This window comes from Mycobacterium sp., from assembly GCF_965277065.1.
GTDB lineage: Bacteria > Actinomycetota > Actinomycetes > Mycobacteriales > Mycobacteriaceae > Mycobacterium.
Window position 1 is genome coordinate 1 of sequence record NZ_CBDIBT010000010.1, and the last position, 56154, is coordinate 56154.

The window sequence follows — 56154 nt, forward strand, 5'->3', positions numbered from 1 at the left end:
ACCACGGTCTCGTTGACCGCGTTGCCTACGCCGGTCGCACCGCCGCCGACGGACAAGCCCTTGTAGCACGCGATCAGACCTGCCGAAAGCCCGAACAGCAGCGCTTTGACCAGCGACACGATCACCTGAGGAAGGCCGGTCAGGATGGTCATTCCGAAGATGAACGCTCCCGGCGTGACGTGTTGGACATACACCACGAAGAAGTAGCTGCCGGTCAGGCCGACGACAGCAACCGCCGAATACAGCAGCAGCGCAACAAATGTCGCGGCGATCACCCGGGGCACTACCAGAGCCTGAATCGGATTGATCCCGATGACCTTCATCGCGTCGATCTCTTCACGAATCGTTCGGGCGCCCAGATCAGCGCAAATCGCGGTGGCCCCGGCGCCGGACACCACGATCGCGGTGACCACCGGCCCGACCTGGGTGATCGACGCCAGCGCCGCACCGGCGCCCGATAGGTCACCGGCGCCGACCTCGATCAACACGATGTTCAGCGTGAAGACGATCAAAACGGTGTACGGAACGGACAGCACCAAAGTCGGCACAATCGACACTCGCGCGACGAACCAGATCTGGTCGATCAGTTCACGCAGCGCGAAAGGTCGGCGAAAGGCAGCAGAAAACGTTTCGCCCGCCATGACGACGAAGTCGCCGACCGCACTGGCCGGCTTCGACCACTCGACCCGCGACAGGGCCGACCCACCGGATTTTTCAGACACCCGGCCTACCCGATCCGCCGACGACGACGTGACCAAGACCACGTTCCAGTTTGCTCGGGTCGCGTGCACCGGTAGCTCGGCCGATGCGTCCGACGGATTGGAAACGGGATGCTGAGCAGGAGCGATTCGCTGTCGTCAACCATTGAACTTGCGGTGATTGCGGCGTTCAACGAGTTTGCTCGCTCTTCTGGCTCTCGATGCGACTCATCGCGCTCCTCTGGCTGCAGGAAGTTTCGGTCACCCTGCGGTCAGCGGGTGCACCCGCGTACAGGAACACGACGGCGACGCCGCCGGCCGACTGCACGCATAGAACACGCCGAAAAGTTACGGATGCATCGAGGCGTGCGGGAGGGTTGTACTCAGCAAGAAAATATCTGCGCCGGAGCCGTCGACGAGTCGGAATCAGCCGCTGAGCTGGATGAATGCCCGGCACGCCAACAGGCCCGGCAGCGGCTTGGCTACCGTGTGCCGGGCTCGTGGGGACAACTCAGCCGACGTTCGTGCCGCCCTCCGCGATGCGCCGCACCGCGTTGAGGAAGACGTCGACGGGCGAACCGTCGCCTCCAGTCCCCGTCGCCGCAGAGCGGGTTGCGCGCAGTGATGACCCGCACCGAGGCGGGCCAAGCATAAAACTCGGCGTGATTTTTATCCCGGCGGGGTTGCAAGCTTTGCGGTCCAAGTGCCCGCATCAAATCGTGCCCTATAGTGGCGATATGCAACACGCTGCACAGCCGCGTCTCGTTCCCTCGCGCTGCCTCGCCGTGATACGTCGTTGCTGTTGTTGTCGTTGATTTCCTGACGCCGTTTTGACGCTGTAGAAAATCTTCGCGCTTCCCCGCCTCAGGGCGACTATCTCCGCATGGCCGGAGGAATCGAAATGCGCACCGCTTCACAGTCTTTCAGGAAGCTCAACACCAGTGACGATTCTGTTCTCGAACCACGGCACGGCCACGCCGGTAGCGACTGACGGCCGCGTTTTGGTCCGTTCGGCCACCGAACTGTCGCGCCTGACCCGCGACCGCGGCGGCATTGATTTGCACACCGTGGAAAAAGTCTTCTTCACCGACGGCAAAGCCGAGCCAGCACTCATCGACGCCGAAGCGGTCGCCGACGCCGAACTGGTCGGCCCGTTCCGGGTCACTGCCCCGTTGACGATCGAGGCTCGGACCGACACCGCCTCGGCGAGGCGGACGGATTCGCGATCGAATCGGTCGAGCCTGACCGGTGTGGCGTTGGATCCCACGGCACAACGGTTTACCCCCGTCGCGCTAGCCATCCCCGCCGAGACCGCCATAGAGTTTGACATAAGTTGGGAGCAGAACGAATTTTGATCCGCGACCCTGGGAGCGAATCGTAGATGAGCATTGCCGAAGACGTCACACAGCTGGTCGGAAACACGCCACTGGTGCGCCTGCACCGCGTAACCGAGGGTGCGGTGGCCGATGTGGTCGCCAAGCTGGAGTACTTCAATCCCGGAGGCAGCGTCAAGGATCGCATCGGGGTTGCGATGCTCGATGCCGCCGAAGCAGCGGGATTGATCAAGCCGGACACCATCATCCTCGAGCCGACGAGCGGGAACACCGGTATCGCGCTGGCGATGGTCGCAGCGGCTCGTGGCTACAAGCTTGTCCTGACGATGCCGGACACCATGAGCATCGAGCGCCGAGTGTTGTTGCGCGCGTACGGCGCCGAGCTCGTTCTGACGCCGGGGAAAGACGGTATGCCGGGCGCGATCGCCAAGGCTGAGGAGCTGGCCAAGAGCGACCAGCGCTACTTCGTCCCGCAGCAGTTCGAGAATCCGGCGAACCCGGCCGTCCACCGCGCCACCACGGCCGAAGAGGTGTGGAAGCAGACGGACGGCAAGATCGACTTCTTCATCGCGGGCGTCGGCACCGGCGGCACCATCACCGGGGTCGGACAGGTACTCAAGGAACGCAATCCAGACGTGCAGGTGATCGCCGTCGAGCCGGCCGCGTCGCCGGTGCTGTCCGGCGGGCAGAAGGGGCCGCACCCCATTCAGGGCATCGGCGCCGGATTCGTCCCGCCGGTCTACGACGAAGACGTCGTCGATGAGATCATCACCGTCGGCAACGAGCACGCGCTCACCATGGCCCGGCGCCTCGCCACCGAAGAGGGTCTGCTGGTCGGGATCTCTTCGGGCGCAGCGGTTGTCGCGGCGTTGGAGGTGGCTCGTCGGCCCGAGAACAAGGGCAAGAGCATCGTCGTGGTACTGCCGTCATCCGGTGAGCGGTATCTGAGTACCGTCCTGTTTTCCGATCTGGCGGACTAGCCATGCTCACCGCGATTCGGGGGGACATCCAAGCGGCCAAAGACCGCGACCCCGCCGTTCCTAGCACGCTGCAAGTCGTGTTCGCCTACCCCGGAGTACATGCCATTTGGGGGCACCGGGTGAGCCACTGGTTGTGGGAACGCGGCGCGAAAGTGGTCGCGCGCACGTTGGGTGAGATCACCCGAATCCTGACCGGAGTCGACATCCATCCGGGCGCGATCATCGGCAAGGGCCTGTTCATCGACCACGCCACCGGGGTGGTGATCGGCGAGACCGCCGAGGTGGGCGACGACGTCACCATTTTCCATGGCGTCACGCTCGGCGGAACCGGCGCACAGACCGGCAAGCGTCATCCGACGATCGGAGACCGGGTCATCATCGGCGCCGGCGCGAAAGTCCTCGGCGCGATCAAAATCGGTGACGACAGCCGAATTGGGGCCAATTCCGTTGTCGTCAAGGAGGTTCCGAATAGCGCCGTGGTCGTCGGAGTTCCCGGACAGGCCATCAGCCACCACGGCTCCAGCGGCAGCGACGCCTTGGTGCCCGACCTGGTCGGAATAAGCCTGCATTCCCTGCTCACCCGGGTCGCCAGGCTCGAAGACCAAGCGCACACGCCGCAGACCGACCGGGTCATCCGGCCACCGGAAGCCGGCGTGTGGCACGGCGAGGACTTCTCGATCTAGGCTGCGCCCGACTCTTCCCAGGCGCCATACCCACCGAGCAGGTCCCCCACGCTTTCAAAGCCCGCGGCGCGAAGCACACTTGCGGCCACCAGCGACCGGTAACCGCTGGCGCAGTAGGTGACCACCGGCGCTGCGGGGTCCAGGCTTTCGAACGAGTCAGTCAGGGTCGGCAAGGGAATCTCTTGCGCCCCAGGGACGACGCCGTCCTCGGTCTCCCCCGGGTTGCGCACGTCGACAACCTGCAGACCGGGTTCGTCGCGGAGCAATTCGGCCAGCTGCTCCGGCGTGAAGCGCGCCGCGGTCTCGACGAGGTCCGGGTGCCGCGTGAAAACGGCTGCCAGGTCGTCTAATTGGCCGACGACGCGGTCCAACCCGACTCGGGCAAGACGGGTCTTGGACTCCAGCGAGGTCCCGGCATCACCAACGAGGACGATATCGCGATCGGGCGGGAAGACTTGTCCTGCGCTTTCGGCGAACCGGCCTTCCAGCCCAACATTAACGGCACCTCGCAGGTGGCCGCGGGCGTATTCGGCCGGGTCCCGGGCATCCAGCAGGATCGCCCCCACCGCCGCGTACCTGCGCACCTCGTCGATGCTCAGCAAGGGCGGCGCTCTGTCGTCGAACAAAGGGCGCTGCTCGCGGTTGCGCACCGAGTCGAACTCGAAATAGTGCGGTTGCGGCGACTGACCCTCGGTGATCGACGCGACAAACTCATCGACGTCGGAAAAGTGCAGTGCATAGTTGTCGCGCCGCTGGTCACCAATCGTCGAACTGGTCTCGCTGGACATCTGCTTGCCGCATGCCGAACCGGCGCCGTGTGCCGGGAAGACGCGAGTGGCGTCGGGCAGCTTCAACAGCTTCTCGTGCAGCGAGTTGTACAGCGAACGCGCCAACTCCTCCGAGGACAGGCCTTCGCCGGACAGCAGGTCCGGCCGTCCCACATCGCCGACGAACAAGGTGTCGCCGGTGAGGACGCCGTAGGGCACCTCGTCGTCGGGGCGCTCGTAGACCACGATGGAGATCGACTCCGGGGTGTGGCCCGGTGTCGCGAGGATGTCTAATGTCACATCGCCCAACGAGATTCGCTGTCCATCATGCAATGAATCCACCGGAAATTTCAGTTCTGCTTCTTCGCTGTAGCTGATCTGCGCCCCGGTGGCGGCCGCCAACTCCAGGTGGCCGGTGAGGAAATCGGCGTGGATGTGCGTCTCGATGACCCGCTCGATTTTCAGCCCGTGTTCGGCAGCTTCGGTCAGATAGACATCGATGTCACGCCGCGGGTCGACGACAACCGCCCGTCCGGTGGTCTCATCACCGATGAGATAGGACCCCTGCGACAAGCAATCCAAGTAGTGCTGCGTGAAGATCAATTTCGCCTCCCCGGGGCCGTCAAGACGTCGCCTTGCCACCACTGTTGCGCATCTTTTGAAGCCTCGCTGCGTGCGTCGGTAGTCGCGCCGCGCCGATTCCCGTCGCCGTGATCGCGATTTAGCGGGCCTGCCGCCGGGTATAGGCGCAGTTGACGGGTTGAAATCACGGGGAGTCTGAATATTGGCGCTGGGCGAATTTAACCCGCAGCAACGCAGCAATTTCAGTTCGTTTCCATCTCTGTACGAGTCGGTTTCGAACTATGTTCGAGGTTCGAGGAACGAGGAGTCATGTCGATGAACAGCACAATCGGCGGTTCGGCGGTGCACGCGACCGTCGCCAGGCACATCGGGAGAGCGCGTGCCACAGGCATGTGCGGCATCAGATACCACTGTCGATGTGGTTGATCCACGGTGAATGCAGCGATGGCGACCGGCGGCGACATGCCCGCTGACGGCGCGTCTCCCGGTGTCGTGAGTGTCGGGATTGACGCCGATCTAGCCGAGGCCGTCGATCACATCTACCGGGCCGGCGTCGGTGGAGCACCATGTTGGACCCGTAATCGGCAGGGACAACTGCGAGAGTTGCCGATATCCAGATGGATGGGCGACCGATCTACCGATACTGACGACGAGTTGGCCGATGAACATGTTCTGGCTCAGTGCACCGCTCGGCCCACGCTCGACCTGGGCTGCGGTCCCGGCCGGTTCGTCGCGGCTCTACAGAACCGCGGGCATGCCGCCCTGGGTGTCGACACCTCCTGCGCTGCCATCGAGATGACGCGAAGCCGCGGCGGAACGGCGATGCGAGCGAATCTCTTCACACCGCTGCCGGCTGAGGGCTCCTGGGATCAGGTACTGCTCGCCGACGGGAACATCGGTATCGGCGGGGATCCGGTTCGCATGCTGCGGCGAGCTGCCGGTCTGCTCGCACCGGGGGGCATCCTGATCGCTGAACTAGAGACGTCAGCAACCGGAGTCCAGCATGAGACTCTCCGCTGGGAGACAGACGAGCATGTCGGGCCCTGGTTCCCCTGGTCGCGCGTCGGCGTCGATGCGGTTGGCGATCTCGCCCAGGCTGCCGGCCTCGTGGTGAACACGATCATCGAGATCTACTCGCGGGCCATCGCGGTGCTGACGGTCCCCATCACCGGTGAGGCATGACAACGTCAAGCCGCGGTGTCGAGGATCTGCACTACGCCGCTGGTGACACCTGCGACAAACAGCCTTCCGGTCGTTGAGTCGATCCCGAGGCTGTAGGGGTTTTGCACCGTCGAAAACCGTTTTACCTCACTTGGATTCGGCGTGCTCATGTCGTAGCCGAGGACTTCGTTGGTGCCCGATGACGCGACCCACAGCCGGTCGCGGGTTGCGTCGTAGGCCATGCCGTAAGGCCCGCCAGGCTGCAGAACGGAACCGACTTGCCTGGGCGTCGGCGCCAGTGTGAAGACGCGCACCGCGTTGCCTCGAGTGTCGGCCGCGATCATCCGGCCGTGGCGGTCCGCGACCAGATGGGTGGGTCCGGCGCCCGCAGGCGTGGACCCGACGACGCGCAAGCTTGCAGCGTCATACGTGGTCAGGGTGTTGACGCGCGCGTCGAGCATTCCGACCGTGTTGGCGACGGCTGCCATGCCGGCAGGTTGAACGCTGTCGGTAAAAGCCTTGACCACCTCGTTTCCGCGTACGGCGGCCACGGTGCCGCCGAGCTCATTGCTGACGAAGATGGTTCCATTGGTAGCGGCCGCCGCATCATGCGGCGCGGTTCCGGTGGCCACCGGGGGTGCGGCGGTTCCCTCCGGCAGGGTGACCCGTAGCAGGGCGTTGGCGGTCTCGACCGGAACCAGGACCGGTCCGCCGGGTTCGGCCAACTCGAGGTGGCGCACCGCTCCCGGCAGCGGCACGTGGCCGGTCACCGCTGCGGTGTCGGCATTGATGAGCACTAGTTGGTCGGGGTGACGGGTCGCTATCGCCACGGTGCGGGTCGCCGCATCGACGACGACACCTTCCGGCGCCTGACCTACCGCGACGATACGCCCGGACACCGGGCTGGATTGCGTTGGCGCGCTTTGTGGTTCGGCCGCAGGCAAAAGCCCACTGCTCGACGGCCGCGTTCCTTCGGTCGGCACCCCGGATGGCACCAGTCCTGTCGTGGTCACAGCCGACGAGCCGGCTGGTTGACGGCTGTGTCCGGCGCAGCCCGTGAGCGCCAGCACAACGCACCCGGCGACCAATACTTGTTGGCGGTGTTTGTTCATCGCCGGCGGTATACCCAATTCGCTACCAATTGGTGAAAATGACGCTGTTCAACACCAGTGCGCCCACGGCGTTCACCGCCAGCCACCACCGCTGCGCCCGCACGGGTAGCAGCGCGGGCGCCGCCGTGAGCCACACGGTGAACGGCAGCCAGATGCGCTCGGTCTCGGCCTTGCTCAGCTGGCTCAGGTCGGCGGCCACAATCGCGGCGATCGCCGCGATGACCAGCAGGTGCAAGCCTGACCGGCTCCGAATGCGGCCGATGTCGAACACCCGTCCGATGCCTGCAACGCTGCCCAGTCCGATGGCGCACACCACCGACGCCAGGTTGGCCCACACCCAGTACTGGAACGGCCGGTCATGAGCGATGCCTTGCCAATATCGTCGCTGGACAAGAAAATAGCCGTCGAACCACCAGAATCCGGCGAGCGCGAACACCGCCACAACCCCGAGAGCCGCCAGCACGGCTGGTAGCAGCGCACGCACCGCTGCGCGCCAGTGGTGTGCACATAGCAGCACCGCCGCCGCGAGAAACGACATCAACCCCAAGCCGTAATTGAGGAAGATCGCCCAGCCGAGCACCAAGCCGGCCAGGATGCCCAGTGCGACGGCCTTCCAGCGGTCGGCCCGGACGGCCAGTGCCAACAGAGCGATGCCCCACGCCGCGACACCGGCGTAGTACCCGTCGGCCGAGACAGCGATCCAGATGGCCGTCGGTGCCAGCGTCAGGAATGGGGCGGCCAGTCGGGCGGTGGTCTCGTCGCTGACCGCCCGCAGTGTGACGAGGACTGCCGGCGCGGCGCCGGCGCCGGCCAGCAGGCACAGCAAGCCCGCCCAGGCACCGCCGCCCAGGCCGATACGGTCCAACCACACGAACGTCAGCAGTGCACCAGGCGGGTGGCCCGATACATGAGTGATCCACGAATGTGGTTGGTAGTCAACGATTCTGCTGGCGAATGTTCGCAGTGCCTCAGGAATGTCGGTGATCGTCGGCACCTGCCGCAGGTACTCATGCTCTGTTGTCAGGCGACCGGCGAAGCCACGCTGCCAGCCGTCGATCATGGCCAGCGAGAACGCCCACAGGGCCGACGTCAACCACGTCGCCAACGTCAACCACCGCCACGGCAGCCGCTGTGCGAGTTGAGGTCCCCGCCACACGGCGGCCACGCCGAGAGCAACCGCGGCACTCGTGCGCCAGCCGCCGTGCACCTCCCACCAACCGAAGATCGGCGCTGTTCCGGCGAAGGCCGCGAACCGCTTGGGCTTCGCATGGGTCAGCGGCGTCAAGGCCAGGTTGTGCAGATACAGGTGCGGCAGCAGAAAAGCCGCCGAAACCAGGACGACTCCCAGCAATACGGCGACCGCGTCGCGGCGGGTGGCTCTCACGGGCGGCGACCGATCGATAGCTTGACGGGCCTGCCGGTGCCACGCTTCGAATTACACAAGTCTTCCCCTGGGCCGCCGCAAACGCTCCCCGCGACCTTACGGGCTGGCCGCGGCTCTCCGCCCTGCACCTGCCGGCAAATCTGGTTGCAGTTGACGGACCCGTCACTCTTTACACACTGCTCGAACAACCGCAGAATCAGCTCATGCCAATTCGCTGCACGCCGGATCCCGGTGTGCAGGCCTACTCGTTCACCGTCGACTAGCGGCGTGAAAATACTTCTCACCGGCGCTGCCGGCTTCATCGGCGCTCGCGTGCGCACTGCGCTGCAAGCGGCGGGACACGACGTGCTCGCCGTCGACGCCATGTTGCCGGCTGCCCACGGGCCCGGCTCGCAGGTCCCGGCAGGGTGCCGGAACGTCGATGTACGCGATGCCGATGCGCTGGCCGAGCTGCTTCCCGGTGTCGATCTGGTGTGCCACCAAGCGGCGGTGGTGGGTGCCGGCGTCGATGCACGAGACGCTCCGGACTACGCCAGCCACAACGATTTTGGCACCACCGTGCTGTTGGCACAGATGTTCAACGCCGGGGTTCGCCAGCTGGTGCTGGCGTCGTCGATGGTGGTGTACGGGCAAGGGCGCTACGAATGCCCGCAGCATGGATCGGTCGACCCGCTGCCGCGGCGGCGCGCGGACCTCGATGCCGGAATCTTCGAACACCGCTGCCCGGTCGGGGGCGAGGAACTCTCGTGGCGGCTGGTCGACGAGGACGCCGCGTTGCGACCGCGCAGCCTGTACGCGGCCAGCAAGACTGCCCAGGAGCACTACGCCCTGGCGTGGTCGGAATCGACCGGAGGCTCGGTGGTGGCTTTGCGGTATCACAATGTCTACGGACCGGGAATGCCACGTGACACGCCGTATTCGGGCGTCGCAGCGATATTCCGCTCAGCTCTGGAAAAAGGCGAACCGCCAAAGGTTTTCGAAGACGGCGGCCAGATGCGCGACTTCGTCCATGTCGACGATGTGGCCGCAGCCAACCTTGCGGCGGTAGAGGCCGGACGTGGCGGCTTCACTGCCACCAATGTTTGCTCCGGACAACCCATTTCGATTCTAGAAGTCGCCACCGCGCTGTGCGATGCGCGGCAGGGCGTTGTCAAACCGCTGACCACGGGCCAGTACCGTAGTGGCGACGTGCGCCATATCGTCGCCGATCCGGCCCGCGCCGCTGAATTGCTCGAATTCCGCGCGACCATCGAGCCGCGAGCGGGGCTGCGCGACTTCGCATCAGCGCCGCTGCGCGGTTGAGCACCTGATTGAGCGTCTAGGTTCGACGTCTAGGTTCGACAAAGTGAGCAACAACCTGGTGACCGTGGTGCTGCCGTGCCTGAACGAAGCGGAATCGCTGCCCGCGGTGCTGGACGCCATTCCGCCGGACTACCGGGCGCTGGTGGTCGACAACAACAGCACCGACGGCACCGCGGAGGTGGCCGCTCGTCACGGAGCGACGGTCGTCGCAGAGCCGATAGCCGGATACGGCTCGGCCGTCCACGCCGGCGTCGTCGCGGCGACCACACCGATCGTGGCCGTCATCGACGCCGACGGTTCGCTCGATCCGGCTGATCTGCCGCGGCTGGTTGCCGAACTCCTCCAGGGTGCCGATCTGGTGGCCGGTCGACGCCGCCCGAAGCCCGAAGTGCACTGGCCGTGGGTCGCCCGGCTGGGCACCGCGGTGATGAGCTGGCGGCTACGCACCCGTCACGGCCTGCCGGTGCACGACATCGCGCCAATGCGGGTATTTCGTCGGCAGGCGATGCTCGACCTCGGTATCGAGGACCGGCGATCCGGCTATCCGCTCGAATTGCTGGTGCGGGCGGCCGCGGCCGGATGGCGCGTCGTGGAGTGCGACGTCGATTACGGTTCCCGGACCGGAGGGAAGTCAAAGGTCAGCGGATCCCTGCGGGGCAGCATCATCGCGATCGTCGACTTCTGGAAGGTGATCTCGTGAGCGTGGTCCCGGTGACGGTGCTGGTCGTGGCCAAGGCCCCGGTGCCCGGCCTGGCCAAAACCCGGCTGGCGGCAACCGTCGGCGATGGTGTCGCCGCCGAGATCGCTGCCGCGGCGTTGCTGGACACGTTGGACGCCGTGGCCGCCGCTTCGGTGACCGCGCGAGTGGTGGCCCTGACCGGCGACCTGAGTGCCGCGGCCAAAGCCAGAGAGATCGCCGATCGCCTGCGGGCATTCACGATCATCGACCAGCGCGGCGACGACTTCGCGGACCGGCTGGCGAACGCACATCTCGACGCCGCCGGCAGCTCTCCGGTGCTACAGATCGGGATGGACACACCCCAGGTCACCGCGGACCTCCTGACCCGTTGCGGGCGGCGCCTCGGCGAAGCCCCGGCGGTGCTGGGACCCGCCCGCGATGGCGGTTGGTGGGCGCTCGGACTACGGACGCCTGCCGCAGCAGGCTGCCTGCGTACGGTCGCGATGTCCCAGCCGGACACCGCGACGATGACATTGGCGGCGTTACGCCGCGATGGTCTTGACGTCCGAATCCTCGATGAGTTGGCCGACGTGGACGTGGTCGGGGACATTGCAGCAGTGCGCGACGCTTGCGCGTCGATCAGTCGATTTGCCGAGGTCACACGCGCCGCGGGGCTCTGACTGCGGCCCAGACAGCCGGCTTGACGAGACAACCGCGCCGATGTGGCAGACAATGATTCGATGCGACTTCTCATCGGTCTGGTCAGCGCGGCTGCGATAGTCGGCCTAGCGGTTCCGGCGCTGGCCGACCCGCCGCCCGACCCGAACAACTCCACCGTCCCGCCGGACCCTGCCGCCGATGCGCACTTCATCGACTCGCTCAGCAAGGCCGGCATGACGTTCCGCAACGGCTCGGACGCCGTCGCGGCCGGCAGATACGCCTGCGACATGATGAATCAGGGCGCGGCGGAAACCGATGTGGTGAGCAAATTGAGCATGCTCAACCCCGGATTGAACAACGCCGGTGCGATGAAATTCGCGGCGCTGGCATCGAGCACCTACTGTCCGGATTATCTGAGCAAGTCGAGCACGCCAACCAAAAGCAGCGGGGGCCTGGGGGGCCTGTTCGGCGGACACTAGAACCACTTGCTCCCCCGGGTGGACTCGAACCACCAACCCTCCGGTTAACAGCCGAATGCTCTGCCAATTGAGCTACAGGGGACTGCTAGGTGTCCGCGAACACGTCGGCCCGGAACGAGTGATGACTCTAGCGTACCGGCGCACGCGCGCCCAACCAGACCGATAGCCTGCCGGCAGGCGCACGGTGGTCGGTATGGGGCAGGATGGAAGCGCACCCACCGAACCTTCAAGAAGGGGCCGTTTTGATCCGCTACGTCGTCGTGCTGGGACTGGGCTATGTGTTGGGCACGAAGGCCGGTCGGCGTCGTTACGAGCAGATCACCGGTACGTACCGCGCACTGACCGGCAGCCCCGCCGCCAAGTCGATGATCGACGCCGGCCGGCGCAAGGTCGCGGATCGGGTCTCGCCGGACGCACGGATGGTAACGCTGGCCGAGATCGACGACGCAACCACCGTGGTCGAGCGCCAACAGTCCCCGCGCTAAGCCGTGAGGTCGTCGCCGTTGGCCTGCTCGAGCAGGCTGCGCCGGTAGGCCTCCATCGCGACCAAATCGCCGAACAGCGCATGGTATTCGTCGCCCTGCTCCACCGGTGACATCCGCTGCAGCTTCGACTTCACGTCCGCGATCTGTCGGCCGATCCAGACTTCCTGCAACCGGGCCAGCACACCGGCGATGTAGCGCGGCAGTTTCTCGTCGTCCTCGACCCGGATGGCCTCGACGCCGAGCTCGTTGACCAGGCCGGCGGCGGCAGGCGACAGCGCCTTCTGGCGTACCGAGTCAAGCCACTCGGCGCCGCCGACCCCGGTCGTGGTGCCACCGGCCGCTTCGATCGCGGTGCACACCGCGGCGTACCCGGGATGGGTGAAGCTCTCGACGGTCAGCGCGTCGAACACCGGCCCGGCCAGCGCGGGATACTGCAGCGCCGATTTGAGTGCCTCGCGCTGGGGCCACAGCGTGGGGTCCTTGGGGTTGGGACGGGGCACAGCCGGTTTTGCGCCTGCCTCGGCCTCGGCGTGAGTGGGACGACGAAGCCTGCTGCGACCTTGTGCCGTCGGGTTTTTCGCCTCTTCGCGCGCCCGGCTGATGACTTGGGCGACGTCGGGCCAGCCGACCCAGCCCGCCAGTTGTCGCGCGTACTCGTCGCGCAGCGTCGGGTCTTTGATCTGGGCCACGATCGGTACGCAACGGCGCAGCGCCGACACCCGGCCTTCGGCGTTGTCCAAGTCGATGTCGTTCAGTGTGGTGCGAATCGCGAACTCGAACAACGGAGTTCGTCGTGCCACCAGATCCCGCAGCGCCCCGTCGCCGGACGCCAGGCGGAGGTCGCACGGATCCATCCCGTCGGCCGCGACTGCGACGAACGACTGACCGGCCAGTTGCTGCTCGCCGGAGAATGCCTTGAGTGCGGCCGCCCGGCCCGCTTCGTCACCGTCGAACACGTAGATGAGTTCGCCGCGAAAGAAGTTGTCGTCCATCATGAGTCGGCGCAGCATCGACAGGTGCTCTTCGCCGAACGCGGTGCCGCAGGACGCCACCGCGGTGGTGACCCCGGCCAGGTGCATCGCCATCACGTCGGTGTAGCCCTCGACGACGACGGCCTGATGTCCCTTGGCGATGTCGCGCTTGGCCAGGTCGATCCCGAACAACACCGACGACTTTTTGTACAGCAACGTCTCTGGCGTGTTGACGTACTTGGCTTCCATCGGGTCGTCGTCGAACAGCCGTCGCGCGCCGAACCCGATCACCTCTCCGGACGTCGACCGGATCGGCCACAACAGCCGGCGGTGGAAGCGGTCCATCGGCCCGCGTCGGCCCTCGCGCGACAGTCCAGCCGCTTCCAGCTCTTTGAATTCAAAACCCTTGCGCAGCAGATGCTTTGTCAGAGTGTCCCAACCCGAGGGCGCGAAGCCGCAGCCGAAGCGACGGGCTGTGTCGGCGTCGAAATTGCGCTCGGTCAGGTACTTGCGGGCCGGCTGCGCCTCCGGCGATTCCAGCGCCGCCGCGTAGAACGCCTGCGCTTCGGCGTTGGCGGCGGTCAGCCGGCTGCGACTCCCCCGGTCGCGCTGCACGTTGGTCGTCGCGGCCCCGGTGTAGCTGATGGTGTGCCCGATCCGATCGGCGAGCAGCTCGACGGCCTCGACGAAGCTGACGTGTTCGATCTTTTGGAGGAAGGCATACACGTCGCCGCCCTCACCACAGCCGAAGCAGTGGAAATGACCGTGATTGGGTCGCACGTGGAACGACGGCGACTTCTCGTCATGGAACGGGCAGATGCCCTTCATCGAATCCGCGCCCGCCCTGCGCAGTTGAACGTAGTCGCCGACGACGTCCTCGATGCGGACACGTTCGCGGATGGCGGCGATATCGCGATCAGAGATGCGGCCGGCCATCGGGCCAGTCTAGAGCCGCGCCCTACAGCGTGATGACGGTTAGCCGGTGCCGATGACGCCGCAGGCGAATCGCTTCTCGGCATCGGGGCTGTGCTCGGCGCCGTGCAGCAGGATCGCCGTTTTGCTGCCGGCCAGGAGATCGTCTCGGGTGAAAGCGTCGGTGGTGGTCACCAGGTAGGCCGCGCCGTTTTGCCGCACTTCCAGGGAGGTCAGGTCGCCGCTCATCGGCTCGCCGGCGTGCCCGGGCGCCTGGAAGTGCATGCCGGCCGACAGGAAGTCGCCGCGCTCGCCGACCCTCATCGGGTCGAGCGAGTTCGGCTCGCACTTGCCGACGCCGTGAATGTGCATGTGGTGAATGCCGGGCGTCAGAATGTTGTCCGCGGTCGTCTTGACGGTGACAGTGGTGTAGCCGTTGGCGAATTCGAACGTCGCGGTGGCCACCGACCGGCCGTCGGCGGTGTGCAGCTGCGCGCTGAGGGTTTGGGCGCCCGGTGCGGGAGCGCTGGTCGAACTCGAGGTGGACGCTTCCTGGTGCGGGCTACACGCAGTGAGTGCAACGATGCAGAGCGGAACAGCGAGCGAAGGCTTGGCCATGGCCCGACCTTAGTCTGCGGCCTAAGCCTGGGCGGCTGCGATGCGTTCGAGTCGCCCCTCGGTGTAGGACGCGATCTGGTCGACGATCACCCGCAGCCGCCCACTGTCGTCGTCGGCGGCGTTGAAGGCCGGGACGAAGATCGGGTCGAGCGTGTTGGGCGCGCCAGCCAACAGCGCGCGGGCTACCCGATGGATCCAATCCCGTTGCCGCGCCTGGATTTCCTGGTGTCGCGGATCGGACATGATGAATTGCAGCGCCAGCGTTTTCAGCAGGGCGACCTCGGCGCGCACCACCTCGGGCACCGACAGCGCGGCCTGATAGCGGGCCAGCGGTCCGGGACCGGCCTCGGCCTGGGTCGCGGCGATCGCCGCGGAGGCGAATCGGCCGACCAACTCGCTCGTCATCCGCTTGAGTGCGACTGCGGCCGACAGCGTCGCGTCGTATTTGCCGACCGCGGCCACCGCGGGGAGCCCCGCCAACCGATGCGCCGCGGCGGTCAGATCGTCGGCCCGAACTGCGGCGAAGTCGCGCTCGCCGAGTGCGGCCAGCGCGGCGGCCTCCTCGTCGTCGGCGAGTACCCGGAGGTCGATCCGTCCCGAGACGATGCCGTCCTCGACGTCGTGCACCGAATAGGCGACGTCGTCGGCCCAGTCCATCACCTGGGCCTCCAAGCAGGGCCGGTCCGCGGGGGCGCGGTCACGCATCCACTCGGCTGTGGCACCGTCGACGTCGTAGAAACCGAACTTGCGCCGATGCTGATCCCGCGCCCACGGATACTTGGTGACCGCGTCCAGCGCCGCCCGCGTCAAGTTGAGACCGATGCTATCTCCCTGTTTGTCAAGGACTTTGGGCTCCAGGCTGGTCAGGATCCGGAAGTTCTGCGCATTGCCCTCGAAGCCACCGTGCGCGGCCGCGAACTCGTCGAGAGCCTGCTCGCCGTTGTGCCCGTAGGGCGGATGCCCGATGTCGTGGGCCAGGCCGGCCATGTCGACGAGGTCGGGATCGCATCCCAGCCCGATCGCCATTCCCCGCCCGATCTGCGCGACCTCCAGCGAATGGGTCAGTCGCGTCCGGGGGGTGTCCCCTTCTCTCGGTCCGACGACTTGCGTCTTGTCCGCGAGCCGGCGTAACGCGGCGCTGTGTAGGACTCGTGCACGGTCCCGGGCGAAATCGGTGCGGAGCTGACCTTCGGTGCCCGGCAAGCCCGCGGTCTTCGCCGCCTCGGGCACCACCCGCTGGCGGTCGAAATCGTCGTAGGGGTCTTGCTGCGTCATCGACCCACAGTCTGCCAGTCAGATCGGTTGCGCTGAGACCCGCTTGGCCGCGGGGCTAGATTGTCTCCCGTGAGCACCCTTCGCCGTTGTTGTGCCGTGTTCATGGCGATGCTGATTGCCGCGCTGGTGGTCGCGCCGTCGGCCACCGCCCAGCCGCCGTTTCGGCTCACCGGCTACATCACCGACAACGTCGGCGCGTTGAGTGCCGCCGGCCGCTCGGCAGTCCAGTCGGCCAGCGGCAAGCTGTACTCCGACCGACGTATTCAGCTGTGGGTGGTGTACGTCGACACCTTCTCCGGACAACCGGCCGTCAGCTGGGCGGACAGCACGCGAGCCGCCAGCGATCTCGGCGACTTCGACGCCGTGCTGGCGGTGGCGACCGTCGACCACTCCTACGCGTTCCGGATTCCGAACCGTGTGAAGTCGATCAGCACTGGGCAGGTCGACGACCTACGGCGCAACCAGATAGAGCCCGCGCTGCGCCGCGGCGACTGGAGTGGCGCGGCGGTCGCAGCGGCTAACGGCTTGGACCGTGGCCCGCAATCGACCAGTTCGGCGCCGCTGCTGATCGGGCTCGGCGTGATCATCGTCGCGGTAGTGGCGCTGTATGCGGTCACCCGCTGGCGCCGCCGTCGACGGCGGGCAGCCGAGTTGGCCGGGGCCAAACGCGTCGACGCCACCGACCCCGATGCGTTGGCGAGCCTGTCGCTGGGCGCCCTCGACGATCTGTCGCGGTGGAAAGTCGTCGACGTCGACAACGCCGTGCGCACCAGCGCCAACGAGCTCGCGCTGACGATCGAGGAGTTCGGCGAGCAGCGGACTCGGCCGTTCACCGGCGCGGTCGACGCCGCCAAATCCGCGCTGGCCCAGGCATTCACCGTGCGTCAACAACTCGACGACGCCATTCCCGAGACACGCCAACAACGGCGCGAGCTGCTGACCGAGGTGATCGTCGCCGCGGCCCGCGCCGATCGCGAACTGGAGTCGCAGCGGGAGGCCTTCGAAGAGATGCGCGACCTGGTGGTCAACGCCCCGTCGCGGCTGGACGCCCTGACGCAGCAGGTTGTCGACCTGACCGCCCGTACCGAACCAGCGGAGCAGCGAATGACCGAGCTGCACAACGAATTCGACTCGGCCGCGCTGGCCTCGGTGGCCACCAACGTCACGACCGCCAAGGACCGGCTGGCGTTCGCCGAGCAGAATCTCGGCGTGGCCCGCCAGAAGGCGTCCAAGCCGGTCAGCGGCGAACAGAGCGCACTCGTCGACGCCGTGCGTGCAGCGGAATCATCACTGGGACAGGCACGTTCGCTACTCGACGCGGTTGACACCGCGGCCACCGACATCAGGCACGCGGTCGCGACGCTGCCGTCGCTGATCGCCGACATCCAATCCGGAATCGAGCACGCCGACACCGCACTGCAGAGCGTGCAGAAGACCAAGGCACCCCATCTACGCGACCTGGCCGGCGCCCGCGATGCGGCGGGCAGGGCTCTCGATGCGGCCCGCACCGCCGGATCGGCTGACCCACTCGCGTCGTTCACCGCGCTCACCCAGACCGGCGCCGAGCTGAATCGGCTGTTGGCCGCCGTCATCGAAGAGCAGGCGGCCGCCGAACGACTCACCCGGACACTCGACCAGGCGTTGTCCACCGCACAGTCGCGGGTGCACGCCGTGTCGGATTACATCGACAATCGCCGGGGCAGCGTCGGGCCCGAGGCACGAACCCGGTTGTCCGAGGCGAGCCGACAGATCGACGCCGCGCAGAACGCGAGGTCGACCGACCTCAATGCCGCGATCACCTACGCCAACAACGCCGCATCGCTGGCGGCCCAGGCGCAGTCGCTGGCCGAGTCCGACGTGCAGTCCGCACAAATGGCGTACACCTCGCGCTACGGCGGCGGCGACCATACCGGTGCCGTGATGGGCGGCATCATCATCGGCGACATGCTCGGCGACGCGATGCGCGGCGGATTCGGCGGCGGCTGGGGTGGCGGTGGCGGCGGGTGGGGCCCAACGTCGTTCGGCGGTTCGGGCTCCTCCGACGGCGGCTTCATGGGTGGCGGCGGCCGGTTCTGAGCAGGAGTTCTGCTGGAAAATGGTGGACGCGGCAGCTCACCACGCCCTAGTGAGCCGCCGCGTCGACGCGTCCATAATATTGATCATGTGACCAATAGGGTAGAGATTGACAAAATTTGTTCAGCAGCAGCCGCGAAGACGCGAACCCAGGTAGTCGACGACCCCGTCGATCGCCACCCGTTCCTGGGTCATGGCATCGCGCTCACGGATCGTGACGGCGTGGTCGTCGAGTGAGTCGAAGTCCAGCGTCACACAGAAGGGCGTGCCGATCTCATCCTGGCGCCGGTAGCGGCGGCCGATCGCGCCGGCATCGTCGAAATCGATGTTCCAGCACGTGCGCAACTCAGCGGCGAGGTCGCGGGCCTTGGGGCTCAGGTCGGCATGCCGGGACAGCGGCAGCACCGCTGCCTTCACCGGCGCCAAACGCGCGTCCAGACGCAGCACGGTCCGCTTGTCCACGCCGCCTTTGGCATTGGGCGCTTCGTCCTCGTGGTACGCATCGATCAAGAACGCCATGAACGACCGGGTCAGCCCAGCCGCCGGTTCGATCACGTACGGCGTGTAGCGGGTGTCTCCTGCCTGGTCATAATAGGACAGGTCGACACCGGAATGCTTTGCGTGCGTGGACAAGTCGAAGTCGGTGCGGTTGGCCACACCCTCGAGCTCACCCCACGGGTTGCCGGAGAATCCGAACTTGTACTCGATGTCGACGGTGCGGTCGGAGTAGTGCGAGAGCTTTTCCGGTGCGTGCTCGTAGAGCCTCAGGTTCTCGTCGTTGATGCCGAGATCGACGTACCACTGCTTGCGGGTGTCGATCCAGTACTGGTGCCATGCTTTTGCCGTCGACGGCTCGACGAAGAACTCCATCTCCATCTGCTCGAACTCGCGGGTGCGGAAGATGAAGTTTCCCGGCGTGATCTCGTTGCGGAAGCTTTTGCCGATCTGGCCGATGCCGAACGGCGGCTTGCGGCGCGACGTCGTCACCACGTTGGCGAAGTTCACGAAGATGCCCTGCGCGGTCTCGGGCCGCAGATAGTGCAGCCCCTCCTCCGTCTCGATCGGTCCGAGGTAGGTCTTGAGCATCATGTTGAAATCGCGCGGCTCGGTCCATCGCCCCTTGGTGCCACAGTCGGGACAGACGATCTCGCTCATCGGCACGTCATCCGGCGCCATCCCCTCTCGTGGCGCCTTCTTCGCCACGTAGGCCTCCTGCAGGTGGTCCTGCCGGTGCCGCTTGTGACAGTTCAGGCATTCGACGAGCGGGTCGTTGAAGACCTCGACGTGACCGGATGCCACCCAGACCGCACGCGGCAGGATGATCGAGGAGTCCAGGCCGACCACGTCGTCGCGACCGGTCACGACCGAGCGCCACCACTGCCGCTTGATGTTCTCCTTGAGTTCCACACCCAGCGGCCCGTAGTCCCACGCCGATTTGGTCCCGCCGTAGATCTCGCCGGCCGGATAGACCAGGCCACGGCGTTTGGCAAGGTTGACGACGGTGTCGATGACGGACGCCACGAGGTGAGGACTCCTGTTGTTGTGAAACGCAGACGATCCGTCATCGTAGCGATCCGCCCGGCGCTCTTTGACATGCGTGGTTGTGCATGTGACAGTGGAGACAGCATGTCTCTGTCATCCTCCACCGCAGCCGACGGCGATGAGCTGCTCGGCGAGCACCGGCACAGCGACGCGGCGGAACTGCCGCCCCCACCTCCGCGGGAGATCCTCGATGCCGCCGGTGAGCTGCTGCGCGCCCTGGCCGCTCCGGTTCGGATCGCCATCGTGCTGCAGCTGCAGGCGTCCCAGCGCTGCGTGCACGAGCTGGTCGACGCGCTCGGGGTTCCGCAGCCGCTGGTCAGCCAGCACCTGAAGATCCTCAAGGCCGCGGGCGTGGTCACCGGGGAACGGTCCGGACGCGAGGTGCTCTACCGGCTGGTCGATCACCACCTGGCGCACATCGTGGTCGACGCCGTCGCGCATGCCGGGGAGGACAAGTGAGCACGCAGGCCGGCGTCCGTGCCACCCGGCAGCGGGCAGCGATTGCGGAATTGCTCGACACGCTCGACGATTTCCGCTCGGCCCAAGAGCTGCACGACGAGCTGCGCCGCCGCGGCGACAACATCGGGCTGACTACCGTCTACCGAACGCTGCAGTCGATGGCCGGCGCCGGCCTACTCGACACGCTGCGCAATGACACCGGGGAATCAGTGTACCGCCGCTGCTCGGAACACCATCACCATCACCTGGTCTGCCGTAGTTGCGGGTCGACGGTCGAGGTGGGCGATCACGAGGTCGAAACGTGGGCGGCCGAAGTTGCCACCAAGCACGGGTATTTCGACGTCAGTCACACCATCGAGATCTACGGCACCTGCTCGGACTGCCGTTAAGCCCCAGCTCGCGGCGGACCGGTGGAATGTATGTCGACCGTCCAATTCGTAGTGACGTAGCGCGCCGTTGCCCGCTGGTTGGACCCTTCTCCGCCTATCTCGACCTGGGCGCAGCCGTCGCCGCACGGAGCGAAAATCCAGGTGACGGGCGGGGTGCCCGGACCACCCGCGACGACCTTGTAGGGACCGTCGAGCCGGGGCGCCGCCACCTGCGGAGTCTGCGTTGGGCTTTGGCTGCCAGGTGCCCGATGGGCAACACCTTTAGAGGGCAATCCGGCACAGCTCGCCGTTACCAGTGCCGCTAGCGCTAGAGCCGTGATCCTCGCGGTCATGAGGTCAACGCCGCACGGATCTCGCCACCCTTGTCGAGCACCATCAAGATCAGCGTGCGCAGCGCCTCGTCGTTGAGTCCGTTGCCGGGGAAGTTGTAGCGCAGGATCACGTCGGCGGACTTGCCCGCTTTTTCGGTCAAGCTCACCGATCCCCACAGCGTAGAGCGGGCCTGCTCGGCCACCTTGTCGCGAATCTTCTTGTTGGCCGCGAGATCCCACGCCACCATCTGCGTCAGCGACACCAGGTCGAGGTCCTCGGTGATGGGCACCACTCGCAGCGAGGCGATCGTCCCGCCGTGGTGCACGGTCAGCGCTCCATCGGATTCCTCGTCGGCGGGCAACACCTCGGACAGGGCAGCGAGCAATCGCTCCTGCAGTGACGCCATCACGCCGTCCCGAATCGTCGATTGCGCATTGCGTACTCCTCGCAGGCCGCCCACAGGTTGCGGCGGTCGTAGTCGGGCCAGAGCGTGTCTTGAAAGATGTACTCGGCGTACGCCGCCTGCCACAGCATGAAGTTACTGGTCCGCTGCTCCCCCGAGGTACGCAGCAGCAGATCCACATCGGGAATGTCGGGTCGGTGCAGGTGCCGGGCGATCGTCGCCTCGTTGACCCGTTCGGGGTTGAGCGTGCCGGCAGCCGCCTCACGCGCGATATCCCTTGCTGCTTCTGCGATTTCAGTGCGGCCACCGTAGTTGACGCAGTAGTTGACCGTGATCGCGTCGTTGCTGCGGGTCAGCTCCTCGGCGATGGCCAACTCGTTGATGACGCTGCGCCACAGGCGTGGCCGCGAACCCACCCAGCGGATCTTGACGCCCATCTCGTTGAGGTTCACCCGGCGGCGTCGCACCACGTCGCGGTTGAAACCCATCAGGAAGCGGACTTCGTCGGCGGAGCGCTTCCAGTTCTCCGTGGAGAACGCGTAGAGGCTGAGCCATTTGATGCCGATTTCGATTGCTCCACAGACGATGTCGATGACGACCGCCTCGCCCATCTTGTGGCCCTCAACCCGCGGCAGGCCGCGCTGGGTAGCCCAGCGGCCGTTGCCGTCCATCACGATCGCCACGTGGTTGGGCAACTGCTCGACCGGAATCGACGGTGCGGCCGCCTTGGAGATGTGCTGCGGCGGTCGACGGGGGCCGCCGTCCCGTGCGGGCGGCAACGGCGGGAATGCCACCGGCCACGTCGACGTGTCGGGGAAGACGGGATAGTCAGCGGGCGCCGGGGCGAGCTGCGGGAAGTCAGACATCCGCTTGCGCTCAGCCCTCCGCTCTGAGCGGCTCACCCGGCTCGTCTCCATGCGCCATATCCTGCCTGACCAGAGCCACCCGACGGTCGAGGAGGCTCTGATCTATACGATCCGCCGCATCGCCACGTCGCATCCGCTCGACCAGTGGCAATGTGCGCAACTGCCGCTCCAAATGCCATTGCAGGTGCGCGGCCACCAACCCGCTGGCGTGACTGCGGGCTGATTGCGTCGTGCCCTCCGCCGCTTCCCAATCGCCGTCGCGCAGCGCTGCCATCAGACCCACCACACCCAGCGGCGGTGTTGTCGCACCGGCGGGGCGGCAGAAGCTGCATACGCTGCCGCCCGCGGCGACGTGAAACGCCGGTGGGGGCCCGCCGTGGCGCACCGCGCGCACTCGGTCAGCGCCGGGGCCCACCCGGCGATGCCCATGGCCCGCAGCAGGTACGCATCCAGCACCAGTTCGCGGGGCCGGCGACCGTCGGCGACCGCCCGCAAGGCACTGACCGTGAGGCGGTGCAGTTCCGGCGCCGGTGCCCGCTCCTCGCCGGCCAGCCGCTCGGCGGTTTCCAGCATCGCGCACGCGCTGGTGTAGCGGCCGTAGTCGCTGACGATGTCGGTGGCGAACGCGTCAAGCGAAACGACCTGCGTGACGATGTCGAGGTTGCGGCCAGGGTGAAGCTGAACGTCGATGTGCGCGAACGGTTCCAGCCGCGCACCGAATTTGCTGCGGGTGCGGCGCACACCCTTGGCCACTGCGCGGACCAGTCCATTCTCGCGGGTGAGCAGGGTGACGATCCGGTCGGCTTCGCCGAGCTTGTGCTGGCGCAGCACCACCGCTCGATCCCGATACAGCCGCATGGGGACCAGTTTGGCACCAGGTTGTGACGGCGCCTCGCGCACGCGCCGATAATGTCGGTACCGATGAGCAACTCCACCAATCGACGTTTTCCGACACTGACCGACCAGCTCTACCAGTTGGCCAGCGGTGAGGTCACCTCTGTGGAGTTGGTCCGCCGCTCGCTGCACGCCATTGAACTGAGCCAGCCGACACTGAATGCGTTCCGCGTGGTGCTCACCGCGTCGGCGCTGACCGACGCTGTCGAGGCCGACCGGCGCCGCGCCGACGGCGACCAAGCGCCGCTGCTCGGAGTGCCGATCGCGGTCAAGGACGACGTCGACGTCGCCGGCCAGCCCACCTTTTTCGGCACGTCCGGCTATGTCCAGCCGGCCACCCAGGACGCCGAGGTGGTGCGCCGCCTCAAGGCTGCCGGCGCGGTGATCGTCGGTAAGACGAACACCTGCGAGCTGGGTCAGTGGCCGTTCACGAGTGGGCCTGCATTCGGCCATACCCGCAACCCGTGGTCGCGGCGGCACACACCGGGCGGGTCCTCGGGCGGCAGCGCGGCCGCGGTGGCCGCCGGCCTGGTGACCGCGGCGATCGGCTCGGACGGGGCGGGCAGCGTCCGCATCCCGGCGGCCTGGACCCATCTGGTCGGCATCAAGCCTCAGCGTGGCCGCATCTCGACCTGGCCGCTGCGCGAGGCGTTCAACGGGATCACTGTCAACGGCGTGCTGGCACGCACCGTCGCCGACGCGGCGCTGGTGCTCGACGCGGCGTCCGGCAATATCGACGGCGACCTGCACAAGCCGCGGCCGGTGACAGTGTCCGATCACCTCGGTATCGCGCCCGGCTCGCTGCGCATCGCGCTGTCGACCCGGTTCCCCTTCACCGCCTTTCCGGCGCGGCTGGATCCAGAGATCGAGGCGGCACTGGGATCGGTGGGCGATCATCTTCGACGGCTGGGGCACAGCGTGGTAGACGGGAATCCCGATTACGGGTTGCGGCTGTCCTGGAACTTTCTGTCGCGGTCCACGTCCGGGCTGCTGGACTGGGCCGAGCGGTTGGGTGACGGTGTCGAGTTCGACCGCCGGACGCTGGCCAATATGCGGATGGGCCGGTTGCTCTCGCAGCAGATCCTGCGCGCCGCCCGGGCCAGCGAAGCCGCCAACCAACGGCGGGTCGGCTCGATCTTCCGCATCGTCGACGTGGTGGTGGCGCCGACGACGGCGCTGCCGCCCCCGCTGGTGGATGCCTTCGACGAGCTCAGCGGTCTGGGCACCGATCGCCAGATGATCGCCGCCTGCCCGGTCACCTGGCCGTGGAACGTGCTGGGGTGGCCGTCGATCAACATTCCGGCCGGCTTCACCGCCGACGGTTTACCGATCGGCGTGCAACTGATGGGGCCGGCGAACAGCGAGCCGCTGCTGGTGTCGCTGGCCGCCGAACTCGAGGCGTTGGGCGGTTGGGCGGGCAAGCAGCCGGAGGTCTGGTGGAACGCCGATGCGGAAGCTGTGCGCTGATTCCGCTACCGTGAAACAGAAGCCCAGGCTGCGGTCACCGATGATTTCGCAGCCAGGGCTTCCGGCTCACGACCCAATACTACGTCAAAAACCAAGTCGGCCAAGCTGTTTGGGATCACGCTGCCAGTTCTTTGCCACCTTGACGCGCAGGTCGAGGTACACCTTGGTGCCTAATAGCTTCTCGATCTGACCACGGGCGGCGGTGCCCACTTCGCGCAGCCTCTGCCCCCCCTTGCCGATCACGATGCCCTTCTGGCTGTCCCGCTCAACATACAGCACGGCGAACACATCGATCAGGTCGTCGCGGCCCTCGTGGGGGTTTACTTCATCGATCACCACCGCCAGCGAATGCGGCAGCTCGTCGCGCGCACCTTCGAGGGCCGCTTCCCGAATGAACTCGGCCATCAGCACTTCTTCGGGTTCATCGGTCAGCTCGCCGTCGGGGTAATACGCCGGACCCGGCGGCAGCACACCGGCCAGCACCTCGATCAACACGTCGACCTGCTCACCGCTGACCGCCGAGACCGGCACGACCTCCGCGGAGTCGCCAACCAGTTCGCCCACGGCGACGAGTTGGGCGGCCAACTTGTCCTTGGGCGTCTTGTCGATCTTGGTGACGACGGCGATCAATTGTGTTCTGGGAGCAGTGGATCGGATCTGCTCCACGATCCACCTGTCCCCCGGGCCGATCGCCTCGTCGGCCGGAATGCACAAGCCGATGGCGTCGACTTCGGTGTAGGTGTCGCGGACCAGGTCGTTGAGCCGCTTACCCAAAAGGGTGCGCGGTCGATGCAGCCCCGGGGTGTCGACCAGGATGATCTGGAAGTCGTCGCGGTGCACGATGCCCCGGATGGTGTGCCGGGTGGTCTGCGGGCGATTCGACGTGATCGCCACTTTCGAGCCGACCAGCGCGTTGGTCAGGGTCGACTTGCCGGTGTTCGGCCGTCCGACGAAACAGACGAAGCCGGAACGGAATTCCGTCATCGCGCACCATTCGACGTGGACTCGACGCGGCTGAGTAGTACGGTGCCAATCCGGACCCGGCCGCGGTGGTCGGGTCCACCCTCAGCGCGCAATCGCAGACCGTGTGACTCCGCCTCGGAGCCGGGCAGCGGCACCCGCCCCAGCTCCAAAGCCAGCAAGCCACCGACCGTGTCCACGTCGAGATCCTCCTCGAATTCCACGCCGTACAGCTCTCCGACATCTTCGATCGGCAACCGAGCCGACACCCGGAACCGGTTGTCGCCCAGATCTTCTACCGGGGCGACTTCGGCAGCGTCGTACTCGTCGGCGATCTCCCCGACGATCTCTTCCAGTACGTCTTCAATGGTCACCAGGCCGGCGATCGCACCATACTCGTCGACCAGCAGCGTCATGTGGTTACGCGTCCGTTGCATCTCGCGCAGCAACTGATCGAGCGGCTTGGAGTCCGGGACGAACACGGCCGGCCGCATCACGTCCGTCACCGCAGTCTCGCGACCGCTCGCCGACGAGTAATAAGCTTGCTGTACACAATCTTTCAGGTACACCACGCCTACGATGTCGTCGACGTTCTCGCCGATGACCGGAATCCGGGAATGCCCACTGCGCACGGCCACCGACGTCGCCTCGGCAGCGGACTTGTCGTTTTCGATCCAGATCATCTCGGTGCGGGGCACCATCACCTCGCGGGCCGGTGTGTCGCCGAGTTCGAACACCGACTCGATCATCCGCCGCTCGTCGGCGGCGACCACGCCGCGCTGCTGTGCCAGGTCGACGACTTCGCGTAACTCGATCTCGGAGGCGAACGGACCGTTGCGGAAACCGCGCCCGGGCGTCAGCATGTTTCCGAGCACCACCAGCAGGCGGCTGATCGGCGTCAGCAGTACCGAAATCGCTTGCAGCGGAAGTGCTGACACCAGCGCGATGGAGTACGCGTTCTGGCGGCCGAGCGTCCTGGGGCCGACACCGATGACGACGAAGCTGATCACCACCATGACGGCCGCGGCGATGAACAGACCCCAGTCGCGGCTGACCTCCCGATAGAAGAACTGGGCCAGCAGAACCGTCGCGCTGATCTCGCAGACGATCCGCAGCAGCACCACCAGGTTGATGTATCGGGGCCGATCGGTCATCACCTTGGCCAGGCGCACCGCCCCGGGTCGCTCGTCGCGAACCATCTCCTGCACCCGCGCGATCGAGGCCGTGCTGACCGCCGCATCGATGGCCGCGAACACGCTACCCAGAGAGATCAGCAGGATCGCACCGAGCAGCGAAGCGGAGCTGTTCAATTCTCGAAATACCTTGATTTGTCCAGCAACTGCTGGTCTCGCTCGTGTTGGCGTAGCTTGCGGTAGAACTCGACCTGATCGGCAACCCACTCCTCGAGCAGGCGGCGCTGCAGGCCGAACATCTCTTTTTCTTCGTCCGGCTCGCCGTGGTCGTAGCCGAGCAGATGCAGGACGCCGTGAATGGTCAACAGCGCCAACTCATGTCCCAGCGAGTGACCGGCGGCCGCGGCCTGCTCGGCGGCGAACTCCGGACACAGCACGATGTCGCCGAGCATGGCCGGTCCCGGCTCGGGCGCATCAGGGCGCCCGCCCGGCTCGAGCTCGTCCATCGGAAAGCTCATCACGTCGGTCGGCCCGGGTAGGTCCATCCAGCGCATGTGCAGGTCGGCCATCGCGGCGGTGTCCAGCAGCACCATCGACAACTCGGCGGCCGGGTTGACGTCCATCTGGGTGATGACAAACTTTGCGACGCTGATCAATTCGGATTCGGACACGTCGATTCCGGATTCGTTGGCAACCTCGATTGTCATGAGGTCACCGGCGGCCGGGAGCACGTCGCGCAGCGCGGTTCATCGTCAGGCCGGGCTGTTCGTGTCGCGCGTAGGCGTCCACGATTTCGGCGACCAGCCGATGGCGGACCACGTCGGCGCTGGTCAACTCCGCGATGTGAATGTCATCGATTCCGTCGAGGATACCGACCGCCGCCCGCAGACCAGACCGGTGGTTGCCGGGCAGGTCGATCTGCGTAATATCGCCGGTGACAACGACTTTGGAGCCGAATCCCAATCGAGTGAGGAACATCTTCATCTGCTCAGCGGTGGTGTTCTGCGCCTCGTCGAGGATGATGAACGCGTCATTAAGGGTGTTGTGGGTGAGTAGAAAATCTTCGGTGACATAAAGCGAGTCTGCGGCAGCGACCCGGATGCACACCGCCTCCTCAGTCCCGGCGGGCTCGATACGCTCGACGAAACGCATCGGGCGACCGCCGCCCGTCACGTCGTATTTGGCGGCTTTGCGAGCGAGCCGGAACGGGACAACCCCCTCGGGCAAACGGATGTTCAGGACGTGCTCGTCAGCACGATGGTGCACTTCTCGACCGCGCGCCAACCCCGGCTTGCGGCCCGCGGCAAGCCGGGTGCGCCGCGTGACGACGCCTCCGAGTGACTGAACCAGGAATACGACGTCATCGCGGAGTCGGTCAGAGACGGTTGTGAACTGAATACGACAGGTTCGGCCGGACTGAGTTACCGGTCCACCGTCGGAGTCGAGTAGGCCTTGAAGGACGGCTAACCTCACATGGGAGGAGTTGAACAAATAGCTCTTGGGGACGAACTTGGTGTTCGAACGAGAACCCGCCAGGCCGAGTCGACGCAAGATCCCCGTCACTGGATTTTCAATCGTGATGACTTCGCCGGGACGAGTGACCCGGTTCAGCACATAGTCCAACACGGATTTCCGTCGCACCTTGATACCAAGTAGCAAATGACCCAAGGCTTCAGCCAACTCGGGATCGTTGGTGCTGAAACTGGGAGTCGTAGCGCAGGTGAGACATCCGTCGCCCAAAAGCAGCCCCAACGCATATGGATCCATCAAGACCGGTTGTGGCTCGAAACTGACTGGCGCACTCAATAGAGGCAATTCGTAGCGATGGTAATGCGCTGCGCGAAGGTCACCGATCATCTCCTTTGTCTGGAGCACGCGTGCCGGCTTGCCACGGCGCTGATCGTCGCGGGTATGCACGGACCAAAGGTGGTCGCCGGACGCCAGTGTCGACGCACCATCTTGGGCATAAAGACGGTAGATCTCCCTGAAGCCCTGCGGATATACTCCCAGAACTTCAGTGGGATGACCGTCGGAACCGATCACCTGGTCACCGACTCGAAGCTCGCCGATTGGTCGAAAGCCAGCTGGCGTCAACACTTTCGTGTGGATTGGCTGCGCTCTACCCCTCATATATGCCAGCGGCGCCACCTCGATCACCCCCGACGACATCAGCTTCGGGATCAGCTCGGGGTCCATCATGTCGTGCAACGCGTCGTAGAGCGGACGTAGATAGGGGTCGATCTTCTCGCTCAGCGTGCCGGGTAGAAAGCCAAGCCGCTCACCGGCTTCCACCGCCGGCCGGGTCAAGATGATGCGGGTCACTTGCTTGGTCTGCAGTGCGTTGACCGCCTTGGCCATGGCCAGGTAGGTCTTGCCGGTGCCGGCCGGACCGATACCGAACACGACGGTGTGGTTGTCGATCGCATCGACGTATCGCTTCTGGTTGAGAGTCTTGGGGCGAATCGTCTTGCCGCGACGCGACAGAATGTCCAGCGTCAGCACTTCGGCCGGTGACTCGTTCCCGACGCCGACCAGCATCGCGACGCTGTGGCGTACCCCTTCCGGGGTCAGCGGCTGGCCACTCTCGACGATTGCGACCAGTTCGGAGAGCACCCGTTCGGCGAGCGCGACGTCGGCGGGCTCGCCGGACAGCGTCACCGCGTTGCCGCGAACATGCAGGTCTGCGGCCAGGAGGCGTTCGAGTGCACGCAGGTTTTCGTCGGCGTAGCCCAGCAGGCCCATGACGAGGTCGGGCGGAACGTCGATGCTGCTGCGAACCGAAGATGCGGACGGGCCAGCAGTGTTGGTCTCGCGGGGCGTCACGGTTAGTTCTAAGGCCTGCTTTCTGTGGTCTGTCCTGCGGGTAAGCGTTTCGAGTCTACCGCCGCTGGGTTGGCCAAACCAATGATCAGCCGTCGCCTGGATGGTCCCACCGCGGTGTCAGGACCCCCAGCGCGCCGAGCGCGACGGCCGCCGCGGTCGAGGTGCGCAGCACGGTCGGGCCTAGCCGCACGGCGTCCGCGCCCGCCTCGACGATCGCGGCCAGTTCGTCAGGAGCAATGCCGCCTTCGGGGCCGACCACCAGCATCAGCGACGTGGCCTGCGCCAGACCCAGGTCCGTCAACGAGCCCTCGGCCGCTTCGTGCAGCGCCAGGACGATGCCTCCCGACAACGTCACCTCGCCGATCCGGCTGACCAGCGCCCCAGTGGACAGCACGCCATCGACGGACGGGATATAGGCGCGTCGGGACTGCTGGGCGGCGGCACGGGCGACTGCGCGCCATCGCCGCAGACCCTTCTCGGCGCGGGCACCGTCCCAGCGGGCGACGCAGCGCGCGGCCTGCCAGGCCATCAGCGCGTCGGCGCCGGCCTCGATGGCCAGCTCGACGGCCAGCTCGGAACGCTCGGATTTGGGCAGCGCCTGCACCACGGTCACCGGCGGCTGGGCGGGCGCGACGTGGCTGCGGTCGACCACCCGGGCCTGTAACCCGTTGCGGGCGGTCTCCTGGACAACGCAGCGGGCCACGCCGCCGGCGCCGTCGCCGAGAATCAGCTCCTCGCCCACCCGGATGCGTCGCACGGTCGCGGCGTGGAACCCGTCGTCGCCGTCGACGACAGCCAGCTCACCGTTGTCGGGCAGCGCGTCGACGTAGAACAGGCCGGGCAATTAGCGCCCGGTGAAGGTTTCGCGCAGGCGGCTGAAGATCCCGCCGTTGGTGCTGGCGGCCGCGTGCGTCGACTTGACCTCGGCGACATCGCGGGCGCGGCGTCTCTTGAACTCGCGCAGCACGTCGGCGTCCTGGTGGTCGAGACGATCGGGCACCACCACCTCGACGTGCACGTGCAGGTCGCCGCGGACACCGGACCGCAGGTGCGGCATGCCGTGGCCGCGGCGGGTCGTCACCGAGCTCGGCTGGGTTCCCGCGGGGAGGGTGACCTCGGTCAGGCCGTCGAGGATCGCGTCGATCGTCACTGTCGTGCCGAGGGCCGCGTCGACCATCGGCACCGAAATCGTGCAGTGCAGATCGTCGCCGTCGCGCACGAAGATGTCGTGCGGCTGCTCATGGATCTCGACGTACAGGTCGCCGGCCGATCCCCCGCCGGGTCCCACTTCACCCTGGGCGGCAAGCCGGACGCGCATCCCGTCGCCGACGCCGGCGGGAATCTTCACGGCGATCTCCCGACGGGCCTGCACCCGGCCGTCACCGCCGCACTGGTGGCAGGGGTCGGGGATGACCTCGCCGACGCCGCGACAGGTCGGGCACGGTCGCGCCGTCAGCACCTGGCCGAGCAACGACCGCTGCACGGTCTGGACCTCGCCGCGACCGCCGCAGGTGTCGCAGGACACCGGTGTCGAGTTGCCGTTGGTGCCGCGGCCCTGGCAACGGTCGCACAGCACCGCGGTGTCGACGGTGACCTGCTTGCTGACGCCGGTCGCGCATTCGGTCAGGTCCAGGCGCATCCGCAGCAGCGAGTCCGAACCGGGGCGCACCCGGCCGACCGGCCCGCGCGACGTCGAGCCGCCGCCGAAGAACGCCTCGAAGACGTCGCCGAGACCACCGAACCCGCCGAAGCCACCGCCCCCGCCCGCTGCCGCGTTCTCCAGCGGGTCACCACCCAAGTCGACGATGCGCCGTTTCTCCGGGTCGGACAGCACCTCGTAGGCGACGCTGATCTCCTTGAACTTCGCCTGCGCGGCCTCATCGGGGTTGACGTCGGGGTGTAGCTCGCGCGCCAGCTTGCGATACGCGCGCTTCAGCTCCGTATCGCTGGCGTTCTTGCCCACGCCGAGCATCCCGTAATAGTCGCGTGCCACGCTTGACCTTCCTGAGTCTCTGGGCTCTAGGCCCAGACCGGCCGTGAAATGACGGCCTCCAATGAATTGTGCCTGGAATGCGCGCTCACCGTGTACCCAGCACTTCGCCGATGTAGAGAGCAACCGCAGCGACACTGGCCATAGTTCCCGGATAGTCCATGCGCGTGGGACCGAGTACCCCCATGCCGCCGTAAATGGTGTCGAGGGTGCCGTACGTGGTGGATATCACCGAGGTTCCCACCATCTGCTCGGCTTCGGTCTCGTGTCCGATGCGGACGGTGACCTTGCCGGCCTCCTGTTGAGCCGCCAGCAACTTCAGCACGACGACTTGTTCTTCGAGTGCTTCCAGGATGGAGCGCAGTGAGCCGCCGAAGTCGGCGGTGTTGCGGGTCAGGTTGGCGGTGCCGCCCAGCAGCAGCCGCTCCTCGGTGTGCTCGACCAATGACTCGAGCAGCACCGTCGCCGAACGGCCGACCGCATCGCTGAGGCTCTTGGACTGGCCACTGCGACCTTCGAGCTGCGCGGCAAGGTCGGCGACCGCGACCGACGCCGCCGCGAGCCTCTTGCCGTCCAGAGCCTGGCCGAGCATCTCGCGCAATTGCGCGAGCTGGTGATCGTCGATGACGTCGCCGAGTTCGACGACGCGCTGGTCGACCCGGCCGGTGTCGGTGATCACCACCATGAGCAGCTTGGCCGGGGTGAGCGCGATGACTTCCAGGTGCCGCACCGTCGACGTCGACAGCGTCGGGTACTGCACGACGGCGACCTGCCGGGTCAGCTGGGCCAGCAGCCGCACGGCGCGGCGCAAGACGTCGTCGAGGTCGACGCCGGACTCCAGGAAGCTCTGGATGGCGCGCCGTTCGGCACCCGACAGCGGTTTGACTTCGTCGAGCCGGTCGACGAACTCACGGTAGCCCTTCTCGGTCGGTACCCGACCGGAGCTGGTGTGCGGCTGGGTGATGTAGCCCTCGGCCTCGAGCACGGCCATGTCGTTACGGACCGTCGCCGACGAGACGCCGAGATTATGCCGGTCTACCAGGGATTTCGAGCCGATCGGCTCCTGGGTCGAGACGAAGTCGGCAACGATCGCGCGCAGCACCTCAAAGCGGCGCTCATCGGCAGTTCCCATCCGGATCGACCCTCCTCACCGGTCCAGTTTACGGGGATCACCAGCGCCTACTGCCCAGCGCACGCGCTAGCCTGGCCAACATGTCCAGGTCGGGGGAAACGAGCCGCGGATGATCTTCAAGGGTGTGCGGGAAGGTAAGCCGTACCCGGAGCACGGCCTGTCCTATCGGGACTGGTCCCGCATTCCGCCGCGACAGATCCGGCTCGACGAACTGGTCACCACCACGACCGTGCTGGCCCTGGATCGTCTGCTGTCCGAAGACTCCACCTTCTACGGCGACCTCTTCCCGCACGCCGTGAAGTGGAAAGGCGTCTGCTACCTCGAAGACGGCCTGCACCGCGCGGTGCGCTCGGCGCTGCGAAATCGCATCGTGCTGCACGCGCGGTTGCTCGACCTGGACGCCGTCACCCAGCACGCTGACCAGGCTTAGCTCCGTCTCAGTTGACGGCGGTGGCCGCCTGCACCAGTGCCAGCGCGGCGTCGTGCTGCAGCACCCAGGTGCCGCCCTGGTCGATGAACACGAGAGTTTTTTCGACCGGACCGGCGAACTTCGGTCCGGTGATGGCAACGTCGGCCTTGACCCCGTTGCCTGGAATCGGCTGGATGTTGCTGACGGCGAACTGCTCCGGGAAGTTCCCGTTGCGGAACGCCTTGCGCAGATCGTGGTCAGCCACGTGGCCCTCACCCGGCGGGATTCCGTTTTCCACCAGTCCCACTTTGGTCTCGTAGCCCACGCCGGGGTCGGTGACGCGGTTGCACACGTCCGACAGCTGTTCCGGGCTCGGCAGCGGCGGTTGACCCGGCAAGGGAGGCGGCGGGTCCAGCGGTGCGCTGAGCACGACGGGCACGACCTGCGGTGCGGGTGCGCCGCTGGCGGCCAGTGACGTCGCGCCAGCCGCGGCGGCTCCAAGAGCGGCCACGGCAGCCACCCCGGTGGCGAACAGTTTCACGGTCATCGTTGTCCCTTCGATTTCATCATCGGGTGTCATTGTGCTGCTGATCGCGCGATCCCCGGCGACCTCGGGCACCGGCGTGTCGCACTGCCCAACGTGCGACATCAAAACCTCCCGCGAACAGGGCTAGGCAATTCGGGCTAAGTCGCGTCACGTAATCGATGCGAAATGAATTTCGGACTGCGAGCGAGCCACAACGGGATATGCAGACGGATAGCCAGGAGCCGAGCACTGCCGGCCCGAGGATGCAACGCTGATACCAGCCCCTAACGCGGAGATGCTGTTGAGATCCCGAGATCCGCTGCTGCTGAGAGCATTCGCACGTCATACGTGATGACCGCCCGCAACGTGTCGCCAGCTCGCTGTGCCGATACGAGGTGTATGGCGTCTAGGCTGCGCAGGCGCAGCGGCAGCAAGGTGCCGGCGTCGTCGAGCAGCTGTCGCGTCAGCATGATGGTGTCCAAGCTTTCAAGGAGGTCTCGAGCATCAGCGATGGCTTGGGCTCCGTTTGGTGCCACTGCGCGTATCAGCTCGGTGCGCGCCAGAGCCGCCGAGAACAAGCTGTCGTCGGCTCGTGCGCTCAGAAAGGACTGCAGCGACTGCGATTCATCCTCAGCAACAACGAGTTTGACCAAGGCTGAGGTGTCCAGGTAGATCCGCATCGGGCTATCGCTCGTCGCTCCGAAGTCGCTCGAGGGTTTCAGAGGCGCTATGCGGGTATGTCAACGGTCTGAGGTCGTCGATGTTCATCGAACGAGCTGCCTTGACGATTTCACCGGCGCTAATCAGGTCTTGCCAGCGATCGCCCGTGATTGGCACCAGGTGCGCGACGGGATGGCCGCGGTCAGTGATCTCGATCGATTCCCCAGCGGCCACTTCCGCGAGGTACCTGCTGGCGTGTTGCCGCAGCTCCCGCACCCCTATCGCCTTCATGTGCTACAAAGTAGCACAAGTGCTCTAGACCAGCCCGCCTCCCGTTGCTTCGCCATATCGGACGGACAGCACACCCGTCGACCCAAGTGTCGAGATGCAAGGAAGATTGACAAGACACGCCTGGCTACTTTGACAAATCCGCGGCGTGTCGCGAGAGCTTTCTAAGCATCGCTGCACAGCCCAAGTCAGGGACTTCTCCGATCACGGCCGTCATGGTTCACAACCTGCCCCGCCGGCCGTCCTCGAGGGCTTGCACAAACACATAGGCGCAGCGCTGCTGGTCGTCAAAGCCGTCCGCTCGGAAGCCGCTGACGCAGCCACCGCGTCAGCGACCCCGCCGGACCCGAATGATCGCCGCTATCGCTACCAGCAAGATCAACCCCACGATCACGGCACCACCAGCGACTTGCTGGGCATGGCTGTAGTCGGGTACGTGGTCAGGCTCGGGGACAGACGCCGCCCAACAAAACATCGTTAATCCCTCGCATTTCGACACGCGGTTGGCCGCTCAGGACATCTATAGCCAATCCAGCGCGACAACCCAGAAGTCGCCAGGATTCGGCGGGCCGCCGCGAAGAGAACCAAGACCCTCTGGATTCCCGACTCACACGGTCGTGGACGCAGGCCTGCTGTGCGGCACATCGACTGGCGGCGTGCAGCTGCAGCCGAGTGCGCCGAACAAGCGGGATCAGCGGCTGCCGGTGTGGCTACCGCTAGAGCGGCACCCAGCGTGATCGGGCGCCCGAGTGTGGCGCGCCGGTCAGACTCTGCGGTTTTCGGACTTGATCAGCCATGCCTGCTTTTCCAGCCCCACGATCAGCTGATCTAAAAGATCAGCCGTGCTGGGGTCTTCAGCTTCGACTGGTTGGCGCACAGCGCGCAAGGTGTCGGTGGCGGCGTAGGTCTGGTTGGTGACGAGATCGACCACGGCCGTTGTGTTGGTTTCGCCGGCGGGGGCCTGAGGGAGGCTGGTCGTGGCCACCACTGTGTCGGATCGACCATCAGGCACGGCGTTGAGGGCGCGCATCCGCTCGGCGATCTCGTCGCTACCCTCGCGGGCGAATTCGACCAGCTCGTCGAGCTGCAGGTGCAGATCGCGAAAGTTGGTCCCGACCACGTTCCAATGCGCCTGCTTTCCCAGCAAGTGCAGCTCGATTAGGTCGACCAGGACCCGCTGAAGGTGGTCGGCCAGCGCCGGTGGAGCGGTAACACCGTCTACCTTGTCCAGGCGCCGGTGATTGTCAACGGAAGTCATTTCCCACCCTCTCAACGTGTTAGGTATGCCTATCCAGCGAACCCCGGATAAGACATTCATGCCGGATCGAGTAAGGCGGTGTTCAAAGGCCTTACGGAAGCCAATGCTGGCATAAGCAGAAATGTGATGTCAAATGGACCAATTTACTCAGGAAAGCTTTTCCTTACTAAAGGAAGGCTGCATTAACGAGCGTATGTTGGGCGACGTTCAAGACATTAGTCAGCCAAGCTTTGCCTTGGTGAGCAAAGGCTGCCCTTTCGCTCCGAGTGCGCCGATATTCCTGTAGACCGGCCAGCAATCCTGCGTGTCTCGACCTATATCGCCAGCGTGCAGGGTCGGCTGCAGGCACTTCGACGGGCAGGGAATCCCTCTCCGACGCGCTTGGCGCAGCCTGGAAGTTGGGGCAGAGCAATGATCGATGTGAGTCCACAGTTCGGTGCTTAAGGTAGACCGCTGCCCGACGAGGAGCGGTGCAGAATTGCTACAGTCAAATCCACTGAATACAGGCTTACTTTACTTAGGGAAAGCTGCCCTGAATAAGCAGTACTTTCGTGGTAAAGCCGTCTGAGTCGCGGTAACGTGCTAACTATGCCCAATCACCGCATGCCAACGTAATTCCGCACGCTATTGCGAGCAGATTCGCATCGGATCCGCCGCCGCACAGAAATTTTTCACCAGTAGAACCACGCCCGCAATCGGGTCCACTCTCACGAAGGGCCATTGGTGCTCAACAACGTATTACTCGGTGCGGGGATCGCGCTCGGTGCTGCAGTAGCGGTCACCACACCGGCTAGCGCCGACCCCAACTCGTTCGGGACGCTCGGCTGTATTTGCAGCACGCAGCCCGGCGACATCCCGCTAGGCGGGCTTGCGCTCAAGGACCAAATAAATCAGGGAATCCAGGACGGTCTTGGTTCCCTACACAGCGATCCGCCGAGCCCTGGCGGCTGACGCCCTCTGCGCAGTCTGCCAGTTAGTGCAGATCTGCCTCCGTTGAGCCCGGACGCGCTTGCTGTCTGCCGATATCAGAGTGCGGTACCACGGCAAGCCGATCGGCGCCGGTTTGAGCAGGGCGCGGGCGATGCTGACCCGCTGCCGTTCTCCCCCTGACAACGCCGACCCGGCTTCGCCGACCACGGTGTCCGCCCCCGCGGCCAGTCTGCCGGTGAGTTCGTCGACTCGGGCCAGCGCGACGGCGCGGCCGAACTGGGCCTCGCCGGCTGCGGGGTCTCCGGCCGCGAGGTTCTCGCGGATCGTCCCGTGAAACAGGTAGGGGTGCTGGAACACCACGCTGGTCGCCGCGCGGCGGGCTTCGGCGTCGAGCGTCGCGACATCGACGCCGTCGACTAGGACGCGGCCGTGGCCGGGCTGGTACAGCCCGGCGATCAGCGCCAGGATCGTGCTCTTGCCCGAACCAGACGGCCCGACGATCGCCGTGGTGCTACCCGGCCTGACCGCGAAACTCATGCCGTCCAGCACCGGCGCGCTCGCGCCGTCATAACCGTAGGTGACGTCCTCGAACTCGATGAGCGGCGCGTCGTGCGGGCCGCGACGGGTCTCGGTCCCGGCGGTCATGACCGGGGCGCGAAGCACCGCGCGGATCCGGTCCAGCGTCGCGCGGGTGCTCTCCAGCGCCGGCCCCAGCTCACTGATCGAGGTGAACGGCTCCAGGTATCGGGCGACCACGACAATCAGTGCGACCGCCGCCGGCACGCTCAACGTGTGGTTGACCGTCAGAACCGTTGTCGCACCGGCGAACAGGATCAGCGCGAGCTGGCTGGCCAGGCTGAACAGCAACTGGCCGGGTACCTGCATGGCCAGCAGCCGCATCGTCGCGCCGTGCTGGGCGGCCAGGGCGTCGCCGACCATGCTCCGGGCCGGCGCGACCCGTCGCGCGGCACGCAATGCCTGCTGGGTGCGGGCGAATTCGATGATCCGCTCAGTCAACGACGTATTCGCTTCGGCAGCAACATGATCGGCACGACGGGCCAGCCGGGCCGAAGCCCACAACGCGCCCAGTAGCAGCGGCACACCGCCCATCGCGGCGGCGCCGAGTTGCCAGGACACCGGCAACAGGGCGACGCCGATGGCGGCCGGCAGCAGCACAGCCGTGACCAACGGCGTGAGCAGGTTCACCGCGAGCCCGACGAGTTCCGGTCCGGTCGCGGCAATGGCTTGCCGTGCCGTCGCGGTGTTGTCGGCGCTGAACCACTCCAGCCGCACGTCCGGCAACTGATCTGCGACGTCGTGCTGGGTGTGGTCGAGCACCGCGAAGCCGAGGTCGAAACCGATTCGCGCCGTGGCGGTATCGATCGCCCAGCCGGCCGCTGTCGCGGCGGTGAGCCAGCCCAGCCATCCCAGCGCCTGCTGCGGTGTGCTGCTGAACAACGCTCCGACCAACGCGACCAGCAGCACGGTGCCGACCGCCCGCACGATCACCGAGATCAACGCGAGCACGATGTACAACACAACCTTGCCGCGACGCTCGGCCGGGACCAGGCCGATCCAGGTGCGGATCATCGCGTGGCCTCCTGGGCGGTGGCGGCGGTGACCGGGTCGCGACGGCCGCTATCTCACAATCGGCGATAGCGTCCGTCGGCAGCCAGCAATTCGTCGTGGGTGCCTTGTTCGGCGATGCGGCCGTGGTCGAGTACCACAATCTGATCGGCGCCGACGATGGTGTGCAGCCGATGGGCGATCACCAGTACCGTGCGTTCTCGTGTCAATCGGTTGAGTGCTTGCTGCACGCAGTATTCCGACTCCGGGTCCGCGAAGGCGGTGCCTCGTCGAGGATGAGGACGCCGGTGTCGGCGAGGATCGCGCGGGCGATCGTCAACCGCTGCCGTTCGCCGCCGGACAGGCCGCTGGCCGCACCGAGCATGGTGTCGTAGCCCTCCGGCAACCGGATGATCCGCTCGTGGATCTGAGCCTCCCGTGTCGCGGCCTCGATTTGAACGCCGCGAACCTGTTCTCAGCCACCGGCGTTCACCCGCGCGGCGACGTCGTCGATGTGGTCGTCGAGGTAGAAATGTCCGCCGTCGTACCAGTCCAGCTCGAATGTTCCCGCGGTGTGGCCCTCCCACCGTTGCAGTTCGGCGGGGTCGACGCGAAGGTCGCTGTGGGCTCCCAAAGCCGAAATATCCGCAGCGATCTGAATGTCGGGGCTGCAGGTGTAGCGGTTGATCGCCGCATAATCGGCGCGCATCGCGGCGATCAGCAGTTCGGCGAATTCCGGGTCGGCGAGCAGTTCGGCATCGGTCCCGCCGAAGTCGGCCATGTCCACGAGCAGATCGTCGTGGCTGGTCGGCAGGTCGGGCTTGGCCTCGACGGCGCTCGGGGCGGGAGCCGCCGAGGCCCACAGCCGTTCTACGGTGGCGCCGCGGGATTCGGCGATCCTGGCGAATTCGAAAGCGACCACCGCACCCATGCTGTGGCCGAAAAGCCGCAGGGGCGCCACCTGACGCCAAGGACCGGCGACGAACAAACTGCGCGCGAGGTCTTGGACGTTCTGGGCGGCGGGCTCGGTGAGCCGCTCGGCACGCTGCGGGTACTGAACGATGTAGACGTCACCACCGCCGGCGGCCAGCGCGGTCGCCAGCTTGCGGTAGCCGGATGCCGCGCCGCCGGCATGCGGAAACACCACGGTGACGCCGTGCGCTCCCACGCCCCGGCCGGGGATGCGCTTGATCCAGGACGGGAAGTCTTTCTTCTGCACAGAGGTCAAGTTGTCGAAAATCATTGCACCGCTTCGTTTCCGGCGATCGCCGCGACCACATGTCCGGCGTCCATTCCGGTGACCTCCAGGTAGAGCTCGGCGACCTGCTCCAGCGGGCCGGGGTCGGACTCGCGGCGGCCGAGTAGGCCGGCCAATGCGGAGACGGTCCGGGTGGCGAAGATGTCAGCGACAATGGCGTCCGGGGTGTCCAGCCAGGCCCGGATGCGTGCGACGACCTGTGTCGCCAGCACCGAGTCGCCGCCGAGAGAGAAGAAGTCGTCGTCCGCACCGACCGAGTCGACCCCCGGCACGTCTCCGACGATCGCCGCAATCGCGGATTCGAGCGGCGTCGACGGGGCGCAGCGCTCGGGTGCGGTCGAATCGGCCACGGCGGCAGTCAATCGGCCGGTGACGAGGCGTCGGTCGATTTTGCGGGCGCTCGTGTACGGCACGTGATCCACGAACGACACGTGCTGCGGAATCATGTGCGCGGGAACGAGATCGGTCATCGACGCGCGCACCCTATCGGCGGTGAGCTGTGGGTCGTCGGCGTGGATGGCGGCAGCCAACACCTCGGCACCGCCCGTCGCGGTCACCACGGCCGCGACTACTGTTGCCACACCCGGTATCTGACGCAGCGCCACCTCGACCTCGCCGATCTCGACGCGGTAACCGCTGATCTTGACGCGGTGGTCGGCGCGTCCGACGAATTCCAGGACGCCGTCCGGCCAATACCTGGCCAGGTCGGCCATCAGGGTGCGGTAGCTCATCGCGTCGGCTGCCTGCATGTCCAAATCCACGTGCAGGCGCGACTTCTCGCCGGGCCACAACGAGAGGGTCAGCTCGAATACCTGCCTGTCGAGTTGCTGGTGCGACTTGGCCTCACGAAGCGCGAGAAGCCGTTCGCCGACGGTGTCGTCAGCGAGGTCGCGGAAGTCGTGCACGGTGACCGGAAAGCGCATGTGCGCTGAAGCCTCGTCGATCTGCTGGGTGCCGTCCGCCGGGAACCGCACCCGCAACATCGGATGCCGCAGCGCCAGCGAGGTCGCGGCCTGGGCTTGGCGTTCGGGATCAATTGGCCCGCCGTCGAATTCGACATACAGGTGGCCGGCTACGCCGCCCAGCGGCTGACTGTCGTGGCGCCCCACCCACATGGCGTGCTGCATGGGGGCCAGCGGAAAGGCGCCGTCGGCAGCGGGGACCGTCGGCGCCGTCGGGACGACCGGCTCCGACGCATCGGCGCCCACCAGCCGCGACCACGCCTCGACGGTGGGGGCGGCGGACAGCGCGGCGAAGTCGACATCGATCCCGCGGCGCCGCCATTTTCCGGCCAGCGTCATCATCCGAATCGAGTCGAGACCCTGGCTGATGAGGTTGCCAGCGGGGTCGACGGCATCGGCGCCGACGCCGAGCAATTGGGCAACCTCAGCGCGCACGTCGCTCGGGCTACCAGCGATGGAAGCCCCAACCCCGCCAGTCAACACTCAACCTCCTACTAGTTAGTTGAGGCTAGCCTAAATTGATGGCTACTTTAATAGCCGGGGCTCTTGCGACGCTACCGTCCTCAGATCGCACTAAGAATCTCGCCGATTCGCGACGCAGATCCAAACCAATCTGCTCGGGACGTTCGCCGACTACGACGAGCTCAAAGACGCCCTCCAGGCTGTGCTGTCCCCTGAGATCACAGCCCAGTTCGCGCTGACTCAGGACCTCGACGCAATCTCCACTGAATTCGCGGCTGGCAACAGCACCCAGGGGATCTCCGACCTCAACAATTTGTCGTCCGACGTCCTCGGTGCGTTGATCAATGGCTACGACGTCGGAACAAACCCCGCGGACCATTCACCACAATTCTTCGCCGGCCTGCTCGGTGACGGAAGCCTGCTGCAACACCTCGCGCTCACCTGGCCCGAGCAGATTGCGACAGCGCTGGGCTCGCTGGGTGAGACGCCGGTCGCAGCGGGTGAAGCTGTGACATCGGTGGCCCCCGATTTCCTCACCGGGCTGCTTAGCTTCTAGGCAACGAACGCCAAGCGGCGGGAACCGAACTGGAGGCAAGCAATGTCGTCTTCCGTGCTGGAAGGCTTTTTGCCGTTTCCGCCGGACCGCGCGGCGAGCTATCGAGCCGCCGGCTACTGGAGCGGCCGGACCGTTGACTCGATGGTGACCGACGCGGCACACCGCTGGCCGATCCGCCTTGCGGTGGTCGACGCCGACGGACCCGGGCGGCTGACCTTCGCGCAGCTGGACGAACGCGCCGACCGTGCCGCCGCAGGGCTCGCTGAGCTGGGCATTGCCGTCGGCGATCGGGTGCTACTGCAGCTGCCGAACCGCTGCGAGTTCGCTGTCGCGTTATTCGCGGTCCTGCGGGCCGGCGCGATCCCGGTGATGTGCCTGACCGGCCACCGCGCGGCCGAGCTGGGGCATTTCGCCGCGGTCAGCGAGGCGACGGCGCTGCTGATACCGGACAGCGCAAGCGGTTTCGACTACCGCCCGATGGCACACGAGCTCATCCGCGACCATCCCGGGCTCCGTCACGTCATCGTCGACGGCGAGCCGGAGTCGTTCGTCTCGTGGTCGCAGGTCTGCGCCAACGACACCGAAAAGCCGCAGCATCAACCAGATCCGGAGTCCCCTGCGCTGCTGCTGGTTTCCGGTGGCACCACCGGCACGCCCAAGCTGATCCCCCGCACCCACAACGACTACGTGTACAACGCCACCGCCAGCGCTGAGCTGTGCGGGCTCACCTCCGACGACGTCTACCTGGTGACTTTGCATGCCGCGCACAACTTTCCGTTGGCCTGCCCCGGTCTTCTCGGGGCTATCACGGCCGGCGCGCTCACAGTCTTTCTCGCCAACCCGAGTCCGGAGTCGGCGTTCGGCGCCATCGCGCGCTTTCGCGTCACCGTCACCGCGCTGGTGCCGGCGTTGGCTAATTTGTGGGCACAGGCCACCGAATGGGAGCCGGACGCACCGACCTCGTTGCGGCTGTTGCAGGTTGGCGGCGCCAAGCTGGAAGCCGGCGATGCGCGCCGGCTCCGCGAGACGCTGACCCCCGGCCTGCAGCAGGTATTCGGCATGGCCGAAGGACTGCTGAATTACACCCGACCGGGCGACCCGCCGGACATCGTCGATCACACTCAGGGACGGCCGCTGTGCGGCGATGACGAATTACGTTTCGTCGACGACGCCGGCCTCCCCGTCCCGGCCGGAACCGAGGGTGAGCTGCTGGTCAGGGGTCCCTACACCTTCAATGGCTATTTCCGCGCCGATGAAGCCAATGCGCTTTCCTTCGACCCGGACGGTTTCTACCGCAGCGGCGATCTGGTCCGTCAGCACGAAAGTGGAAACTTAGAGGTCACCGGCCGGGTGAAACCCGTCATCCATCGTGGCGGGGAGAGCTTTCCGGCGGCCGACCTCGAAAAGCATCTGCGTACCCACCCCGCGATCTCGTCGGCAGCGGCGGTCGCGCTAGCCGATCCGTATTTGGGCGAAAAGATCTGCGCGGCAGTTTTTTTCGCCGGAAATCCGGTGACACTGGCGGAGCTGCACAGCTATCTCGACCAGCGTGGCGTGTCCCGGCATGCCCGGCCCGACGTGCTGAGCGCGATGGCCTCGTTGCCGACCACTCCGGTCGGCAAGATCGACAAGAAGGCAATTGCCCGGCAATTACAGTCTTAAGATTCGCCGCCGAATTCATCGAGTTCGGACAGAGATCCTTTACCTTTCGTCATTACTGTCAACCTCATGAAGGCAACTGACGACAGCACATCGCCCGCGATCAACGTGCGCGTGGAAGCGAAGCGATCAGTCACGTCGATCGCCTTTTCGCTGCTCGCCACGTGCGCGGGGTTCCTTGGGGCAGGTGCGGCGATGGCCTCTCCGTCGAGCATGATTCCCGGCGACGCGCTGCTAGCGTTCCACGGCAAGTAATTCCGCAGTAGCCGCCCACAGCCGCGCGGTAGGCCGCACGAGCTCGATCGGATCCCGCCAGACCGCCGGAGCCACCCGCAAGATGCGGCGAAATACATTCTGGTGATAGGTATTTGATCCCAGCGATACGAGACGGGCTGGCGCGACAAGCGAATCCAGGAGATCGCCGATCAACTGTGCGTGCGCGAAATGGTTGACGCCGAGCGACTCTCCCTTGCAATAGTTCTCGGCACGCAGTCGTTGGTCGAGTAGCTGTCAGAACACCGCCAGACACACCGCGACGAAATGGCAAGTCGCCGCGAGTGCCGTGCAGGCATGAAAGACCTCGTGATAGCCGAAACTCGTCGGCCACGGGTTCGGCCGGCGTAGTGCGTAAGCCACTGCGCCGAGACTGTAGAGAATGCCGCCGATCCCCAGTAGCACGGCCGCGGCAACGCCGGCATTCTGCAGGATCAACCCGGTATACCAGATCCCTACCCAACCCAGCAGTAAGTAAAGGGTCACGCTCAGCCAACGGGGCGCCTCGGGCCAAAACAGCATCAGCGCAATACCAACGAGCGCCGCGCCCCAGACGATAGCGAGCACCACATGGCCCGTGGGGCGAGGCATGTCCAACCTTGCGAACGGTGTGTAGGTCCCGGCGATGAAGACGTAAATCATCGAGTGATCGAGACGTCGCATCCAAGCCCTGGCCCTATCCGAGCCCCACTCGACGCGGTGGTAGACGGCGCTGACGCCGAACATGGCGACGATCGCCAGCGTATACGCGAGCGTGGCATGTCCCGCGAGCTTGGAGGCGACCGCCCACGACACCGCAACCAATGCCGAACCGGCCACGAACGCCGCGGCGGCGCAATACACATGAATCCACCCGCGCAGGCGGGGCTTCGCGGCGGGCGTGGATGCCGTCAACACCTGCGTGGTCATCCGCGCTCCTCTGCGTCGACTTCCGCGTCGACCGTCGGCGTCCACGCCGGCGTTTCGGTGATCTCGAGGTAATCGGGATTCGACTGGTGGAACGCGCTGATGACCAGCGCCTGACAGTCGTCGGGCCCATCTTGATGACCAGAATGTAGAAAAGTCCCCGAGACGCGACGATCGAAATGCGCTGGCGCTAAATACAAACCGGTGCCCTGCATCCAACCCGCTGAAGAGTCCTCGACCACGACCGGCAGTCGGCCCGGAAGCTCGTTGAGAACGCGGAGCAGTTGGTCAACGTTCATCGACAACACCAATCGTTCGGCGCCACAGTCGCCTCCGCTGGCCGCGGCCTGGCGTGGTGGAGAAGGTCATCGTCAACATGGGAGCGCCAGAGTAGGAGCGAACCGCTGAGAGACCGCTGAGAATCCGGCAGAACTGCCGTTCTCAGCCGATTCTCAGTAGTGCGCGGTCAAACTGGGTAGATGTCTGCTGGGCGCTCATTTCGGCATGGTGCGCTGGCGCACCGTTGGCGGCTGCAGAAGCTCGGCATTGCAGGGCGCTCCGCCACAGTGTCGGCGGCCGCCGTATTGATCGCGTTCGCTCTGGCCGGGGGCATCCTCGACATCGCGCTCTACCGCTACTTGTTGGCCGGTGTCGACGATGCCACCGCAAGCAGAGTGCGCAACATTGCCACTGTGTTGACCACAACGACACCTGATGATTTCGACAACGCCCTCCTGGCCACCACTCAACGTGTTGTCGCCATTCAGGTGATCGGGCCACACGGAGACGTCGTCAAACGGGCCGGCTCGGCCACCGCCACCCCGCTGCTAGCGGTGAATCGCTTCGACGACAAGCTAATACGCGGCATGTCCGACGATGCGGTGGCCAACGACGACATGCGGGTAAGCGGCCAGCGGGTCAATACGGCACACGGTACCTACACGGTGATCGTTGGCGGGGGCAGTGAGGCGGTAGAGGCCACCGCCCGGACCGTCGCATTGCTATTGGCATGCGGGGCACCGATTATCGTCGGTGTTGCCGCGGCGGCGACGTACCGGCTCGTCCGCCAGTCGTTGCAGTCGGTAGACGCGATTCGCAGCAGAGTCGCCGAAATCTCAGCCTCGGACTTGGCTGAGCGGGTTCCGGTACCCGGGAGCAGCGACGAGATTTCGGCGCTTGCCGTCACGATGAACGAAATGCTGGCTCGACTCGAGGCGAATCATCGCGCCCAGCAACGCTTTGTGGGCGACGCTTCTCACGAACTACGCAGTCCGCTGACCACCATCATCTCCGGATTGGAGGCAGCCGAGGACCACCCTGAGCTTCTCAGCACGGGGATGGCCAGCACGACCCTGCTCCCAGAAGCACACCGCATGCGAACACTGATCGACGACTTGCTTCTGCTGGCGCGGGCCGATGAAAAACGATTGGTGTCGAGCACGCACGACGTTTCGGTCAGTGACGTTGCCGAGGCCGAAGTAGCTCGAGCACGGCAGAATGCCCGTTGCGCAATACATTCCGTGATCACCTCGGTGCAGATCGTTGGCGACTCCACGGCAATCTCACGAGTGATACGCAACCTGCTCGACAACGCCATCCGACACGCAACGTCCCGGGTCGAGGTCTGCGTCGGTAACCAGGACGGCGAAGCAATCATCGCCATCAGTGACGACGGACCGGGTATCGCGCCCAAAGACCGGGCGCGTGTGTTGGAGCGCTTCGTGCGATTGGATTCCGATAGGTCCCGCAGCAGCGGAGGAGCCGGCCTCGGATTGGCGATCGTCGCCGAAGTAGTGGCGGCGCACGGCGGCGCCATCACGGTCGGAGGTCGACTCGACCGTGGGACCACGATTCAGGTGTCGCTGCCTCAGCACACCAATCGATAACCGACCCCACGCACGGTCTCGATCGTGTTGGAACCGAACGGCACATCGATTTTTCGTCGCAGGTATCCGACATAGACCTCGACGACGTTGTCAGGTCCTTCGTAGTGCTCATCCCAGACGTTCCGCAGTATCTCGGTCTTGGTGATCACGGCGTCTTTCTTCCGCATGAGGAACGCGAGTAGTCCGAACTCGCGGGGCGTCAGCGCGATCGGGTTCTCACCGCGGTGCACTGTGCGCCTCGTGGGATCGAGCGACAACGTCCCCGCTGTCAGAACCACCGGCCGCTCCGGAGCCCCTCGTCGCGCCAGCGCATGTAACCGCGCGACGAGCACTCTGAAAGAGAATGGTTTGGTCAGGTAATCATCAGCCCCGAGATCGAACGCGTCGGTTTCTTCGTACTCTCCGTCCTTCGCCGTCAACATGAGCACCGGCGTCCAGATCCGCGCGGCCCGCATGCGACGCAACACCTCGTATCCACTCAGGCCAGGCAACATGATGTCGAGAACGATCACATCGAAGCTGTTCGCCGTTGCCTCCTGCAGCCCGTCGGTGCCGGTGCCGACGGCCACCACGACAAAGCCCTCGGCCTCGAGACCCGCCGACAGAGTTGCCGACAGCCGCTCCTCATCCTCAACCAGCAGGACCCTCATGCCCGCACGCTACTTCAAAATCCGGCGGCCAGGCTCCACAGCGCTTCGCGCTCGGCGGAGTCGGTGCGCTCCAGCGGACTGAGCGTCAACTCGGTGGCACCCGCATCCAGGTACGAATGCAGCTGGCGTACAACGGTTTCTTCCGGTCCGACCGCCGGCAGATCCAGGACACTGTCAACTCCTTCTCGAGCGATGACCTTGCGGTAGGACGGTATCGACTCGTAGAAGCTCAGCTGTTGCGCTGCAACCTCGCGAGCGTTCTCGATATCAGCGGACAACTGGACCGGCACGGCGGCGATGACGTGCGGAGCCGGGCGACCGGCGTCGGCCGCGGCTTTGGTGATCCTCGGCACGATGAAGTCGCCGATCGTCTTTGGGCCCGCCAAATACGGGATCGTGCCGTCGGCGAGTTCACCGGTGCCGCCGGCGACCCGTAACGGCCAGGTCGGGCTGGCGCTGATTTCGCTGCCGTGAAAGTCGACGCTGCCGGTGTCAAAGGCTGAGCGCAGGATCGTCAGATGCTCGCGGAGCCGCGTAATGACGTTAGTCCAGTCGCTGCCGAAAGCGGGACGCTCGACCAGGGCGGCGCCCAGACCGAGCCCGAGACTGAAGTTGCCATGGGTGGCGGCCTGCGCCGTCTGCGCCAGTTGCGCGACGATCAGCGGGTGTCGGGGGTTGATCGGCACCACCGAGGTGCCGACATCCAATCCGGGTACGGCAGCGCCGACGAGTCCCGCCAGCGCGATGGCGTCGTAATTCAGCTGCTGCTGCGCCAACCACACTTGCTTGACACCGAGTTCGTGAGCTCGTGCACCTTGTGCGATGACGTCGTCGACGAGATTGACCGCACCGGCACGTGGAATGAGGAGGACTCCAGCAGGCATAAAGCGGGCAACGCCCCCATGTGGTCAGCTATTCCTAGCGATCGGAAGGCACCTCGGCGAAACGCGGTTCACCGCTATCGGCCACGGAATTGAATCGGTCCGTGTCTCAGCCTTTCGTTTGATGTCGCGAATCGGTTCCCCGGGAAACGCGGAGACATCGAAGTTTTCGTGAATACGTGAGGCTGTCACGGACACCGTCAACACCGCACTGCCGCGCTGGACGCCCCAGGCGAGAAGCACCTGAGCGGGCCGTGCGCGGCGCATAGCTCATGCAATTCCCCCGTGGGTGGTGGGGATGCGACTCGACCTCGGTAAAGAGGCGCCTAACCGCGCTTGGCGCGCAATAGCTGCACCTGCCCGTAGGTGTCGATCGGGCTCTGCAGCGCCAACCCACCGTCAGCCAAGACGGTTTGCCCTGTCACCCAACTCATTTCGAGTACCGCGACAACGGCCTCGGCCACGTCGTCGGCCTCACCGACCCGTCCCAAGGCCGTGCGATGACTCAACGCGTCCAGCCAGCCCGGAAGCTGCTCCGCTCCGGCAAGCATCGGGGTCCGCGTGACGCCCGGTCCTACCGCGTTGACCCGGATGGCGTGCGGCCCCCATTCACTTGCCGCAACCCGGACCAGCATGTCGACCCCGGCTTTGGAGACGCAGTAGGCACCCATGTCGCGGTCGGCCACGGTGCCGCTGATGCTGGACACGGCGACGATGGATCCGCCGCCACCGTTGTCGATCATCGCCTGCGCGACCGCTCGCATGGTCAGCCAGGTTCCGGTGAGGTTGACGTCGATCACGCGCTTCCAATCGGCCGGATCCTGCGCGATCAACATCCCGGACGCGCCCATTGCGGCACAGGCGACCAAGCGATCCGGGACTCCGACCTTCGCCGCCGTCTGCTCGAGAGCTGCGGCCACCGCATCGGGATCGCTGATGTCGCAATCGATGTCGCCGCCACGCAGATCCCAGGTGATGACGTCGTGCCCGGCCTTGCGTAGCCGGTCGGCGGCGGCAGCGCCGATACCCGACGCGCCGCCGGTCACGATGGCGCTCATCGCGCAGGACCGATCAGTTCGACGCGGACACCGTCCGGCGCTACGACCACCGCCATGTCGACCTGCTTTCGCCCCGGTGCGGCAACAGCGATTTGCCGGACTCCGTCGGTGAACCCCAGATCGGCCAATCGACCGAGGGTGGGCTCGACGTCGCGACTCAACGAGACGAGGAAGAAGCCCGACGCCGGACCCGCTGCCGGCTCGTGTGCAGGTTCCGGATCGTCGAACACCACCAGTTCGAGGATGCCGGTGTCGGGCGCCTCGGGGTCGCCGAGGAAGATCGACCGCAGATTGTCGGTCTTGGCGGCGAACAGAGCGGGCCAGTCACCGACGAAGACGTGATCGAAGAGGATTGTCAGACCCAGTCCGTCCTGCCAAAAACTCAGCGCGCGTTCGACATCGGTTGTCACGATCGCCGTGTGATGGATACCGTTCATACGCCACCAGCCTTTGTGGTTTCGAAGACGTCCAGGTTCACTGCGGCAAGGCGCTGCGCGAACATGCTTCCGCTGTAGGGATACTGCGTCACCATTTTGCCGCTGGGATGGCGGAAGTAGTTGCTGCAGTTCGCTGCCCAGACAGTCGTGTCCAATGCCGCCTGGATCTCGACGTTGAACTCCTCGTGCGGGCCGCGCTTGATGTCGACGGCCGCGATGGCGTCGCGGCTCATCGTGTCGAGCAGTCGTCGCACGAATTCCGCCTGAGCTTCCAGGATGTAGATCATCGACGTGATTCCGTTGGTGTTCGGTCCGTACAGCGTGAACAGATTCGGATAGCCAGGCACCACGGTGCCCAGATAGGCCTCGGCACCGTCACGCCATTCGTTGTGCAGTCGCCGGCCACCGCTGCCGAACACCTCGAGACTGCTCAGGTAATCAGCAGCCTTGAAGCCGGTTCCGAAAATCACGGTGTCGGCCCGATGTTCGACGCCGTCCGCAGTGCGCAGACCGTTTTCGGTGAAGGCAACGATCGGTGCGGTCTCCAGCGTGACATTCGGTAGCGCGAACACCGGGAACCACGTTTTGGACTGCAGCGGACGCTTGCAGCCAACGGGGTAGTCGGGCAACAATTTCGCGCGAAGTTGGGGGTCCCGCACCTTCTTCATCAGATAGCCGTACGACATTTCGGTCAGCGTCTTGGTCATGTCGGATTCAACGTCGAAGTCGGCGGCCTCGTACTGCTCGAAGGCCGCGTCTCGCAGCTTGAGCGCCTCGGCGGGATCGCGCGCGAACAACTTCTGCTGGTCCGGGGTGAACGGATCGTCGAATCGCGGGGCCACCCAGATCGGGGTGCGCTGGAACACGGTCAGATGCTCGGTCTCCGCGGCGATCGCCGGGACATACTGGACGGCACTTGCGCCCGTACCGATCGACGCAACCCGTTCTCCCGCTGTCGATTTCGAGTGATCCCAACGCGACGAGTGGAAAATCCGTCCACCAAAAACCTTTCGATCCGGTATCGCCGGAATGTTGGGCACGTCGAGCATGCCGACCGCGCTGACGACGACGTCGACCTCGTGTGACTCCCCCTGCTGGGTCTCGATCGTCCAATGCGCGTCGGTGTCCGACCACCGCACCGCGGTCACCACGGTGTTGGCCCGCAGATGAGGGCCGAGGCCATGGTCGTCGGCCACCTGCTCGAGATAGGCGAGGATTTCGGGCTGGTTCGCGTACGTCTTACTCCAGTACGGATTGAGCGCGAAGGAAAACGAGTAGAAGTGCGACGGCACATCGCAGGCCGCGCCCGGGTAGGTGTTGTTGCGCCACGTCCCGCCGAATCCGTCGCCGCGCTCGAAGATCGTGAAATCGAAACCACCCTGGGCCAACTGAATGCCCATCGCGATACCGCCGGGGCCGGCGCCGATGACGCCCACTCGCGGCTTCCGCGCCGGCAAGACCATAGTCAGCAATGTTACATACGCGGCCTCATATGTAAAGTAGTGGCGCTCGGCGGTGGGTGGAGCGGCGCTGACCAGGCGAGTACCGCAGGAGCTTGACCGGCCTCGTCGTGATCGGTCCGTACAACGACTGCACACGGGAGGGCGGCACGTATCTTTGCCACCGCTAGGCCTCGGCATTCATCGGCTGGGTTACCGACCACATCAATCCCAGGCGTGGCCTGATTCGGCCTTACTGCAACGCCTCTCGCATGTATAGGTCATCCCTAGGGAAGAGCTGAGCTGGGCCTGAAATCTTACTGAGCGAATACCGCGAACTAGGGGTAACCTCAGGATTCTCAGTGGTCGGGACTGGGGTGGGAGGATCCGTATCCGGCAGGGGTGCGGCCAAGGAGAAAGGTTTTCGTCATGGGATCTGCCAGGTATATAGGCCGCGTCGGGGGGCTGGCATTAGGGCTGGGCATCGGGGCGGTGGTGGTCGCGACGGCGGGGACCGCTTCTGCCGACCCATCGGTCGCGGCGGTGGCGGCGGACGCGGCCGCGGGGACGCTTTTTGCCGACCCAGCGGCGGCATTCGATCCGAATAATTTCGCGATCGGGTTCGACGGGATGAACTTCGACTTCGGCACCGCGACCGTCAACTCCGGCACCGCCGGGAATTTCGACTTCGCGTTCGCCGACGGCGACGGTAGCAACGCCGGCGCCACTGGCGGACTCTTCAACTCCTCGTTCGCCGACGGCGTGAATAGCTCCACGTTCGCCACGGGCGGCAACTACGACTCCGCCAGCGCCTTCGGCGACAACACCTCGGCCACAGCCGACGGCAACAACGACTTCGCCAGCGCCATCGGCATGAACAGCATCGCCCAAGCCGAATTCGGCAACAACGATATTGCCTTCGCCGACGGCACCCCCAGCATCGTTTCTGCCGAAGACGGCAGCAACGATATTGCGATCGGTCTCGGCACTAGCAGCAACGCTTTCGCCGGGTTCGCCAACAACGACCTCGCCGTCGCCTTCGGTGGCCTGACCGCGGATGCTACCGAAACCAACGGGCTCACCGACATCACGGGGCTCACCCCCGCGGCCACCAGCGCCGCGGCCGACCTGTTCGGCGGCTCGGCCCCGGATGGCTCGTTCCTCACGGACTTCCTGGATGGCTCCTGGCTGACCAGTCTGTTCTGACGGGATCGCGCAGATGATTGTTTGAGTCTGCTGCGGCCGGCACCCCGTCGCAGATTCGACTAAGTACCAGTTAGCCGGCGGGTTCCAGGTCGCTGGCCGCGACGATTATCAAAGCTTGACCGATAGCACATGATTCGACGATGTCGTTGGTGCACCCCGGAATGCGCGGTCGGTGATCGCCGCTAGCGCGGCCCGACGGCGGTCGTGCTCGGCTTGGCTGTCCTCGAGAGCCGCGGCAGTGGTCAAACTGGCCGGCGACCATGTCATCGACAGTGCGACCACGGTGGCGTACACGTCGGCCGGTTCGATGTCCGGGGACACCAAACCGTCGCGCTGCGCCTGACGAATCGCGTCCTATTTTGCGGATAGATCCGCCGATAGTCCGACTAGCAGGTTGGTATAGAAACAATGCACGTCGTCGGCGGTCGGGCATGGATCGCACAATGCGCAACGGCGTGATCGGGGCGCGTCGTGACTACGCCGCTGCCAGCACGGTGCGCTGACGATCACCGGCGGAGCACCAAACCCCCCCACGACCACACGACAGAGGACTGACCCGCATGAAACTAGGTTTGCACATCGCCGACTTCACCACCTTCGGCTCCCCCGCTGGCATCGCTTCCGGGCTCGCCGCCACCGCCCGGGCCGCCGAGCAGACTGGCTTCACCACACTCACGCTGATGGACCACTACTTCCAAATGGAGGCGACGGCGCCGGCCACCGACCCCATGCTGGAGGGCTACACGACACTCGGGTTCCTCGCCGGGCACACCGAACGCCTGCAACTCGGGATGCTAGTGACCGGTGTGACCTACCGCCATCCCGGACTTCTGGCCAAGACGCTTGCCACCCTTGACGTCCTTTCCAACGGGCGCGCGCTGCTCGGCATCGGTGCTGCCTGGTACGAACGCGAACACACCGGCCTTGGTGTGCCCTTCCCGCCCGTGCCCGAGCGGTTCGATCGCCTCGAGGAAGCGCTGCAAATTTGTCGCCAGATGTGGAGCCCAGACGACGGCCCCTTCCGCGGCCAGTACTACCAACTAGCTGAAACCCTCTGCCAACCGCAGCCTTTGCAGCCCGGAGGCCCACCGATACTGATCGGCGGAATGGGAGAAAAGAAGACCCTGCGCCTCGTCGCACGCCACGCGAACGCCTGCAACCTGTTCGACGCCGGCCCCGAGGTCATCGCTGCCAAACTCGATATTCTGGCGCGGCACTGCCACGACGCCGGACGCGACCCCGCCGACATCACCAAGACGATCATCACCGGTACCGATCCACTGATCGATACCGACGCATTCATCGACACCATGCACGCCTACGCCGACCTCGGCATCACCCAGGTGTGGATCGGCTCCAACCAACCTGACCTACCTGCGTGGGTCCACCGCGTTGGTGATCTCGTAACTCCCGGCATCCATGCCCTCTGACACGGCAATACGTGTCAGTAAACTCGTCGTTCGCGGGTGAGCGCCACTGATCATCATCGGGCCTCAGAATTTTGTGGCCGCACTGTTTGCGCAAAGGCGCGGTGTCGTCGTTGGGACGGTCAGTAGTGGGAGTCGGTCCGTAGAACCCGCACATTGCCATTGACGAATGTCACCATTTGATGTTGACTCTGTCGAATGACGGAGTCAGTGCCGACCCGCGGATCGCTGCGATCACGTTCTGCAGCCCTGGTGAGCTTGGCGACATTGCGACAGCTCAGCACGGTGCTACCGCCCGAGCAGGCCTGGGCCTTGTGGGTATCCCGGCGGATCATCGCAGGCGTCATGGATACCTTCGGACCTTCACTGGCCGGGACCCACATCGAGCACATTGACGTGCAACACGACGGACGTCGCGTAGTCGGTGAGTGGGTGCGCGCCCCCGGTGTCTCGACGAGCCGGGGCGCCATCTACTTCGTGCACGGCAGCGGCTTTGCGTTGTGTTCGCCGCGAACGCACCGCCGGTTGACCTCGTGGCTGTCCCGGCTGACCGGGCTGCCGGTGTTCACCGTCGACTATCGGTTGGCGCCTCGACACCGCTTCCCCACCGCGGCCGACGACGTGCGCGCGGGCTGGGACTGGCTCACCGCCCAAGTGCCTGCGGATCGCATTGCAATCGCCGGTGATTCGGCCGGTGGCCATCTGTCAGTGGACTTGCTGCTGCAGACCGACGTGGCTACCCGTGGCCCGGCCGCGCTGGTGCTGTTCTCGCCGCTGATCGACCTCACGCTCGAACTTGCCCGTGCGCGTGAAGATTTGCGCCGCGACCCAGCGATTCGGGCCGCCGACGCGGCCCGCCTGGTCCGGCTGTACACCCGAGGCGTGGATCCCGCGCATCCGCGCCTGAAACTCGATGTCGCCGACGGTCCGTCGCTTCCGCCCACGCTCATTCAGGCCGGCGGCGCCGAATTCCTGCTCGCCGACGCGCGGCACCTGGCCGCCGACATCCGCACCGGCGGTGGCCGTTGCACGCTCCAGGTGTGGCCCGACCAGGTGCATGTGTTTCAGGCGCTGCCCCGGCTGGCGCCCGAAGCCACGAAGGCGATGGCGCAGGCCGCGACATTCATCGGCGTCGCGTTGAGCGACAACAACATCGAGAACCTCACCGGAAAGGCGGGCTGCGCATGATCGGGCCGTTCGGCAAATCACCCAAGGTCAGCCACCACGCGCGCGCGGTGGTGACCGGTGCGGGCAGCGGGATCGGCGCCGCGTTCGCCGTCGAGTTGGCCGAGCGCGGCGGCCGCGTTGTCTGCAGCGACATCGACGAGGTCGCGGCGAAGCGCACAGTCACCGCGATCACCGACCGCGGCGGCCACGCCGTCGCGATCGCCTGCGACGTAACCCAACTCGACGATGTTGTCGATCTGGCCGCACAGTCGCAGTCATGGTTCGGCGCCGCGCCTTCGCTGGTGATCAACAACGCTGGCGTCGGCTCCGGCGGCGCCCCGATCGGCGAACTCCCCATCGAGGACTGGCAGTGGGTGCTGGGCATCAACCTGTGGGGACCCATTCACGGCTGTCATGTCTTCGCGCCGATTCTGCGCGCGGCCGACCCGTCGGACGCGCCGCGCGGCATCATCAACGTCGCGTCGGCCGCGGCGTTCGGCGCCGCGCCCAGCATGGCGGCCTACAACGTCAGCAAGGCCGGTGCGCTGTCGCTCTCGGAGACGCTGGCCGCCGAATTGTCCGGCAGCGGGGTGAAAGTCACCGCTCTGTGCCCCACCTTCGTCAAGACCAACATCCTCGATGCCGGTCGTATCTCGAGCGAGACGAATCAATTAGCCCACAAGATCATGCGCTGGACCGGAGTGTCGGCGCAGAAAGTGGCGCAAACCTGCCTCGATGCCCACGACCGCGGCGACCTCTACTGCATGCCACAACTCGAAGCCAAGATCGGCTGGGGCATCAAACGTTTCATGCCTGGTACCTACACCCGCGCTATCGGCCTGGCGCTCAGGGCCGCCCCGCTGTGATGAATCGCGTTCAAAGGAGGATTCGATGAGTATCGACATGGAAGCAATGCTGGCCAAGATCAAAGACCGCCAATGGGCGCTGGCCGACATCGACTGGGATGCATCGGGTGCCGAGATGATCAGCGACGAGCAGCGTCCAAAGCTCAAGGCGTTCATGGCCGACCTGTGCTGGATCGAGAACATCGGCGCGCGCGGCTTCGCCGCGCTGGCGAAGAAGGCACCCACGCCGACTATCGGCGAGATCTATCGGTATTTCCACGCCGAAGAACAGCGGCACGCCAATGCCGAACTGGCGCTGATGAAACGCTGGGGCATGCTTAGCGATGGTGAGATTCCCGAGCCGAACGTGAACATCCGCCTGGCCATCGACTGGCTGGACCGTTGGGCCGACGACATGCCGCTGTCGCTACTCGGCACCGTCATTCCGATGCTCGAAGTCGCGCTGGACGGCGCGCTGTTGAAGTTCCTTCTCGACGAAGTGCACGACCCCGTCTGCCACCAGGTGTTCGAGAAAATCAACAACGACGAATCACGCCATCTGGTCGTCGATTTCGAAGTCCTGGACATGATCGGGCACGCGAAGATCCGTCGATTACTGATCGACTTCGTCGGTCACAACGCCACTCCGGGTCTCATCATCGGGGCGATCATGGGAGCTCCGCTGATCAACCGGATCCGCAACGAGATCATCGGCATGGGCATGGAACCCGAGCGGCTTTACCGGTCCGTGAAGCGATTCAAAGAACTCGGCGACCGCGGCGAGCACACCAATCGGGTGCCGACATACCGGTTCCTGAGGCGCTACGCCGGCGTGGTCACCAATCCACGCCACCCGTACCACCTGCTGGCGAATTCGATGGTGTGGCTTTCCGACCGGTATCCACGCCCCATGCTGCCCT

The 56154-nt window shown here is 65.6% G+C and carries 54 protein-coding genes, 1 tRNA gene and 6 pseudogenes (1 of these 61 only partly in view); 23 read left to right on the plus strand and 38 right to left on the minus strand.

All coding sequences use genetic code 11. The annotated features are described in order from the left end of the window. Positions 1 to 641: MlaE family ABC transporter permease (locus tag ACQY5A_RS01345; RefSeq protein ID WP_428338640.1), on the minus strand; the 641-nt coding region annotated here is incomplete at its 3' end. Between the two features lie 998 nt (positions 642 to 1639). On the opposite strand from ACQY5A_RS01345, the gene ACQY5A_RS01350 reads away from it, so the two are divergent. The 3 genes from ACQY5A_RS01350 to cysE are packed head-to-tail and all read left to right on the plus strand — an operon-like array spanning position 1640 to position 3695. Continuing rightward, on the plus strand, positions 1640 to 2053 hold the full coding sequence (locus tag ACQY5A_RS01350; protein WP_428338579.1) for a hypothetical protein: 414 nt from the start codon (positions 1640 to 1642) through the stop codon (positions 2051 to 2053). A 26-nt stretch (positions 2054 to 2079) separates the two neighbouring features. Next, entirely contained in the window at positions 2080 to 3012 is a 933-nt protein-coding gene (cysK, locus tag ACQY5A_RS01355; protein WP_428338580.1) for a cysteine synthase A, read from the plus strand. A gap of 2 nt (positions 3013 to 3014) precedes the next feature. Next, positions 3015 to 3695 (plus strand): serine O-acetyltransferase, encoded by a 681-nt coding sequence (cysE, locus tag ACQY5A_RS01360; RefSeq protein ID WP_428338581.1) that lies wholly within the window; start codon positions 3015 to 3017, stop codon positions 3693 to 3695. On the opposite strand, the gene ACQY5A_RS01365 is transcribed toward cysE, so the two are convergent. Beyond that, the gene (locus ACQY5A_RS01365) at positions 3692 to 5065 is read right to left on the minus strand and encodes an MBL fold metallo-hydrolase (RefSeq protein ID WP_428338582.1); all 1374 of its coding nucleotides are present in this window, start codon (positions 5063 to 5065) and stop codon (positions 3692 to 3694) included. The two genes, cysE and ACQY5A_RS01365, sit on opposite strands and share 4 nt — an antisense overlap. A gap of 423 nt (positions 5066 to 5488) precedes the next feature. Here ACQY5A_RS01365 and ACQY5A_RS01370 point away from each other — a divergent pair, with 423 nt between their 5' ends. Continuing rightward, on the plus strand, positions 5489 to 6226 hold the full coding sequence (locus tag ACQY5A_RS01370) for a class I SAM-dependent DNA methyltransferase (protein WP_428338583.1): 738 nt from the start codon (positions 5489 to 5491) through the stop codon (positions 6224 to 6226). A gap of 5 nt (positions 6227 to 6231) precedes the next feature. On the opposite strand, the gene ACQY5A_RS01375 is transcribed toward ACQY5A_RS01370, so the two are convergent. Next, on the minus strand, positions 6232 to 7104 hold the full coding sequence (locus tag ACQY5A_RS01375) for a YncE family protein (protein ID WP_428338584.1): 873 nt from the start codon (positions 7102 to 7104) through the stop codon (positions 6232 to 6234). Between the two features lie 235 nt (positions 7105 to 7339). Further along, positions 7340 to 8701 (minus strand): hypothetical protein, encoded by a 1362-nt coding sequence (locus ACQY5A_RS01380; protein WP_428338585.1) that lies wholly within the window; start codon positions 8699 to 8701, stop codon positions 7340 to 7342. A 267-nt stretch (positions 8702 to 8968) separates the two neighbouring features. Here ACQY5A_RS01380 and ACQY5A_RS01385 point away from each other — a divergent pair, with 267 nt between their 5' ends. From ACQY5A_RS01385 to ACQY5A_RS01400, 4 genes are read left to right on the plus strand one after another with little or no spacing between them, the layout of a single operon-like run. After that, positions 8969 to 10003 carry an NAD-dependent epimerase/dehydratase family protein gene (locus ACQY5A_RS01385; RefSeq protein WP_428338586.1) on the plus strand — a complete coding sequence of 345 codons (1035 nt, stop codon included), beginning with the start codon at positions 8969 to 8971 and terminating at the stop codon, positions 10001 to 10003. Positions 10004 to 10046: 43 nt separating this feature from the next. Next, positions 10047 to 10703, plus strand: a complete 657-nt coding sequence (locus ACQY5A_RS01390) for a glycosyltransferase family 2 protein (RefSeq protein WP_428338587.1) — start codon at positions 10047 to 10049, stop codon at positions 10701 to 10703. Further along, complete coding sequence (locus tag ACQY5A_RS01395) at positions 10700 to 11362, plus strand: TIGR04282 family arsenosugar biosynthesis glycosyltransferase (protein ID WP_428338588.1); 663 nt, start codon at positions 10700 to 10702, stop codon at positions 11360 to 11362. Before ACQY5A_RS01390 ends, ACQY5A_RS01395 begins: the two co-directional genes overlap by 4 nt. 60 nt (positions 11363 to 11422) lie before the next feature. Next, a complete protein-coding gene (locus tag ACQY5A_RS01400) occupies positions 11423 to 11821 on the plus strand; it encodes a DUF732 domain-containing protein (protein WP_428338589.1) in 399 nt (132 codons plus the stop codon). Between the two features lie 9 nt (positions 11822 to 11830). Here ACQY5A_RS01400 and ACQY5A_RS01405 read toward each other — a convergent pair. Continuing rightward, positions 11831 to 11903 (minus strand) — tRNA-Asn (locus ACQY5A_RS01405). A 160-nt stretch (positions 11904 to 12063) separates the two neighbouring features. On the opposite strand from ACQY5A_RS01405, the gene ACQY5A_RS01410 reads away from it, so the two are divergent. Continuing rightward, on the plus strand, positions 12064 to 12306 hold the full coding sequence (locus ACQY5A_RS01410) for a hypothetical protein (protein WP_428338590.1): 243 nt from the start codon (positions 12064 to 12066) through the stop codon (positions 12304 to 12306). On the opposite strand, the gene dnaG is transcribed toward ACQY5A_RS01410, so the two are convergent. Genes dnaG through ACQY5A_RS01425 form a run of 3 tightly spaced genes read right to left on the minus strand, consistent with a single transcriptional unit; the run spans position 12303 to position 16082 of the window. Further along, positions 12303 to 14213: a DNA primase gene (gene dnaG, locus ACQY5A_RS01415; RefSeq protein WP_428338591.1), complete on the minus strand. Its 1911-nt coding sequence runs from the start codon at positions 14211 to 14213 to the stop codon at positions 12303 to 12305. The genes ACQY5A_RS01410 and dnaG overlap by 4 nt on opposite strands. 39 nt (positions 14214 to 14252) lie before the next feature. After that, positions 14253 to 14807, minus strand: coding sequence for a superoxide dismutase family protein (locus ACQY5A_RS01420; RefSeq protein WP_428338592.1), 555 nt, complete (start codon positions 14805 to 14807; stop codon positions 14253 to 14255). 21 nt (positions 14808 to 14828) lie between these two features. Continuing rightward, on the minus strand, positions 14829 to 16082 hold the full coding sequence (locus ACQY5A_RS01425; RefSeq protein ID WP_428338594.1) for a deoxyguanosinetriphosphate triphosphohydrolase: 1254 nt from the start codon (positions 16080 to 16082) through the stop codon (positions 14829 to 14831). Positions 16083 to 16184: 102 nt separating this feature from the next. Between ACQY5A_RS01425 and ACQY5A_RS01430 the strand changes: the two genes are divergently transcribed. Next, positions 16185 to 18158, plus strand: coding sequence for a TPM domain-containing protein (locus tag ACQY5A_RS01430; protein ID WP_428338641.1), 1974 nt, complete (start codon positions 16185 to 16187; stop codon positions 18156 to 18158). 120 nt (positions 18159 to 18278) lie between these two features. Here ACQY5A_RS01430 and ACQY5A_RS01435 read toward each other — a convergent pair whose 3' ends face one another. Then, positions 18279 to 19676: a glycine--tRNA ligase gene (locus ACQY5A_RS01435; protein WP_428338595.1), complete on the minus strand. Its 1398-nt coding sequence runs from the start codon at positions 19674 to 19676 to the stop codon at positions 18279 to 18281. A 105-nt stretch (positions 19677 to 19781) separates the two neighbouring features. On the opposite strand from ACQY5A_RS01435, the gene ACQY5A_RS01440 reads away from it, so the two are divergent. Together ACQY5A_RS01440 and ACQY5A_RS01445 are read left to right on the plus strand one after the other, a co-directional pair. After that, positions 19782 to 20156 carry an ArsR/SmtB family transcription factor gene (locus ACQY5A_RS01440; protein WP_428338596.1) on the plus strand — a complete coding sequence of 125 codons (375 nt, stop codon included), beginning with the start codon at positions 19782 to 19784 and terminating at the stop codon, positions 20154 to 20156. Next, positions 20153 to 20545, plus strand: a complete 393-nt coding sequence (locus ACQY5A_RS01445; RefSeq protein WP_428338597.1) for a Fur family transcriptional regulator — start codon at positions 20153 to 20155, stop codon at positions 20543 to 20545. Before ACQY5A_RS01440 ends, ACQY5A_RS01445 begins: the two co-directional genes overlap by 4 nt. On the opposite strand, the gene ACQY5A_RS01450 is transcribed toward ACQY5A_RS01445, so the two are convergent. The 4 genes and pseudogenes from ACQY5A_RS01450 to recO all read right to left on the minus strand — a co-directional run bounded on the left by ACQY5A_RS01450 (position 20542) and on the right by recO (position 22984). Continuing rightward, positions 20542 to 20754, minus strand: a complete 213-nt coding sequence (locus tag ACQY5A_RS01450) for a hypothetical protein (RefSeq protein ID WP_428338598.1) — start codon at positions 20752 to 20754, stop codon at positions 20542 to 20544. The two genes, ACQY5A_RS01445 and ACQY5A_RS01450, sit on opposite strands and share 4 nt — an antisense overlap. Before the next feature lie 119 nt (positions 20755 to 20873). Beyond that, positions 20874 to 21263: a hypothetical protein gene (locus tag ACQY5A_RS01455; protein ID WP_428338600.1), complete on the minus strand. Its 390-nt coding sequence runs from the start codon at positions 21261 to 21263 to the stop codon at positions 20874 to 20876. Next, positions 21263 to 22126: a decaprenyl diphosphate synthase gene (locus ACQY5A_RS01460; protein ID WP_428338642.1), complete on the minus strand. Its 864-nt coding sequence runs from the start codon at positions 22124 to 22126 to the stop codon at positions 21263 to 21265. The genes ACQY5A_RS01455 and ACQY5A_RS01460 overlap by 1 nt, the downstream gene beginning before the upstream one ends. 10 nt (positions 22127 to 22136) lie before the next feature. Beyond that, positions 22137 to 22984: pseudogene (gene recO, locus ACQY5A_RS01465) on the minus strand (DNA repair protein RecO). Positions 22985 to 23047: 63 nt separating this feature from the next. On the opposite strand from recO, the gene ACQY5A_RS01470 reads away from it, so the two are divergent. Next, entirely contained in the window at positions 23048 to 24487 is a 1440-nt protein-coding gene (locus ACQY5A_RS01470; RefSeq protein WP_428338601.1) for an amidase, read from the plus strand. Between the two features lie 84 nt (positions 24488 to 24571). Here ACQY5A_RS01470 and era read toward each other — a convergent pair whose 3' ends face one another. The 9 genes and pseudogenes from era to hrcA all read right to left on the minus strand — a co-directional run bounded on the left by era (position 24572) and on the right by hrcA (position 32525). Further along, complete coding sequence (gene era, locus ACQY5A_RS01475; protein ID WP_428338602.1) at positions 24572 to 25471, minus strand: GTPase Era; 900 nt, start codon at positions 25469 to 25471, stop codon at positions 24572 to 24574. Beyond that, positions 25468 to 26757, minus strand: a complete 1290-nt coding sequence (locus ACQY5A_RS01480; protein WP_428338603.1) for a hemolysin family protein — start codon at positions 26755 to 26757, stop codon at positions 25468 to 25470. The genes era and ACQY5A_RS01480 overlap by 4 nt, the downstream gene beginning before the upstream one ends. Further along, positions 26754 to 27287 carry an rRNA maturation RNase YbeY gene (gene ybeY, locus ACQY5A_RS01485; RefSeq protein WP_428338604.1) on the minus strand — a complete coding sequence of 178 codons (534 nt, stop codon included), beginning with the start codon at positions 27285 to 27287 and terminating at the stop codon, positions 26754 to 26756. Before ybeY ends, ACQY5A_RS01480 begins: the two co-directional genes overlap by 4 nt. Before the next feature lie 4 nt (positions 27288 to 27291). Next, positions 27292 to 27621, minus strand: a pseudogene (locus ACQY5A_RS01490) (PhoH family protein); the annotation flags it as partial. Positions 27622 to 27882: 261 nt separating this feature from the next. Continuing rightward, positions 27883 to 28710, minus strand: a pseudogene (locus tag ACQY5A_RS01495) (LAGLIDADG family homing endonuclease); the annotation flags it as partial. Continuing rightward, positions 28699 to 29403: pseudogene (locus tag ACQY5A_RS01500) on the minus strand (PhoH family protein); the annotation flags it as partial. The pseudogenes ACQY5A_RS01495 and ACQY5A_RS01500, both read right to left, overlap by 12 nt. A gap of 85 nt (positions 29404 to 29488) precedes the next feature. Further along, positions 29489 to 30247, minus strand: coding sequence for a 16S rRNA (uracil(1498)-N(3))-methyltransferase (locus tag ACQY5A_RS01505; RefSeq protein WP_428338605.1), 759 nt, complete (start codon positions 30245 to 30247; stop codon positions 29489 to 29491). Then, positions 30248 to 31396 (minus strand): molecular chaperone DnaJ, encoded by a 1149-nt coding sequence (gene dnaJ, locus ACQY5A_RS01510; protein ID WP_428338606.1) that lies wholly within the window; start codon positions 31394 to 31396, stop codon positions 30248 to 30250. It lies immediately after the preceding gene. 85 nt (positions 31397 to 31481) lie between these two features. Further along, entirely contained in the window at positions 31482 to 32525 is a 1044-nt protein-coding gene (gene hrcA, locus ACQY5A_RS01515; protein WP_428338607.1) for a heat-inducible transcriptional repressor HrcA, read from the minus strand. Positions 32526 to 32634: 109 nt separating this feature from the next. Between hrcA and ACQY5A_RS01520 the strand changes: the two genes are divergently transcribed. Then, a complete protein-coding gene (locus ACQY5A_RS01520) occupies positions 32635 to 32955 on the plus strand; it encodes a type II toxin-antitoxin system VapB family antitoxin (protein WP_428338608.1) in 321 nt (106 codons plus the stop codon). 7 nt (positions 32956 to 32962) lie between these two features. Here the strand turns inward: ACQY5A_RS01520 and ACQY5A_RS01525 are convergent, their stop codons facing one another. The 8 genes and pseudogenes from ACQY5A_RS01525 to ACQY5A_RS01560 all read right to left on the minus strand — a co-directional run bounded on the left by ACQY5A_RS01525 (position 32963) and on the right by ACQY5A_RS01560 (position 40838). Continuing rightward, positions 32963 to 33481: a hypothetical protein gene (locus tag ACQY5A_RS01525; protein WP_428338643.1), complete on the minus strand. Its 519-nt coding sequence runs from the start codon at positions 33479 to 33481 to the stop codon at positions 32963 to 32965. A 263-nt stretch (positions 33482 to 33744) separates the two neighbouring features. Continuing rightward, on the minus strand, positions 33745 to 34140 hold the full coding sequence (locus ACQY5A_RS01530) for a type II toxin-antitoxin system VapC family toxin (protein ID WP_428338609.1): 396 nt from the start codon (positions 34138 to 34140) through the stop codon (positions 33745 to 33747). 4 nt (positions 34141 to 34144) lie between these two features. Then, positions 34145 to 34411 carry a type II toxin-antitoxin system Phd/YefM family antitoxin gene (locus ACQY5A_RS01535; protein ID WP_428338610.1) on the minus strand — a complete coding sequence of 89 codons (267 nt, stop codon included), beginning with the start codon at positions 34409 to 34411 and terminating at the stop codon, positions 34145 to 34147. 760 nt (positions 34412 to 35171) lie between these two features. Further along, entirely contained in the window at positions 35172 to 35666 is a 495-nt protein-coding gene (locus tag ACQY5A_RS01540) for a Dps family protein (RefSeq protein ID WP_428338611.1), read from the minus strand. 1050 nt (positions 35667 to 36716) lie between these two features. Then, positions 36717 to 38186: pseudogene (locus tag ACQY5A_RS01545) on the minus strand (ABC transporter ATP-binding protein); the annotation flags it as partial. A gap of 53 nt (positions 38187 to 38239) precedes the next feature. Further along, positions 38240 to 38619 (minus strand): annotated as a pseudogene (locus ACQY5A_RS01550) (ATP-binding cassette domain-containing protein); the annotation flags it as partial. Positions 38620 to 38637: 18 nt separating this feature from the next. Then, positions 38638 to 39405: a thioesterase II family protein gene (locus ACQY5A_RS01555; RefSeq protein ID WP_428338612.1), complete on the minus strand. Its 768-nt coding sequence runs from the start codon at positions 39403 to 39405 to the stop codon at positions 38638 to 38640. Further along, the gene (locus ACQY5A_RS01560) at positions 39402 to 40838 is read right to left on the minus strand and encodes a phosphopantetheine-binding protein (protein WP_428338644.1); all 1437 of its coding nucleotides are present in this window, start codon (positions 40836 to 40838) and stop codon (positions 39402 to 39404) included. Before ACQY5A_RS01560 ends, ACQY5A_RS01555 begins: the two co-directional genes overlap by 4 nt. A 208-nt stretch (positions 40839 to 41046) precedes the next feature. Here ACQY5A_RS01560 and ACQY5A_RS01565 point away from each other — a divergent pair, with 208 nt between their 5' ends. From ACQY5A_RS01565 to ACQY5A_RS01575, 3 genes are all read left to right on the plus strand, one after another. After that, entirely contained in the window at positions 41047 to 41400 is a 354-nt protein-coding gene (locus tag ACQY5A_RS01565) for a hypothetical protein (RefSeq protein ID WP_428338613.1), read from the plus strand. Between the two features lie 42 nt (positions 41401 to 41442). Beyond that, entirely contained in the window at positions 41443 to 43062 is a 1620-nt protein-coding gene (locus ACQY5A_RS01570; RefSeq protein WP_428338614.1) for a (2,3-dihydroxybenzoyl)adenylate synthase, read from the plus strand. Positions 43063 to 43128: 66 nt separating this feature from the next. Continuing rightward, the gene (locus ACQY5A_RS01575; RefSeq protein ID WP_428338615.1) at positions 43129 to 43314 is read left to right on the plus strand and encodes a hypothetical protein; all 186 of its coding nucleotides are present in this window, start codon (positions 43129 to 43131) and stop codon (positions 43312 to 43314) included. A 255-nt stretch (positions 43315 to 43569) separates the two neighbouring features. Here the strand turns inward: ACQY5A_RS01575 and trhA are convergent, their stop codons facing one another. Both trhA and ACQY5A_RS01585 read right to left on the minus strand, forming a co-directional pair. Continuing rightward, complete coding sequence (gene trhA / locus ACQY5A_RS01580) at positions 43570 to 44241, minus strand: PAQR family membrane homeostasis protein TrhA (protein ID WP_428338616.1); 672 nt, start codon at positions 44239 to 44241, stop codon at positions 43570 to 43572. Continuing rightward, complete coding sequence (locus ACQY5A_RS01585) at positions 44238 to 44537, minus strand: hypothetical protein (protein WP_428338617.1); 300 nt, start codon at positions 44535 to 44537, stop codon at positions 44238 to 44240. The genes trhA and ACQY5A_RS01585 overlap by 4 nt, the downstream gene beginning before the upstream one ends. A gap of 180 nt (positions 44538 to 44717) precedes the next feature. Here ACQY5A_RS01585 and ACQY5A_RS01590 point away from each other — a divergent pair, with 180 nt between their 5' ends. Then, entirely contained in the window at positions 44718 to 46124 is a 1407-nt protein-coding gene (locus ACQY5A_RS01590; protein WP_428338618.1) for an ATP-binding protein, read from the plus strand. On the opposite strand, the gene ACQY5A_RS01595 is transcribed toward ACQY5A_RS01590, so the two are convergent. The 5 genes from ACQY5A_RS01595 to ACQY5A_RS01615 form a co-directional block, all read right to left on the minus strand. Next, complete coding sequence (locus tag ACQY5A_RS01595; protein ID WP_428338619.1) at positions 46106 to 46774, minus strand: response regulator transcription factor; 669 nt, start codon at positions 46772 to 46774, stop codon at positions 46106 to 46108. The two genes, ACQY5A_RS01590 and ACQY5A_RS01595, sit on opposite strands and share 19 nt — an antisense overlap. Positions 46775 to 46788: 14 nt before the next feature. Then, entirely contained in the window at positions 46789 to 47658 is an 870-nt protein-coding gene (locus ACQY5A_RS01600) for a TIGR03564 family F420-dependent LLM class oxidoreductase (RefSeq protein ID WP_428338620.1), read from the minus strand. 323 nt (positions 47659 to 47981) lie between these two features. After that, the gene (locus tag ACQY5A_RS01605; protein ID WP_428338621.1) at positions 47982 to 48713 is read right to left on the minus strand and encodes an SDR family NAD(P)-dependent oxidoreductase; all 732 of its coding nucleotides are present in this window, start codon (positions 48711 to 48713) and stop codon (positions 47982 to 47984) included. Next, entirely contained in the window at positions 48710 to 49150 is a 441-nt protein-coding gene (locus ACQY5A_RS01610) for a VOC family protein (protein ID WP_428338622.1), read from the minus strand. Before ACQY5A_RS01610 ends, ACQY5A_RS01605 begins: the two co-directional genes overlap by 4 nt. Then, positions 49147 to 50613, minus strand: coding sequence for a flavin-containing monooxygenase (locus ACQY5A_RS01615; RefSeq protein WP_428338623.1), 1467 nt, complete (start codon positions 50611 to 50613; stop codon positions 49147 to 49149). The genes ACQY5A_RS01610 and ACQY5A_RS01615 overlap by 4 nt, the downstream gene beginning before the upstream one ends. 405 nt (positions 50614 to 51018) lie before the next feature. On the opposite strand from ACQY5A_RS01615, the gene ACQY5A_RS01620 reads away from it, so the two are divergent. Continuing rightward, positions 51019 to 51795 carry a hypothetical protein gene (locus ACQY5A_RS01620; protein ID WP_428338624.1) on the plus strand — a complete coding sequence of 259 codons (777 nt, stop codon included), beginning with the start codon at positions 51019 to 51021 and terminating at the stop codon, positions 51793 to 51795. A gap of 108 nt (positions 51796 to 51903) precedes the next feature. Here the strand turns inward: ACQY5A_RS01620 and ACQY5A_RS01625 are convergent, their stop codons facing one another. After that, positions 51904 to 52143 (minus strand): hypothetical protein, encoded by a 240-nt coding sequence (locus tag ACQY5A_RS01625; protein ID WP_428338645.1) that lies wholly within the window; start codon positions 52141 to 52143, stop codon positions 51904 to 51906. A 212-nt stretch (positions 52144 to 52355) separates the two neighbouring features. Here ACQY5A_RS01625 and ACQY5A_RS01630 point away from each other — a divergent pair, with 212 nt between their 5' ends. The 4 genes from ACQY5A_RS01630 to ACQY5A_RS01645 all read left to right on the plus strand — a co-directional run. Then, positions 52356 to 53225, plus strand: coding sequence for an LLM class F420-dependent oxidoreductase (locus ACQY5A_RS01630; RefSeq protein ID WP_428338625.1), 870 nt, complete (start codon positions 52356 to 52358; stop codon positions 53223 to 53225). 195 nt (positions 53226 to 53420) lie between these two features. Further along, on the plus strand, positions 53421 to 54410 hold the full coding sequence (locus ACQY5A_RS01635) for an alpha/beta hydrolase (RefSeq protein ID WP_428338627.1): 990 nt from the start codon (positions 53421 to 53423) through the stop codon (positions 54408 to 54410). Then, positions 54407 to 55255: an SDR family NAD(P)-dependent oxidoreductase gene (locus ACQY5A_RS01640; protein WP_428338628.1), complete on the plus strand. Its 849-nt coding sequence runs from the start codon at positions 54407 to 54409 to the stop codon at positions 55253 to 55255. The genes ACQY5A_RS01635 and ACQY5A_RS01640 overlap by 4 nt, the downstream gene beginning before the upstream one ends. 25 nt (positions 55256 to 55280) lie before the next feature. Then, positions 55281 to 56154, plus strand: partial view of a ferritin-like domain-containing protein gene (locus ACQY5A_RS01645; protein ID WP_428338629.1) — the 5' portion only. It continues 47 nt past the right edge of the window; only the first 874 of its 921 coding nucleotides appear in the window; it begins with the start codon at positions 55281 to 55283; the stop codon falls past the right edge of the window.

Excerpts from the sequence above, each read along its gene's own strand:
- ACQY5A_RS01635 (WP_428338627.1), top strand. The coding sequence starts at position 53,421 with ATGACGGAGTCAGTGCCGACCCGCGGATCGCTGCGATCACGTTCTGCA.
- hrcA (WP_428338607.1), bottom strand. The coding sequence starts at position 32,525 with ATGGGAACTGCCGATGAGCGCCGCTTTGAGGTGCTGCGCGCGATCGTT.
- ACQY5A_RS01555 (WP_428338612.1), bottom strand. The coding sequence starts at position 39,405 with ATGATTTTCGACAACTTGACCTCTGTGCAGAAGAAAGACTTCCCGTCC.
- ACQY5A_RS01430 (WP_428338641.1), top strand. The coding sequence starts at position 16,185 with ATGGCGATGCTGATTGCCGCGCTGGTGGTCGCGCCGTCGGCCACCGCC.
- ACQY5A_RS01525 (WP_428338643.1), bottom strand. The coding sequence starts at position 33,481 with ATGACCGTGAAACTGTTCGCCACCGGGGTGGCTGCCGTGGCCGCTCTT.
- trhA (WP_428338616.1), bottom strand. The coding sequence starts at position 44,241 with ATGACCACGCAGGTGTTGACGGCATCCACGCCCGCCGCGAAGCCCCGC.
- cysK (WP_428338580.1), top strand. The coding sequence starts at position 2,080 with ATGAGCATTGCCGAAGACGTCACACAGCTGGTCGGAAACACGCCACTG.
- ACQY5A_RS01520 (WP_428338608.1), top strand. The coding sequence starts at position 32,635 with ATGATCTTCAAGGGTGTGCGGGAAGGTAAGCCGTACCCGGAGCACGGC.
- ACQY5A_RS01530 (WP_428338609.1), bottom strand. The coding sequence starts at position 34,140 with ATGCGGATCTACCTGGACACCTCAGCCTTGGTCAAACTCGTTGTTGCT.
- ACQY5A_RS01570 (WP_428338614.1), top strand. The coding sequence starts at position 41,443 with ATGTCGTCTTCCGTGCTGGAAGGCTTTTTGCCGTTTCCGCCGGACCGC.
- ACQY5A_RS01400 (WP_428338589.1), top strand. The coding sequence starts at position 11,423 with ATGCGACTTCTCATCGGTCTGGTCAGCGCGGCTGCGATAGTCGGCCTA.
- ACQY5A_RS01585 (WP_428338617.1), bottom strand. The coding sequence starts at position 44,537 with ATGAACGTTGACCAACTGCTCCGCGTTCTCAACGAGCTTCCGGGCCGA.
- ACQY5A_RS01600 (WP_428338620.1), bottom strand. The coding sequence starts at position 47,658 with ATGCCTGCTGGAGTCCTCCTCATTCCACGTGCCGGTGCGGTCAATCTC.
- ACQY5A_RS01540 (WP_428338611.1), bottom strand. The coding sequence starts at position 35,666 with ATGACTTCCGTTGACAATCACCGGCGCCTGGACAAGGTAGACGGTGTT.
- ACQY5A_RS01455 (WP_428338600.1), bottom strand. The coding sequence starts at position 21,263 with ATGGCGTCACTGCAGGAGCGATTGCTCGCTGCCCTGTCCGAGGTGTTG.
- ACQY5A_RS01630 (WP_428338625.1), top strand. The coding sequence starts at position 52,356 with ATGAAACTAGGTTTGCACATCGCCGACTTCACCACCTTCGGCTCCCCC.
- ACQY5A_RS01440 (WP_428338596.1), top strand. The coding sequence starts at position 19,782 with ATGTCTCTGTCATCCTCCACCGCAGCCGACGGCGATGAGCTGCTCGGC.
- ACQY5A_RS01425 (WP_428338594.1), bottom strand. The coding sequence starts at position 16,082 with ATGACGCAGCAAGACCCCTACGACGATTTCGACCGCCAGCGGGTGGTG.
- ACQY5A_RS01605 (WP_428338621.1), bottom strand. The coding sequence starts at position 48,713 with ATGAGCGCCATCGTGACCGGCGGCGCGTCGGGTATCGGCGCTGCCGCC.
- ACQY5A_RS01575 (WP_428338615.1), top strand. The coding sequence starts at position 43,129 with ATGAAGGCAACTGACGACAGCACATCGCCCGCGATCAACGTGCGCGTG.
- ACQY5A_RS01460 (WP_428338642.1), bottom strand. The coding sequence starts at position 22,126 with ATGTCTGACTTCCCGCAGCTCGCCCCGGCGCCCGCTGACTATCCCGTC.
- ACQY5A_RS01535 (WP_428338610.1), bottom strand. The coding sequence starts at position 34,411 with ATGAAGGCGATAGGGGTGCGGGAGCTGCGGCAACACGCCAGCAGGTAC.
- ACQY5A_RS01620 (WP_428338624.1), top strand. The coding sequence starts at position 51,019 with ATGGGATCTGCCAGGTATATAGGCCGCGTCGGGGGGCTGGCATTAGGG.
- ybeY (WP_428338604.1), bottom strand. The coding sequence starts at position 27,287 with ATGACAATCGAGGTTGCCAACGAATCCGGAATCGACGTGTCCGAATCC.
- ACQY5A_RS01370 (WP_428338583.1), top strand. The coding sequence starts at position 5,489 with ATGGCGACCGGCGGCGACATGCCCGCTGACGGCGCGTCTCCCGGTGTC.
- ACQY5A_RS01590 (WP_428338618.1), top strand. The coding sequence starts at position 44,718 with ATGTCTGCTGGGCGCTCATTTCGGCATGGTGCGCTGGCGCACCGTTGG.
- ACQY5A_RS01470 (WP_428338601.1), top strand. The coding sequence starts at position 23,048 with ATGAGCAACTCCACCAATCGACGTTTTCCGACACTGACCGACCAGCTC.
- ACQY5A_RS01420 (WP_428338592.1), bottom strand. The coding sequence starts at position 14,807 with ATGGCCAAGCCTTCGCTCGCTGTTCCGCTCTGCATCGTTGCACTCACT.
- ACQY5A_RS01640 (WP_428338628.1), top strand. The coding sequence starts at position 54,407 with ATGATCGGGCCGTTCGGCAAATCACCCAAGGTCAGCCACCACGCGCGC.
- ACQY5A_RS01595 (WP_428338619.1), bottom strand. The coding sequence starts at position 46,774 with ATGAGGGTCCTGCTGGTTGAGGATGAGGAGCGGCTGTCGGCAACTCTG.
- dnaG (WP_428338591.1), bottom strand. The coding sequence starts at position 14,213 with ATGGCCGGCCGCATCTCTGATCGCGATATCGCCGCCATCCGCGAACGT.
- era (WP_428338602.1), bottom strand. The coding sequence starts at position 25,471 with ATGACGGAATTCCGTTCCGGCTTCGTCTGTTTCGTCGGACGGCCGAAC.
- cysE (WP_428338581.1), top strand. The coding sequence starts at position 3,015 with ATGCTCACCGCGATTCGGGGGGACATCCAAGCGGCCAAAGACCGCGAC.
- ACQY5A_RS01615 (WP_428338623.1), bottom strand. The coding sequence starts at position 50,613 with ATGGTCTTGCCGGCGCGGAAGCCGCGAGTGGGCGTCATCGGCGCCGGC.
- ACQY5A_RS01610 (WP_428338622.1), bottom strand. The coding sequence starts at position 49,150 with ATGAACGGTATCCATCACACGGCGATCGTGACAACCGATGTCGAACGC.